We start from the raw sequence: 46065 nt of genomic DNA on the forward strand, positions 1-46065 counted from the left end.
ACCAGGATGTTGATGGCCACGCCGCTGACCACCTGGTTGCCGCGGTGGGTGATGCAGGCAAAACCGTGCAGCAGGGCCAGCGCCACGGAGACGACGATACCGGCGCCGAGCGCCAGCCAGGCGGAGCCGGTGACCGCCGCCATCGCAGCCGCGGCAAAGGCGGCGGCCAGCATCTTGCCCTCCAGGCCGATGTCGATGACGCCGGAGCGCTCGGCGAAGAGCCCGGCCATGGCGCAGAGTACCAACGGCGTTGCCACGCGGAAGGTGGCGTCGATGGAAAGCAGCAGGTTGAAGAGCAGCCCTTCCACGGATCAGCCCTCCTGCCCCGCCGGGCGCTGGAAGCCGCCGGCGATGCGCAGATAGGCCCGCTCGATGGGCCCCTTCATCATGAAAGCCAGGGCGCCGGAGAAGAGAATCACCAGGCCCTGGATGGTCACCACCAGTTCGCGGGTCACCTTCGGCTCCTCGAAGGCCAGTTCCGCGCCGCCCTGGTAGAGCATGCCGAAGAGCAGGCTGGCGAGCACGATGCCGACGGGGTGGTTGCGGCCCATCAGGGAGACCGCGATGCCGGTGAAGCCGTAGCCGGCGGTGAAGTTCAGCAGCAGGCGGTGGTGAACGCCCATCACCTCGTTGATGCCGACGAAGCCGGCCAGCGCGCCGGAGACCGCCATGGCCAGCATGATCACGCGGCGCGGGTCGATACCGGCATAGATCGCCGCGGTCTCGTTGGCGCCGACGGTGCGGATCTGGTAGCCCCAGCGGGTCCGCCAGATAAAGGCCCAGACCAGCACGCAGCAGATCGCCGCCCAGACGACGGAGAGGTTCAGCGGCGAGGGCGTCACCTGCATGCCGAACCAGCCGAAGACCTCGTGTATGAAGGGGAGATGGCCGGAGGGCGCGAACTCGCGGCTTTCCGGCGACATGGAGCCCGGCTGAATGAGGATGTTCACCATCAGGTAGACCATCAGCGCCGAGGCGATGAAGTTGAACATGATGGTGGTGATGACGATGTGGCTGCCGCGGTAGGCCTGCAGATAGGCCGGGATCGCCGCCCAGCCGGCGCCGAAGGCCGCGGCCAGCAGGATCGAGAGCGGCAGGATCAGCACAAAGGGCAGGGTCGAGTCGACCAGCAGGATGCCAAGGCCGACGCCGAGGCCCCCGATGTAGGCCTGGCCCTCGCCGCCGATGTTGAAGAGCCCGGCGTGAAAGGCGACGGCGACCGCCAGGCCGGTGAAGACGAAGTTGGTGGTGTAGTAGAGCGTATAGCCGATCGCCTCGTCGTAGCCGAAGGCGCCGAAGAGGATGATCTCAACCGCGGCGAAGGGATCGACGTCGATGGTCCAGAGGATGATGCCGGAGACGAAGAAGGCCAGCGCGATGTTGACCAGCGGGATAAGCCCGATGTCGACCCAGCGCGGAATGCTGCCCGGCGCCGCGCTCATGCGCCCGGGGCCTCCGGCGCGGCGGCTGCCGGCTGCGCCTCTTCGCCCCGCTCCGGCGCCGCGTTGGCCATCATCAGGCCGAGCAGGCGCTCGTTGGCTTCGTGGGCCGGCAGCTCGCCGACGATGCGCCCTTCGAACATCACGACGATGCGGTCGCTCAGCGACATGATCTCCTCCAGCTCCACGGAGACCAGCAGCACCGCGGAGCCCGAGTCGCGCATGGCGATGATGTTGCGGTGGATGAACTCGATGGCGCCGATGTCGACACCGCGGGTCGGCTGACCGACCAGCAGCAGGCGCGGCCCGCGCGAAATCTCCCGCGCCAGGATCAGCTTCTGCTGATTGCCGCCGGAAAAGTTGGCGGTCTTCAGGCTGGCGTTGGGCGGCCGCACGTCGAAGTCCGCCATCTTCCGGGCGCAGTCTTCGTGGATCACCTCTTGGTTCATGAGCACGCGGCCGTTGTAGGCGGGATCGTTGTGGTAGCCGAGGATGGCCGACTCCTCGGCGGCGAAGGTGCGCACGAGGCCGCTGCGCAGCCGGTCCTCCGGCACATGGGCCACCTTGAGGTCGCGCATCGTGGCCGGGTCGAGCGGATGGGCGGCGGAGAACATCTGCCCCATCATGGCGAAGCGTCCGGCGCTGATCGGGCGGATGCCGGAGAGCAGATCCAGAAGCTCGCTCTGACCGTTGCCGGAAACGCCGGCAATGCCGACGATCTCTCCGGCGCGCACCGAGAAGCTGACATTGTCGACCCGCTTCACACCGACGCGGTCCACGAAGGTCAGGCTCTCCAGCGCCAGAACGGTCTCGCCGGCCTGGGGTGCCGCCTTGTCGACGCGCAGCAGCACCTTGCGTCCGACCATCAGCTCGGCCAGTTCCTCCTTGCTCGTCTCGCCGGTCCTGCGGTGGGCGATCATTTCGCCGCCGCGCATAACGGAGACATGGTCGGTGACCGCCATGATCTCCTGCAGCTTGTGGGTGATCAGGACGATGGTCACCCCCTGCTGGCGCAGGGAATCGAGAATGCGGAAAAGCTGATCGGTTTCCTGCGGCGTGAGCACGCCGGTCGGCTCGTCGAGGATCAGGATGTCGGCGCCGCGGTAGAGCGCCTTCAGGATCTCGACGCGCTGCTGCTGGCCCACCGGCAGGTCGCCGGCCAGGGCATCCGGGTCGACCTCCAGATCGTAGTCCCGTTCCAGACGTTCCAGTTCGGCGCGCGCGGCGGCGACGCTGGACGTCAGGATCGCACCGGACTCCGCGCCCAGCATGATGTTCTCAACGACCGACATGTTGTCGACCAGCATGAAGTGCTGGTGGACCATGCCGATCCCGGCGGCGATGGCATCGTTGGAAGAGCGGATCCGCGTCGGCACGCCTGCAATGAGGATCTCGCCGCTGTCGGCTTCGTAGAAGCCGTAGAGGATGCTCATCAGGGTCGACTTGCCGGCGCCGTTTTCGCCGATGATGCCGTGGATCGACCCCGGCCGGATGTTCAGCGAGACGTCCTTGTTGGCCTGAACCGGTCCGAAAGCCTTGTTGATGGACCGCAGCTCGATGGCCGGCGCGGCGCCGGCGTCCCCCGGCGGGCCCGCATGCTGTTCCTGGCTTTCTTGTTGATGAGACAAGGGTCGTTCCCGGGCCGGCGGCGGCAGCACCCAGAAAACGCACCCGAGCCACGGCAGGAAGCCGAGAGGTCAGTTCCTGCCGTGTTCGGGTCCGGACATCTGGATCAAGCCTGGTGGATCAAGCCTGGTGGATCAAGCCTGGACGACGGCTGCGCCTAGTAGGAGCAGCTGTTGTCGCTCATGTAGTCGTGGACACTGAGCTTGCCGGAAACAATGTCCGCGGCCGCGGCTTCCACCTTTGCCATCATGTCCGCCGAGACCAGGTCCTTGTTGTACTCGTCGAGCGCCCAGCCCACACCCTCTTCGGCCAGACCCAGCACCTGGATGCCGGGGGCCCAGCTGCCGTCATGGGCGTCCTTGAACGCCTTGTAGGCCGCGACATCCACGCGCTTCAGCATGGAGGTCAGCATGGTGCCCGGCTGCAGGTGGTTCTGGTTGGAGTCGACGCCGATGGCGAACTTGCCGCTGTCCTTGGCGGTCTGATAGACGCCGACGCCGGTGCCGCCGGCAGCCGCGTAGATCACATCGACACCGCGGTCGAATTGGCTCTTGGCAAGCTCCGACCCGCGCGTCGGATCGTTCCAGGCGGCCGGTGTCGTGCCCGTCATGTTCTGCAGGACCTCGGTGTTGCCGCTCACGTGCTTGGCGCCCTGCTCGTAGCCGCAGGCGAACTTGCGGATCAGCGGAATGTCCATGCCGCCGACGAAGCCGACCTTGCCGGACTCCGACTTCAGCGCCGCGATCATGCCGACGAGGAAGGAGCCCTCGTGCTCCTTGAACACCACCGAACGGACGTTCGGCAGGTCGACGACGGAATCGATGATCGTAAAGCGGGTGTCCGGAAATTCCTTGGCCACTTTTTCGAGGGCCGGCGCCTGGGCGAACCCGACCCCGATGATCGGGTCGGCGCCGCGCTGGGCCATGCGCCGCAGCGCCTGTTCGCGCTGGGTTTCGTTGGTGACCTCAAACTCCCGGTAGGAAACGCCGGTTTCCTTCTTGAACTTCTCAACCCCGTTGAAGACGCCCTCGTTGAAGGACTTGTCGAACTTGCCGCCCATGTCGAAGACGACCGCCGGCTTGATGTCGTCGGCGACCGCGGCGGTCGCCGCAAGGGAGGTCGAAACGAGCAAGGCCGCCGCCGCGGCCGTCAGAGTGCGTACCATGAAGATGCCTCGCCTGAGTTCTTGTTCTTCGCTTCATTCCGCAGTGCAAGATCCGGCCGGTAAGGCCCGGAATCCGCTGCGTCCAAGCGCCTACGCTACCATGCTCGCCCAGAAGCGCCAGATGAAATTCGCGCGCCTTCGGGGGACTCCCTGGGGACCGAATGATGCGAAGCGGTGGCTGCGGAGGGAGCCGTGGAAAAAAGAAAGCCGGGCCACCCCGAAATCGGAGAGCCCGGCCAGTTGGCTAGGGATCTAAACCACTGTGAGGCCCAGGATGCCATGCAGGCTGCTGTTCGCACCTGCACACCGGCCTGGGACCCGGGTACCCGTACGGGCAAATCGTACGGGGGAGTTCCGGTTGGGGGGTGAACCGGATACTGACGTTCTGTCGTCGCACGACCCAAAGACCGGGGCCAAGGCTGCTGCCGGCTGCGGCGGAGAACCGACCGCCGGGCGCCAGCGAACTGCGCTTCAGGCCGCTTTGGCCGCCTGCCCTGCATCGGCGCTAACGGAGATGACGCTAACCCGCCTTTGTTAGAGACATCTTTCCGCGGCATGACAATTCTGTCACAGGCGACGCTGCCCGCGGGCAGCCGGGACGGGAGGCCGCGGACCGCAAGACCCGAAGAATCGGTTTTCAATTTTCGGTTGTTTTCTGGTATTGTTTTTGTGGGCAAATTTGGACCACGGCCACAACCAAGGGCAGCAGTCAAATTGTCACAAATAGATCAGATCATTCTCATACCTATGGTCCACTATGTCGAAAGTGGTTCGCGATGGAAGCTTTGCTTGCGAATGGCTGTCTCTTCTCAGGGTGACCAACGCGTCGAACAGTGACCCTTGAGCATAGCGCTCCCCGGAAGCCAACTCTTCGAAAGGCAGACTTCATGATCAATCCCTTCGCAGTTCGTTACAGTGCCGGTGCCGGCTCCGCCTGGATTCAGGGAGAGCCCGCGATCGAGGAGATGCTGCGCGATGCAGTCATTCAGGCGGTGCTGAAACGCGACGGACTGACCGAAGAGGATCTGGTCGCTGCGATCGCTCTTGGCCGCCGGCGCCTGCGCCCTGCGCCGGCAGCGGACATCCGCGCCGCCTGACATCCCACATCTGCGGCTGATCCATCGGGTCCGCCGCGCTTGCCCTGCGCCAAGCCAGCCGCTATTGCCTAGGCCGTTGTTCCTGACGGGTACGCCCGGCAGGGAGGGCAGACCTTCAACAGCACGGCGGCGTCCTTCCCATGCTGCGCATCGCAAGCCTCGGCGAGTGCATGATCGAACTCTCTGAGAGCACCGGCAGCCTCGAAGGCGGCGGCCTGAACCACGACGGCGCCGCCGCCATGCAGCGCACCTTCGGCGGTGACACCCTGAACACTGCGGTATACCTGGCGCGCAGCCTGACGCCGGGCAGCGGCAAGGTCTCCTACGTCACGGCCCTGGGCGACGACCCCTTCAGCGCCGAGATGATCGCCGCCTGGCAGCGCGAGGGATTGGAAACCGGGCTCGTCGAACGCCTCGCCGGTCGCCTGCCGGGCCTCTACATCATCCGCACCGATGGGCAGGGGGAGCGGACCTTCCACTACTGGCGCAGCGCCGCGGCTGCCCGCGAGATGCTGCGGGCGGAGCGGGCGGGCGGCCTGGCCGAGGCGCTCTCCGGCTTCGACCTGATCTATCTGTCCGGCATTACCCTCGGCATCCTCGATGCCGACAGCCGGGAGCGGCTTTACCGGCTGCTCGAGACCCTGCGCGGCAGCGGCAGCCGCATCGCCTTCGACACCAACTACCGCCCGCGGCTCTGGCGCGACAGGGCGGAAGCGCAGGCAGCCGTGCGGCGCACGCTGTCGCTGGCCGACATCGCCCTGCCGACCCACGAAGACGAGGCCGCACTGTTCGGCGACGGATCGCCTGAAGCGACGGCGCAGCGGCTACACGGCCTGGGGGTCGGCGAAGTGGTGGTCAAGTGCGGCGCCACACCCTGCCTTGTCAGTCTTAAGGACCGGCAGGCAAGGGTCGCCGGCGAAACGGTCGCGCAGCCGGTGGACACCACCGCCGCCGGGGACTCCTTCAACGGCGCCTACCTCGCGGCACGCCTGGGCGGCGCCGGCGCCGAAGAGGCCGCCGCCGCCGGCCATGCGCTGGCCGGACGGGTGATCCGGACCAAGGGCGCGATCATCCCGGCCTGACGCCCCCACAGGGTGCCGAAAAATAGCCCCAGCGGCGCTCTTGACGCCGGCGCTCGAATTCCCAAGTGCATCCTACGTTAGCACTCCTGCGAGGAGAGTGCTAAGATCGTGCCAGTCCACATCCAACAAGGGGAAAGTTCGATGAAATTCAGACCTTTGCATGACCGGGTCGTCGTCCGCCGCGTCGACGAGGAGGAGAAGACCGCCGGTGGCATCATCATCCCGGACACCGCCAAGGAGAAGCCCAGCCAGGGCGAGGTGATTGCCGTCGGGCCCGGCGCGCGCAACGACAAAGGCGAGCTGATCGCGCCGGACGTCAAGGTCGGCGACCTCGTCCTCTTCGGCAAGTGGTCCGGGACCGAGGTGAAGATCAGCGGTGAAGACCTCCTGATCATGAAAGAATCCGACATCATGGGCGTCCTCGAAAAGACCAAGGCTTCCAAGAAAGCGGCCTGAGCCCCCTCGGGCTAACAACAGGCGCCACCCAAACACGGAGGAACATCCCAAGATGGCTGCAAAAGACGTCAAGTTTTCGACCGACGCCCGCGAGCGCATGCTGCATGGCGTCGACGTTCTGGCGGATGCGGTCAAGGTCACCCTGGGTCCCAAGGGCCGCAACGTCGTTCTCGACAAGTCCTTCGGTGCCCCGCGGGTGACCAAGGACGGCGTGACCGTCGCCAAGGACATCGAACTGAAGGACAAGTTCGAGAACATGGGCGCCCAGATGGTCCGCGAAGTCGCATCCAAGACCAGCGATATCGCCGGCGACGGCACCACCACGGCCACGGTGCTGGCCCAGGCGATCGTCCGCGAGGGCGTAAAGGCGGTGGCGGCCGGCATGAACCCCATGGACCTGAAACGGGGCATCGACAGCGCCGTGGAGTCTGTGGTTGCGGACCTGCAGAAACGCTCCCGCAGAATCGCCTCCAACGATGAGATCGCCCAGGTCGGCACGATCTCGGCCAACGGCGATGCCGAGGTCGGGGCGATGCTGGCCGAGGCCATGGAGCGCGTCGGGAACGAGGGCGTGATCACGGTCGAAGAGGCCAAGTCGCTGGAGACCGAGTTGGAAGTGGTCGAAGGCATGCAGTTCGACCGCGGCTACCTCTCGCCCTACTTCGTCACCGATGCCGACAAGATGCAGGCGGTGCTGGAAGACCCCTACATCCTGGTTCATGAGGCCAAGCTCAGCGGGCTGCAGTCCATGCTGCCGCTGCTGGAGTCGGTGGTGCAGTCCGGCAAGCCGGTGCTCGTGATCGCCGAGGACGTGGAGGGCGAGGCCCTGGCGACCCTGGTGGTGAACCGCCTGCGCGGCGGCCTGAAGGTGGCGGCGGTCAAGGCCCCCGGCTTCGGCGACCGGCGCAAGGCCATGCTGCAGGACATCGCCATCCTGACCGGCGGCACCGCGGTCTCCGAGGACGTCGGGATCAAGCTGGAGAACGTCACCCTGGACATGCTGGGCCGCGCCAAGCGGGTGATCATCACCAAGGACGAGACCACCATCGTCAGCGGCGCCGGCAAGAAGAGCGACATCCAGGCCCGCTGCAGCCAGATCAAGGCGCAGATCGAGGAGACCACCTCGGACTACGACCGCGAGAAGCTGCAGGAGCGGCTGGCCAAGCTGTCCGGCGGCGTGGCGGTGATCCGCGTCGGCGGCGCCACCGAGGTCGAGGTAAAGGAACGCAAGGACCGCGTCGACGACGCGCTTCATGCGACCCGTGCCGCGGTCGAGGAAGGCATCGTTCCGGGCGGCGGCGTTGCCCTGCTGCGGGCGGCCGCCAAGCTGGACAAGCTGGAGGGCGACAACGAGGACCAGAAGGTCGGCATCCGCATCGTGCGCAAGGCGCTTGAAACGCCGCTACGCCAAATCGCGGTCAATGCCGGTGCCGACGGCTCCATCGTCGTCGGCAAGGTGCGCGAGCAGAAGGACCAGCAGTCCGGCTACAACGCCCAGAGCGGCCGCTATACCAACCTGGTGAAGGACGGGGTCATCGACCCGACAAAGGTGGTGCGCGCAGCCCTGCAGGATGCGTCCTCCATCGCGGGCCTGCTGATCACCACAGAAGCCATGGTCGCCGAGAAGCCGGAGGACAAGGCTCCGGCCACGCCCGGCGGCGCCCCCGATATGGGCGGTATGGGTGGCATGGGCTTCTAAACGCAGACTGAACCAATGCGCTCCGGGGCCGGTCATCGACCGGCCCCTTTTCTTTTGGTCCGGCGCCTGACCTGCCGCTCAGAGGCCGTCGACCGGGATCTTCAGGTACGAGATTCCGTTGTCTTCCGGTTCCGGCAGGTGACCGGCGCGCATGTTCACCTGCACCGCCGGCAGCAGCAGCACCGGCATGGATAGCCCGGCGTCGCGCCCTTCGCGCAGGGCGACGAAGTCCTCCTCCCCCACCCCGTCGTGCAGATGGATGTTCTTCGCCCGCTGCTCGGCCACGGTGGTTTCCCAGGCGAAGACATCGCGCCCCGGCGCCTTGTAATCGTGGCAGAGAAACAGCCGCGTCTCGGTCGGCAGCGCGAGAATGCGTTTGACCGAGCGATAGAGTTGGCGCGCGTCACCGCCGGGAAAGTCGGTGCGCGCCGAGCCGTAGTCGGGCATGAAGAGGGTGTCGCCGACAAAGGCGGCATCGCCGATGAGGTAGGTAATGCAGGCCGGCGTGTGGCCCGGCGTCGCCAGGACCTCTGCTGTCAGACCGCCAATCGCAAAGCGCTCGCCGTCCTGGAACAGATGATCGAACTGGCTGCCGTCGGCGACAAAGCCGCCGTCCAGATTGTAGACGCTGCGAAACGCCTCCTGCACCCGGCAGACCTCGGCGCCGATGCCGATGGTCCCGCCCAGTTGCTGCTGCAGGTAAGGGGCGGCCGTCAGATGGTCGGCATGGACATGGGTTTCCAGGATCCAGTCGACGCCCAGGCCCTGCTGGCGCACGAAATCCACGATCCGGTCTGCCGAGGCGGTCGAGCGGCGCCCGGATTTCGGATCGTAGTCGAGGACGGAATCGATGATGGCAGCGCGCTCTCCGCCGGCCTCGGCCACCACATAGCTGACCGTGAAGGTCGCCTCGTCGAAAAACGCCGTCACCTCCGGCCGGCTGGCCGCTTTGTTCATCGCTGCACTCCCTGGCCGAATCGCTCGTCGAGTCCCTGATATAGGGGAGTCCCTGATATAGGGGAGCCCCTGATATCGGGGCCGCTCCCTGCCTCTTCCATAGCCTGCCCGCACCGGCGGCCACAATCCCGGCCATGCGCCCGGCAGCCCAGCCGGCCTTGACCGAAGCCCATTATCTTCATATATACGAATATATGAATATTCAAGAGATGCAGCAATCCGCCACCAGGGCGGCCGATCTGATGAAGGCGCTGTCCAGCGAGAACCGGCTGATGATCCTCTGCCAGTTGGCGGAGGAAGAGAAGACGGTCGGGCGTCTGGCCGAGACCCTGGGGCTCCGCCAGGCAGCGGTCTCGCAGCAGCTTGCCCTGCTGCGCAAGGACGGCCTGGTCGCGGCCCGGCGGGAGGGGCAGCAGATCCACTACCGGCTGAACGGGCGGGAGGCACGGGCGGTGATCGCCGTGCTCTACGACCTCTTCTGCCGCGGCAGCCGGGAGCAGACGGAAGACACAGAGTCCGGCGCGCTGCAGGACGCAGGCTAAGGAGATCCGGAAAATGCAGACACTGAAGACCATCGGCGCCGCGGCGGCGAAAGCCATGCTGGACAAGGATCAGGCCGTCCTCATCGACATCCGCGAAAGCGACGAGTTCGCCCGGGAACATATTCCCGGAGCGCATCACGTGCCGCTGTCCGGTTTCGACGCGGCCGACTTCCCCGGCGCCCGCGACAAGGTCGCGATTTTCCACTGTGCCAGCGGCAGCCGTACGGCGGAGGCGGCACCGCGCATCCTGGAGACCGGCTTCGCCTCGGTCTGCCAGCTGGAGGGCGGGCTCACCGGCTGGAAGACGGCGGGCATGACCACTCTGGTCAACCGCCGGGTGCCGATCTCCATGCAGCGTCAGGTGCAGATCACCGCGGGCCTGATGGTGCTGTTGGGCGTCGTTCTGGGTTTCGCCCTCTCGCCCTGGTTCTTCGCGCTGTCCGGCTTCGTCGGCGCCGGCCTCACCTTCGCCGGCCTTTCCGGCACCTGCGGCATGGCCAAGCTGCTGGGCCTCATGCCGTGGAACCGTGCGCTGACGGCCTGAGCCCTCTTCTGGCCCGCCCAGGCCTCAGGCGCTAGACTCGCGGGCGTGGGATTCGCCAAGGAAGAAGATCTCTACGCCCCCGTCAAAGCCTTCTTCGAGGGCCAGGGCTACGTGGTGAAGGCGGAGGTGCGCGGCTGCGACCTGGTCGCCCGGCGCGGCGCGGAACCGCCTGTTATCGTGGAGCTGAAGACGGGCTTCACCCTGCCGCTGGTGCTGCAGGGCATCGACCGCTTGGCCCTCAGCGATCATGTCTATCTGGCCGTGGGTGTGGCGGCCGCGCCCGCCCGCGGCAGCCTGTGGCGCCGCGAACGCCGCGGCATCCGAAAGCTCTGCCGCCGTCTGGGCCTGGGGCTGCTGGCGGTCCACGAAGCAAGCGGCGGCAAGGATCCGCTGGTGGAGCCGCTGCTGGATCCCCTGCCCTACCAACCGCGCCCCAACCGCAAGCGCCAGGGTCTGCTGCTGAAGGAGTTCGCCCACAGGGTCGGCGACCCGAACACCGGCGGACAGACGCGCCGGCCCATCGTCACCGCCTACCGCCAGGCCGCGCTGAGCTGCGCCGTGCTGCTGCGCGAAAACGGCCCGACCAAGGCCGCCGCGGTGGCGGAGGCAACCGCCCTTGCCACCGCCCAGCGCATCCTGCAGCGCGACGTCTACGGCTGGTTCCATCGGGTCGACCGCGGCATCTATGCCCTCTCGCCCAAAGGCGAGGAAGCGCTCGCCCTCTACGCGGACGTGGTGACGTCGTTATCGGAGCACCGTGAGGCTGGAGCCACCGGCCAAAGCTAGCGTGCGCTGAAGCCTCTAGCCGTCAATTCGCCCCGGCGCAAGTCCTGGCCGAAGGTTGTCTTCCACATCTCGTTGACGCCCGCGGCATAGCGCGCCAGCACTGCCGCGTTCTGGGCCTAGGGCGCCTGCCCCGCGCCGGGAGCCATCGGCGAATGGGATCCGCAGACATTCGACCGGCGGCTCAAGACCGCCTGGCCCGTCAAACAAAACGTTCTGACTATTTCGAATTGTTTAGGTTTCTTCCCCTAATCTCGGCCACGCTGGAGAGAGACGAAACCCCGAGGGGAAAAGGCCGTGCCGCACCCATCGCCATCCGCGCGCAGTTTCCTGGAACGCTGCCCGCAGGAGGTCGCGGAGATCTTCCGCTACTGGGAAGAGAAGTGCGGCAACCGTGCGATGCCGCGGCGCGCCGATATCGCCCCTGAAGACTTCGTCCGGCATCTGCCGGGCATTCTGCTGGTCGATGTCGAAGGCCTGGACGCGAGCGGGGTCGGCATCTACCGCTACCGGGTCGTCGGTACGGCCGAGGTCACCCTGCGCGGCCACGATCCCACCGGCAAGCGCATCGAAGAAGGCTTCTGGGGGCCGACTCTGGAAGATGTCATCGATTCCTACGAGTTCGTCCGGAAGAACCGGACCTTCCTTTACGACCCGAACGCCTACGTGACGCCGGAAGGCCGCCTCAGCAAGGAAAGCACGATCTTCCTGCCGCTGTCGGAGGACGGCATTTCCGTCACCCAGGTGCTGGTCTACTCCATCAGCCACGAGAGAGACGTCGGCGTCTGACCGGCCGACGTTTCGTCCATCGACCGTTGTGCCGTCAGGTCAGTTCGGAAAGCTGTTCGACGATCTCGGCCCCTTTGGGCAGGCTGGGCTGCGCGCCCACGGACCGGCAGGCCAGGCTGCCCGCCACGGCGCCCTGGCGCAGGGCCCGGTCCATCGTCTGATCCCCGGCAAGGGCGGCGGCGAAGGCGCCGACAAAGGCGTCGCCGGCGGCGGTGGTGTCAACCACCTCGATCGCCAGGGCCGGCACCGAGAACCGGCCCGAGGGTCCGAAGGAGCGCGCACCGGCGGGCCCCAGGGTGACGATACAGTCCAGTTTGAAGTCGGCGGCGATCTTCTCGGCGATCGCTTCAGGGTCGCTCCCCGCGATGCCCAACTGCGCGCCAAGCTGGCCCGCCTCTGTTTCGTTGACCACCAGAACGTCGAGCTGGCGCAGCGTCGCTTCCGGGATCGGACCGGCCGGCGCAAGGTTCAGGACGACGCGCGCCCCTTTCGCCTTGGCGATCTCGACCGCCTTCCAGTTCTCCGCATGGGTGACTTCCATCTGCAGCAGCAGAACGTCCCCCGGGGTCAGCCCGGCCGCAGCAAGCTGTTCGGCCCGGCTGTCGAGATTGGCGCCGCTGGCAACAAAGATCAGGTTTTCGCCGGCGGCATCGACGGCGATGAACGCGCAGGCGGTCTGCTCCGGGCTCTCGGCGACCAGGCTCAGGTCCACGCCGCCGTCGCGCATGCCGGAGAGCGCGAGATCGCGAAAACCGTCATTGCCGACAGAGCCGATGAAACGCACCGGCGCGCCCGCGAGCGCCGCCGCCAGCGCCTGGTTCGCGCCCTTGCCGCCGGGCACCACCGTGTAGGCCGGGCCGGTCACCGTCTCCCCGGGTGCCGGCAGGTGCTTCACCTGTGTGACGAGGTCGGCACTCAACGACCCGAAGACAGTGATCATGCCGCGATCATGCCGCCGGTTCTTGCCTGGACTTGGCAGTCCTGGCCGCACGCTTCGCCGGCTGGCGCTTTGCCTTGCCGGCGGGCTTTTTGGCTCCACGCTTGGCGGAGGTACCGTTGGTTGCGGATTTCGGATTGTCGCGGCGCGGCGGAGGTTCAACGGCCATAGCCTCGCCTTTGGGGAGGTCCTTGGTCTGCTTTCCGTAGCTCTTGAAGCGGGCCAGCACGTTGTTCATCTCGCGCTTGTTCAGGATGTTCGGCTTACCCACCTGACGTGCGATCCAGTACTGCTGGGCCAAGGTCTCCACCTCGCCCGCCAGCCACAGGGTCTTGTCGAGATCCTTGGCGAAGCAGATCATCCCGTGGTTGGCCAGAAGGCAGGCCGAGCGCCCCTGCAGTGCCTTCAACATGTTGCCCGAAAGCTCCTGCGTTCCGAAGGTCGCATAGTCGGCGCAGCGGATGTTGGTGCCGCCGGCAACCCCGATCATGTAATGGAAGGCCGGAATGCGTTCCTGCAGAGAAGCGAGCGCCGTGCAGTAGATCGAGTGCGTGTGCACAACCGCCCCGGCTTCCGGCTTGTTCAGGTAGATGTCGTAGTGCATCCGCCACTCGCTCGACGGCAGGTAATCGCCGAAGTAGCCGCCGCCGAGGTCCATCTCCACGATCTGCTCAGGCTTCATCTTCTCGTAGGGAATGCCGGAGGGCGTAATCAAGAATCCGCCCTCGATACGGGCTGAGATGTTGCCGGAGGTGCCCTGATTGATCCCCAGCTCGTTCATCTTCAAACAAGCCGCGATGATCGCTTTGCGCAGGCTGAGATGCGTTGGATTGGCCATGGTGCCCCGTCACTTGGCTGGAATGGAGCCGGCACTCTATCCGCCGCACCCCGCCGGTTCAACCTCACCCCAATGAAAAGGCCGGAAATCCGGGGCAGAGGGCGGTCCTAGGGGGTCTCTGAGGCCGCCCGGAGGACTCGCCTGCGCAGACATCATTGAAACGATTATTCCCCTGAGAGGACGTCATCCGGAAACGGCGGGCCGCCATGCTGCAGGCTCCATCCTGTCCGGAGAGAGTCGATGCCGAAGGCCCTCACCCTTTGGGCGCTGGTGTTCAGCGCCCTGGTCGCCGTCGCCTGCGAAGCCGTGCCGTTGAGCGAAAAGTCCAGGGGCGCACCCGGGACCGCGCTGGACCTCCAGCCGCCGGACGGTTGGGCCTTGGCACACTCCATAGAGGAAGAAGGTGACCGCAGCGCCAGCCTCTGGCTGCGGCACGACGAATCCCCGGATGCCTGGACACAGCGCGTCGCCCTGCGGTCCTGGACCGGCAAAGGCCGCGGCGAGGGCAGCCTGCGCAGGCTGCTGGACCGGCGCATGAGCCAGTTCGAGATGAGCTGCCCCGGCGCCCTTACCTGGCGCGTCCTGGAGGACCGCGGCCACGGCCTGCTCTACGAGGTGGTCGCCGAACCCTGCCTGGGGTTCGCGGCCCATCACATGATCGGCTATCTGATGGAAACCGCCGCGGGCCGCCACGACCTGAGCTACATCCGCAAGGGCGGCGTTTTGGCCGAAGGGCCGCGCCATGCCTGGCTCACCTGGATCCGGCAGTTGCAAAGCGTGGCGATCTAGGCTGCTTTCCTGTGCATCCGAGCCCACCTCCCGTCATCCCGGACTTGATCCGGGATCCATGTTTCCGCCCGCACGATCTCTCCTGACCGATATCGCGGCGGCTCCGGAATGGACCCCGGATCAAATCCGGGGTGACAATGTGGAGGAGCTGCCGACGGCGTGCGCGTTCGGGTCATCAGAGCGAACCACTCCGATGCGAATCAGAAGAAGATCACGCCCTTTTTCAGCAGGAAGCAGCCGTAGGCCCGCCCCTCGGTCGTGGCGACCACGGCGTAAGCCTTCTTCGCCTCCTCGTAGAAAGCGAAGCGCTCGATGGAGGCCATCGGCAGCGCCTGCCCCTCGGCGTCGTCGATTTCCCGCTGCACGTCCTGCTGAACCTCCGGGATCTCGTCGGGGGCTCCGACGATCTCCATGCGCCGGGCCGGTGCCTCGACGAAGCTGTCCAGCGGAAAGACCGACAGGATGGCGCGCACCGCCTGGACCGCATCGACGCCGTCGAGCCGCACCAGCTTGCCAACCACGGTCTGCCGTGCCACCGAGTCCGCCGGGAAGTTGGCGTCGACAACGACGAGATCGTCGCCGTGGCCCATGGCCGCAAGCACCCGCAGCAGATCGGGGCTCAGGATAGGATCGATGTTCTTCAGCATGGCCTGGGACCTCCCTCTTTCGTCACGACAGACTAACCCTGATCCGGCCCCTGATCCGGCCCCTGATCCGGCCCCTGATCCGACCCCTGATCCGACCCCTGATCCGACCCCGCGGCGAGCGGCCGGGTGATGCCGGAGAGCGCCGGGTAGGCGCGCTTGTAGGCCTCGTAGAACGGCCGATAGGCATCGTGCCGTTTCGGATCGGGCTCGACGACCCGTTCCACCGCCACCATGGCATCGGCCGCCGCGGGGATGTCCGGAAACTGCCCGGCCGCAACCGCCGCCAGAATGGCGCAGCCCAGGCTCGGCGCATCGGGCACCCGGGTCAGGCTCAAGGGCACATTGGACACATCCGCGTGGATCTGCAGCCAGAGATCAGAGCGTGTAGCGCCGCCGGCGATGACGATCTCGCGCGGGCGGAAGCCATTGCCGCGCATCGTCTCCAGAATGTGTTCGCTGCCGAAGGCGATGCCTTCGATGATGGCGCGGAACATGTGGCCGCGGCCATGCTTCAGGGTGAGCCCGGCGAAGGCGCCACGCGACAGCGGATCGGTATGGGGCGTGCGGTTGCCCTGGAAGTGATCCTGCGCAATGAGGCCTTCCGAGCCGGGCGGCAGGTCCTTCGCCTCCGCATTCAGGTCGTCGTAACTGACCCCGCCGCCCAGCAGATCGCGGAACCATTTAACCACCGAACCGGTCGAGGTCTGGCCGCCCTCGACCACATGCAGGCCGGGGATGACCGCATCGGCGTAGGTGCCCCAGATGCCGGTGCCGTGAAAGGCCATCTCGCTGAGCCCGAGGTGCAGGTGGGAGGACCCGGTGAGAAAGGCCAGAGAACCCGGGCGCACGACGCCGAGGCCGATCATGCCGATGAAGGCATCGGCGCCACCCTGGGCCACCGGCAGGTCCTTCGGCAGGCCCAGGTGCTCAGCGGCCCGCGCCGTGAGCCCGCCGATCACCGCCCCCAACGGCAGCACCTCCGACGGCCACTTGTCCATCAGCGCATCGATCCCGAGCCTGGCCAGAAGCTCGGGCTGAAAACCGCCGTCGGCGGCCAGGTAGTGCCAGCGGATAGCCGCGTTGTTGATGCTGGCCACCCGGCGCCCCGTGAGATGATAGTTCAGGTAGTCCTGGTATTCGCAGACGGTTGCGGCACGGTCGAAAACCTCCGGCTCGTGGCGCTGCAGCCAGAGCGCCTTGGGGATCATCCATTCCGCCGAAACCGGGCCGGCCCCGCCGCCGTTGATCTTCAGCGCCGCATCGCCGCTGGCAACGACGCGCTCGGTCTCCTCCGCCGAGCGTACGTCCATCCAGATAAGCGCCGGGCGCAGCGCCTCGCCCTGCTCGTCCAGGGCAACGACGCTGCAGCAGGTGGTGTCGACGGCGAGCGCCGCCACCGCTTCCGGTGCGATGCCGGCCTCCTGCACCGCCTGGCGCACCGAGGCGCCGAGGGCCGCCCACCAATCTTCCGGGTCCTGCTCTGCCCAGCCGGGCTGCGGGAAGTCAGTGCGGTAAGCCGTCGCCGCGAAGGCCAGCGGCCGGCCGGCAAGATCGAAGACACCGGCGCGCAGAGACTCCGTGCCGCCGTCGATGCCGATCACATAGGGGCCGTCGCCGCTCATCCTTTCAGCCCCTCCAAGAGCGCGCGGAAGGCCAGCATGCCGGGATCGTCCAGGCCGACCGACTTCTCCGCGAACATGCGGGCGCGCCCCTGGCGTGCCGGCTGGCCGCGCATGCGCTCCATCGTCTCCTCCGTCGCCTGCAGCGCCGCCTGATGCAGCGGGCCCGGCGCGTCCAGGCCCTCCGTCGCGGCGCGGGCCGCGTCCAGCACGTCCAGCACGGTCTTCTCGCCCAGTGCACCCTTGCCGCGCGCCATCATCGCCTCCAGCGCGCCGCCCAGCAGCGCCGCCGTCTCCGACCAGGGCACGGCTTCGCGCCCCTTGCAGGCCTTGGCCGCCGCCATCAGCCCCGTCGCCAGCAAGGTGCCATAGCTGGAGCCGGAGGTCTTGGTGAAGGCCTGGGCGCAGCGCATGAAGGCCATGCCCAGATCGCCAGGCAGCTCGTCGGCAATCTCGATCAGCCCGCGGGCGCCGCGCTGCATGGTGACGCCAAGATCGCCGTCCCCCAGCTTGGCATCGGCCTCGTTGAGGAAAGCCGCCTGCGCCTCCAGGTGCGCCGCCAGTCCCGGCAGGACGGCTTTCAGATCTTCGGAGGTAAAGGCCGCCATGCTGGCCTAGACCTGCCAGAAGGCGCAGGCCGCGGGCGCCTTCAACAGCGCCTCCAGTTCGTCGTCCAGACGGCACCAGGTGAAGGTGGCGCCGGTCATCTCCATGGAGGTGGCGTAGCGGCCGACCAAGGGCATGACCATGGTGACGCCGAGGTCGTCGAGGCGCGCCTTGGCACGGCGGTACATGATATAGAGCTCCTCCGGCGGGGTGGCGCCCAGGCTGTTGACCAGCAGGGAGATACGGTCGCCCTTGGACAGGGGCATGTCGGCCAGCAGCCGGTCGACCATCTCGTCGGTGATGGCATCGGCAGGTTTCAGCTTGTCGCGCCAGATGCCCGGCTCGCCGTGAATGCCCATGCCCATTTCCATCTCGTCCTCGCCGATCTCGAAGGTCGGCTTGCCGGCCTGGGGCACGGTGCAGGGGGTGAGCGCCATGCCGATGGAGCGGCAGGCATCGGCGGTCTTCTGGGCGATCCGCGTCACCTCGTCGAGGTCGGCCATTTCCTCGGCCTTGGCGCCGGCGCACTTGAAGGCATAGACCATGCCGGCGACGCCGCGCCGTTTGGCCGCCTCCTCCGGCGGGGCGGAGACGATGTCGTCGGCCAGCAGCACGGTGGAGGAGGCGATGTCCTCCATCTCCAGCATCTCGCCGGCCATGTCGAAGTTCATCACGTCGCCGCCGTAGTTGCCATAAAGACGCAGGATGCCGGCCCCGCCGTCGGCCCGGCGCATGGCAGCGGCCATCTGCTCGACAGAGGGTGAGGCGAAGACGTCGCCGATGGCCGCGGCATCCAGAAGCCCCTTGCCGACATAGCCGGTGAAGATCGGCAGGTGGCCCGAACCGCCACCGGTCACGATGCCCACCTTGCCCTGGGTGGCGCCGCCGGCGCGGGCGATCACCCGGGCTTCGGGTTGGGCATAGAACTCCGGATGGGCCATGCAGAGGCCCTCCAGCATCTCGTCCACGTAGCTGAAGGGGTCGTTGAGAATCTTCTTCATGATGCCTGCCTTCCGTCGGGGGACTCACCGGCCAAACCGGCACCGCGTTGGCCAACCAATGCCCCCCACCCTAACCCTCCCCCACAAGGGGGGAGGGAAAGGATAGCCCAGATGCCCCCCTCTTTGGTGCCCCCTCCCCCTTGATGGGGGAGGGATGGGGTGGGGGTGACGCTTACTTCCGCGATGTCAGACGCTCAGATCTTGTAGCCGAGCGCCCGGGCCCCATCGATGAAGTTCTTGTACTGCCGCTTCTGGCTGTCGAGGCCGAGTTTCTGGGCGATCTGCGCCCATTCCTCCGCCGCCTCGTCCAACGCCTGCTGGCTGGTCAGTTCGCCGGAGACGGCCTTGGAGATGTTGCGCCCCAGGGCGTCGGCATATTCCGGCGTGCCTTCCCAGAAGAACTGCGGATAGCCGACCTCGACGTTGGCAAGACCGGCGTCGAGGTGGTTCTTCGCCGTCTCGAAATTCTTGAAGATGCCGGCATTGGTCGACCACAGCTCGTTGTCGGTGCCGCGCTGCGGGTTGGCCTGCAGATAGAGCTGCGCCGCGGCATCGCCGTAGTGGGTCTTGCCGTAAGGATCGGAGCCGCAGTACTCGTCGGCCACCATCTCGTTGGAGTAGTCGGGATGGGACATGCGGTAGATGAAGTAGAAGGCCGCATCCTTCACATCCTGCGGGATGTTCTTGGGGATGGAGGCCGTGCGGCACCACAGCGAGATCGCCCGGTTGGTGATCGAGCCGTCGTCGTTCAGCCAGCCCGGCACGATGGCGCCGCGCTGATCCTCCGCCAGCTCCGGACCCTGCTGCTGGACCGTGAACTCGGAGAGGTCGATCCACCAGACCGACATGACGTCGGAGCCGGACTGCCAGCGCTGGATGGTGGTGCCGATATCCATGGCCTCGGCGCCCGGCGGGCCGAACTTGATGATCTCCTTGTAGATATCGAGGCTCTCCGCCGCCTTGCCCTGGTTGATGGTGGGGTTCATGTTCTCATCGAAGTAGTTCACCCCGGCGGAGGCGGCGATATCCATCCAGAAGCCCCAGCCGAAGTTCGGCGGATTCACGACCATGGAGGTGCCGTAGACGCCCTGGCTGCTGAGTTCCTCGGTGAAGAACTGGGTGGCGTCGACGAAGTCGAGCCAGGTCTTCGGCACTTCCAGCTCGCGCTGGAAGCGCTTGGAGAACTTGCTCTGCAGCTCCGCATCCTGGAAGTAGCTGTTGCGGTAGTGCAGGATGTGGATGTCGCCATCCAGCATCACGCCGTAAGTCTTGTTGTCCCACTTGGTGTAGAACTCGCGGTAGGCCGGCATCACCCAGTCGAGATAGTCCTGGCTGCCTGCGTACTGCGCGAAGTAGTCGTCCAGCGGCTCCAACTGGCCGGTCTCGGCGAAGGCGCCGAAGAACAGGCTCGGGAACTGCACCCAGTCGAAGCGCGGCCGGCGGGACAGGAGCTGCGGCAGGATCTTCGCCACCGCGTCGCCGCCGTCGTACATCTCGCGGCTCTTGATGCCGACGCCTGCCTCTTTCATGAGGTGCGGCGAGAGCCAGAGTGGCGAGTGCAGCCAGTTGGAGTCCTGGAAGTAGGTCAACTCCACATCCTTGAAGAGCTTCTTGCCCGGCGGCACCGCCGTTGCGCCCAATGAGGCGCCGGGCATCAGACCCCCGGCCGCCGCGGCGCCGGCGGCCGCCCCTTGCAGGAACTTTCGCCGCGTAAATCCGCTAAAGAGACCCATAGCTGCTTCCTCCCTCTTCGATTGGCCGGCCCTCTTCGGTGCCGGGCGGTTCCGCGCCTTGAGAGATCGACCGCCGAGGCCGGTCCCTGCGCGCCTGTCTTCTGACCGTCTAAAGAATAATCAACTCCGTCTTGCCACTGAACACCATCACGTCGTCGAGCGCGTAGTGCACCCGGACCTTGTCGCCGCGCTGCGCCGCGGTGTCGGCGTCGACGACGGCGCGAAAGGTCTGCTCGCCATTGACCATGGTGAGGATGGAGCGCTCGCCCAGGTACTCGTTGATCGCAACCTCCGCCTCCAGCGCCGGCAGACTGGGGTCACCGCCCAGATGCAGCGCCTGGGGGCGGATCCCCACGGTCAGGTGCTTTTCGCTCCAGCGTGCGATGCGCTGGGCGTGGCCCTCTTCCAGCAGGATTTCCAGCTCCGTGCCCTGCACCTTGAGGACGGTGCCGTTCGCGCCGGAAACGAGCTCCGCCTCGAAGAAGTTGGTCGGCGGCTCGCCGATGAAGTCGGCCACGAAGACGTTGGCCGGCGTATGGTAGAGATCGTTGCGCGTGCCCACCTGCTGCAGCTCCGCGTGGCTCATCACCGCCACCCGGTCGGCCAGCGCCAGGGCCTCGACCTGGTCGTGGGTCACGTAGACCATGGTCTTCTTCATCTCCTGATGAATGGCCTTCAAATCGAAGAGCATCTGGAACTTCAGGTGCGCGTCGATGTGGCTCATCACCTCGTCGAGGATGAAGACTGCCGGATCGCGGATCAACGCCCGGCCCAGGCTGACGCGCTGCTGCTGGCCGCCGGAAAGGGCACCGGGACGCTGATCGAGGATGTCGTCGATGCGCAGGATCTCGGCAATCTCCCGCGCCTTTTTGCGGCGCTCGGCCGGTGCGACGCCCCGCACCTCCAGGGGAAAAGCCAGGTTCTCCTCGATGGTGAAGTTGGGGTAGAGCGCATAGGTCTCGAAAGCCATGGCAACGTTGCGGGCCTGTGAATCCAGCTTGTTGACCAGGGTGTCGTCGAAATGGATCTCGCCCGAGGTGATATCCTCCAGCCCGACGATCATGCGCAGGGTCGAGGTCTTGCCGCAGCCCGAGGGGCCGAGCAGCGCGACGAACTCGCCATCGTTGATGGTGAGGTTCAGGTCGCTCACCGCATGCACCTCGTCATGGCGCGAGCGGTAGACCTTGTTCACATCCTTCAGGGAAACCCGCGCCATATCTAGGCCACCATCACGTTGCGGCCGCTCTCGGCATCGAAGTAGAGAAAGGTCTCGTTGCGCAGGGCAAGGCGCACCGGCTCGCCGTGCTGGAAGATCGCGTTGGGCGGCGTCAGAGCGGTCAGCCTTACGCCGCCGCTCTCCGCCACCAGGATGCCGGCAGCGCCCAGGGCTTCGTAGATCGACACCGTGGCGTCGACGACGGCCTCGCCATCAGCTGCCGCGCCATTGGCCACCACCTGGACGTGCTGCGGGCGGATGCCGACGGTGATGCGCCCGGCGCTGCGGCCGGTTAGCACGGGCCGATGCGGCCCCGCCACCGGCAGGGTGAGACTGGCGCCTTCCGCGGTGAACTTCAGGTCGTCCCCGGACGACGCCAGCGAGGCCTCGACCACGTTGATGCTGGGCTGGCCGAGGTGCTGGGCAACCAGCAGATGCTGCGGCTGCTGGAACAGCTCCCGCGCCGAGCCCACCTGGATCAACCCGCCGTGGCCCATGACGCCGATGCGGTCGCCCAGCGACAGCGCCTCGGCATAGTCGTGGGTGACATAGAGCGTCGCCACGGAGCGCAGTTCCTCCAGGGTATGGAACTGCAGGCGCAGCTCATGGCGGATCTTGGCGTCGAGATGGCTGATGGGTTCGTCCAGCAGAAAAACGTCAGGCTGGGCGACGAGGGTGCGGCCCAGCGCGGTGCGCTGCTTCTGCCCGCCGGAGATCTCCCCCGGGCGGCGGTTCAAAAGCTGTTCGATGCGCAGCAGCTCCGCCACCGCCACCACGGTTTCGGTGATCTGGCTCTTGGGCAGGCGGCGCGCCCTGAGGGGGCTGGCAATGTTCTCGAACACCGTCAGATGGGGGTAGAGCGCATAGCTCTCGAAGGTCATGGCGACCTTGCGGCGGTAGGGCGGCAGAGCCGTCAGGTCGCGCCCGCCGACCCGGATGGTCCCGGCATCGGGCCGCTCCAGCCCGGCAACAAGGCGCAGCAGCGTGGTCTTGCCGATGCCGCTGGGGCCGACGACCACGAAGAACTCCCCCTCCTCGACGGTCAGGTCCAGGCGGTCGATGACCGGGAAGTCCCAGCCTTTGCAGAGCCCTTCGATTTCGAGCTTCGCCACCGCGCTAACCTTTCACGACGCCGAGGGAAAGGCCGCGCACCATGTAGCGGCGCAGCAGGATGAAGAGGATCACCGGCGGCAGCATGGCGATCAGGCTGAAGGCCATCTGCAGGTTCCAAAGGGTCTGGCTGCCGTGGGTGAAGGTCGGGATGACGATGGTGTAGGTGCGCACATCCGTGCCGACCAGAAGGTTGGCGAAGAGGTATTCGTTCCAGGCGAAGATCCAGCACAGCATGGCAACGGAGATCATGCCCGGCAGCACCAAGGGGAGAGTCACCTTGAAGAAGGCGCGGAGAGGCGTGTAGCCGTCCAGATAGGCGGCCTCCTCCAGCTCCCGGGGTGCGTCGCGGAAAAACACCATCATGAGCCAGGTCGCCAACGGCATGTTGAAGACCAGATAGAGGATGATCAGGGAGATGTGGCTGTCCGTGCCCCAGGGCGTGGCGTCGAAGAGAAAGAACATCGGCAGCACCACGGCCACCGGCGGGAACATGCGGTTGGAGAGCACCCAGAAAGCCAGGTTCTCGCCGCCGGCCTGGCGCGGAAAGCGTGCGAAGGCGTAGCCCGCCAAGGTCCCCAGGAAGAGCGAAGCCAGCGTGTTGCCGGTGGCGATGATGAAGCTGTCCACCAGGGCATTGAAGTTGGAGGCCTCGGCAAAGACCGAGACGAAGTTCTGCGGATGCCAGACTTCCGGCCAGAAGGTCGGGATGGTGCGGTTGGTCTCCGCCGCCGACTTGAAGGCGGTGATGATCTGCCAGTAGAAGGGGAACAGCGTGATCAGCAGCCAGAGCCCCATGAAGGAGAGGAACAGCAGCTTGACGAGGCGGTAGTTGGATCTGCTCATGACGCCGTCCTCACGCGAAACACCATCACGCGAACCCCTGGGCCTTCAACACCTTCTTCAGGTACTTCAGGAAGAGGGTGATGAGCACGGCGGAAACGATAAAGATGACGATGGCATAGGCCGCCGCCTCGCCGATGGCGAACTCGCGGATGCCCCGCTGGAAGGCGATGTAGGCCGGAAGTTCGGAGGACTGGGCCGGCCCGCCCGAGGTCATGATGAACACAAGATCGACGAATTTGAAGGCGTCCATGAAGCGCACGATGAAGGCGATGGCGATCACCTCCTTCAGCATCGGCAGGGTGATGCGCCTGAGCGTGGTCCAGGCGCCGGCCCCGTCGACCCGCGCCGCCTCGTAGACCGCCGGCGGCAGGGAGACGCGCCCGGAATAGACGATCAGAAGCGGCAGCGCCGTCCAGTTCCAGACATCGGCGATGATGATGGTCCAGAGCGAGAGCCCGGCGTTGAACCACTCGATGTGCTGGTCGATCAGCCCCAGGTTAAGCAGCGCCTGGTTGATGGCGCCGTTGGAGGGAGTCAGCAGGAACTTCCAGAGCACGCCGACGATCGAGGGCGGCAGCATCATCGGCAGCACCATGGCGATCAGCAGAACGACGCGCAGGAAGTTGCTCTTCACCAGCTCATAGAGGATGAGGGCGAGGATGCTGCCGAGGATCACCTGCAGACAGGCGCCGAAGGTGAGGTAGATGCCGAGGTGGACCACCGAGTCACCGAAGCGGTCGGAGTTCAGCACCGTGGCGAAGTTCTCGAAACCGATGTAGTTCCAGTTGCCCTGAAACAGCCGCATCATGTTGGTGTCGTGCAGCGCATGGTAGAACATCCAGACCGTCGGATAGACGACGATGCAGAACAGCACCAGCACCGGCAGGCCGACCAGGGCAATGGGCACCCAGCGCGCGACGATCAGGTTGGCGCGCGGCTTGCGCGTCGTGAACCACTCCGGGTAGGTCGCGGGGTCGTTCCGATCAAGCGGCCCGGCCGCCTCAGGCTGGGAACCGGGAAGTTCCGCCGCCGCGGTGGTCTCCGCCATCAGGCGCACACCGGCGCTAAAGAGGAGTCAAAACGTCCGAATGCTGCAGGGTCTGTTCTGCGACTGGCCGCGCAATTCCCAGCGCAATTCATCGTTGCACAATCGATTGCAGAATGGACCGATACATCCCCCCACGTGGCCGCGGCTGCAATAGCCTGCATGCCCTCTGTCCTCCCCGGTGCTTTCTTTTTGTTCGCGTTCCGTGCCTTGCGCGGCGTCTTGCGACACCGGGGATATCATTCTTCGTCCCTGTAGCCGAAGTCAAGGGACCAAGGCCGGCCGCTGTTCACCGTGGCGGCAAGACAAGGGCGCCGGCGCTCCCCGCTTTTCGAGGGAGGCGCCGGCGCGGCGGGCCCGGTGCGGAGGCCCGCGACAAGGATCCGGAGGTCAGTCGAAGCTGGGTTTGGGCGCCATGTTGATGCCGCCGGGCCCGCCCTTCATGCAGGACACCTTCATCGGCACCCACTTGGACTTGACCTGATACTTGCCCGTTACGGCTACCATGTACTTGCGATCCACCGAGCTGTTGAAGGTGTAGTACTTGTTGAAGTAAGCGATACCGTTGTTCTGGATCGTGGCGTTGACCTGCTGTGTGTTGCCGTCGTCGCGGTAAAGCCAGAAACTGATCTTCTGCTGGTCGTTCTTGTTGGTCTTGAGCTGCGCCTGCAGATGCGCCTTTACCTTGCAGGCACCCGGGAGCCGTTTGTAGGTGACCGTCAGGTCGATGCCCTTGATCTCCAGCGGCTCCGGCAGGCAGACGATTTGGACCGGAACGGAGGCATAAACGGCTCCCTTGTCGTCAGAGTCGGGATTGATCAAGGAAACCGACCGCACCCAGAGCTTGTACTTCAGGCCGGGCTTGATGGTCTTCTTGACCAAGGCGTCCGGGTCGCCCTCCCGCTTGCAGATATCGCGCCCGAGCTTCTCAAAGACCAGAAGTTCGGCACGCTCGACCTTATGAACAATTGTCCGATCGAACTTCTTCAGCGAGACGTTGCCGCTCCCGAAGACCTCTTTGTTCGTATCCGTGTTTTCGACCATCCAATACTTGATCCGGGATGCGCCCTTCCTCTTCGCTTTGGCGCGGAACTTGACGGTGCCATCGGACTGCCCTCCCTTCGCCAGCTTGTACTGACCGTTCTGGGGAACAAACACCAGGGACGGCAGCTTGTTTGCCGGGCTCGCGACAGCCGAAAGCGACATATCCTTGATGTAGTCGGCGGCTTCGGCCGGGACGCCAAGCGCGGCCGTGGCCGCAAGGGCGAGCAGCGTCGACTTCAAGATCTTGACCATGGGGCGCTCCCAGAGCGTGGCTTGCCCCGGCGGTGTAAGGCATGGGTTGAAACCTGCCCCGAAGGGCCCTCTTGCGCATGGGTCGAAGCGGGCGCCGCCAAAGTTCAATGCGGGAGAAAGTGCCTCGAATTTCCCTAAAAAGCTGTAGGGCCGTCCACCGGCGCCCGGGGTTCCGGAGCGCCGGTGAGCAGGCGCACCATGACCGTCAGTAGTTGCTGTTGGGCTTCGGTGCGGTCTGGAAGCCGTCGGTCTTGTTGTTGCAGTTCACCCTCATCGGTACCCAGCCGCTTGAGGCGCCCGACGGGATCGTGGCAACCAGATACTTCCGGTTGGTGGGCTTCTTGAAGGTGTAGTGTTTCGTGAAGGTCACGGTCTTGGATTCGCCCGCGGTTCTGGTGACCGTCTGAAATTCGCCGTCGCCACGGTAGAGGTTGAACTTGAAGGTGCCGGGCTTGTTGGTCTTGAACTTCGCCTTCAGGGTCGCCTTCACCGGGCAACTGAGGGGCGATCCGTCAAACGTCACCGAGAGGTCGGCGTCGATTACCCTCAAGGGCTCGGGCTTGCAGATGATTCGGACGGGAACGGAAGCATGGGCGCTGCGGTAAGAACTCGCATCTCGGCCAATCTGCTTTATAAGCGCTTGCAGATCAAGCCTGTAAGTCAAACCAGGTTTGATGGTCTTCCTGATCTCCTGTTGCAGGTCGCCTTCGTCTTCACAAATCTTGCGGCCATGGTCAGCGTAGCTCTGCAGTTCGGCCGGCTTGATCTCGTGCATGATTGTTTTATCGAGTTTCTTCACGGAGAAATTTCGGACCAGAGTGATCCGATTGTTCGAAGTCTCATTGAAGAGATGATATGAGACAATCCGAAATCTCCCCCTCTTCTCCCCTTTCACACGGAACTTGATGGTGGCCTTCGGCCCGCCCTTTCCCAGAACGTATTTGCCATTCTTCTCCTGGAAAACCAGGGTCGGCGGATCGCCTACAGGTGTGGCCGAGAAGGACACGTTCTTCATGCCGCCGCTCGCCGCAAGGGCCGGGCCGCTCAGGACGCCGGTCACCAGGGGAGCCGCCGCCGTCAGAGCCAATAAGGTCATTTTCAGTAATCTGGACACGAAAAAGTCTCCCTCGTTTGAACTGCCCCGGCGGTGGAAAGGCATGGATTGAAGTGCGCCTCCAACGAGGCGGGCCTTGTTCTGTCGAAAAGGTTGGGGTTGAGGTTCAGATCCGGGATAGCGCCGGTCTGGCGCAGGGTCGAGACGGGGCGGTGCAGAGCTGCGCCGCTCCGTCTCGCAAGAAAACCCCGACGTCAGTGGTTGGTGGTGTGCGGCTTCGTCGGCGCTTTGAAGCCGTCGATCTTCTTGCCGCAGTGCACCTTCATCGGCACCCACTGGGTGGCGATGGGGTGACCGATCACCGCGATCAAATACTTGCGGTCGGCCGACTTGTTGAAGGTGTAGTGCTTGGTGAAGCTCACCTTCCCGGCACTGCCGATGGTCCGGGTGACATCCTGGGTGGCACCGTCGCCGCGGAAGATCCGGAACGTGAAGGTGCCGGGCTTGTTGCCCTTGAACTCGGCCTTCAGCGTTGCCTTCACCGGGCAGCTGAGGGGCGAACCGTTGAACTTCACCGACAGCTTCACGTCGTTTACGGCGAAGGGCTCCGGCATGCAGACGATCTTGATCGACACGGAATCAGTTTCCTTCCGGACATCGATCCTGTTCTTGTTCTTGGCCATGACATAGCCGGAGAACTCGAAGCGTACGTCCTTGCTGATCTTGACGACTTTCTCGTCCGGCTTGCCGTGCTGCTGACAGACCTTGCGACCCTTCGCCTCGAAGTGCTTCAGCTTGTTCGGGCCGATCTTCAAGGTGACCGTCTTGTTGAGCTTCTTCAGCGAGGTCGGGGCGAAGCCATGGCTGGCGATCATGCCACCCCCGGCGCTCGTCTCCACGATTTCCCAATTGGTAATCCGGGCATTCCACTTCTTTTCTGCCTTGAGGTGCAGCTTGACCTGGTAGTTCCCCGGCTTCTCCATCTCGTATTTGCCGCTCTTGGGCACGAAGACCAGCGCCGGGGGGTTGTTCAGATAGCTGTTGGAAGGACCGAACGAGTAATTCTTGATGAGTTTGATATCAGCGGACGCCGGGGCAATCAGGGCCACGGATGTCGCCAAGGCCAGCAGGCTGGCCCGAAAGAACTTGGGCACAGGGCTCTCCTAGTATTCTTAGCCTTGGCGGTGAAAGGCGTGTGGTGCGGCTTGCCCCTCGGAAGGGGTCATGCAGCATTGGTCGGCTGCCCATACAATATGGTTCAGGCCATTCGCGCGTTCGGTGAGTTTTCCCACAAGGATTAACACTTCCTGGTTTTCTACTGGCGACCGGCCGCGGACGCCAGGGGGCGGCTAAGGGATTGATGCGCAAACCTTTCCGCGTCTGGCTGGCGTCTGCGCCGCCCACTGCTATCCTGCGCCCGGCCAAGGCCGAGGCAAAAAAGATCGAGGCAGGCAAAAACGGGAGGGTCTTGCATGGTGAGCAGGGAATCGATGGGCGGGGGATCCACAGGCGGGGGTTTGGCGGTACCGGAGGGCTACGAGCCGAAGAGCGAGGCCAGCCTGGCGGCCTATCTGGCCGGCGTCTCCGCCGTTGCGGCGCACCTCGGCGGTGCGGCCGGTGACTGGCGGGTGCGGGAAGTCGGCGACGGCAACCTGAATCTGGTCTTCATCGTCGAAGGTCCCACCGGCGGCGTCGCGGTGAAGCAGGCCCTGCCCTACGTGCGCCTGGTGGGCGAGTCCTGGCCGCTGCCGCTGAGCCGCGCCCACTTCGAGCAGATGGCGCTTACCACCGAAGCGAAGCACGCCCCCGGCCTGGTGCCCGACATCCTGCACTACGACGAGACCCTGGCGCTCATCGTTATGGAGCTGCTGCAGCCCCACATCATCATGCGCCAGGGCATGATCAAGGCTGTGCGCTATCCGGGCTTCGTCGAGGCCATCACCACCTTCATGGCGGGGACGCTCTTCGGCACCTCCGACCTCGCGCTGACGGCGGACGAGAAGAAGGCCGCCATGGCCGAATTCTGCGGCAACAGCGCGCTTTGCAAGATCACCGAGGACCTGATCTTCACCGAGCCCTACAGGGTCGCCGAGAACAACCGCTGGACCACGCCCCAGCTCGACGGCATCGCCAGGGAGTTCCGGGAGGACGCGGCGCTGAAGGTTGCGGTCTCGCGCCTCAAGCTGAAGTTCCTGTCGGAGGCCCAGGCGCTGATCCACGGCGACCTGCACACCGGCTCGGTCATGGTGACGGAAGAGGACACCCGGGTGATCGACCCGGAGTTCGCCTTCTACGGGCCGATGGGCTTCGACATCGGCGCCGTCATCGCCAACCTGCTGATCAACTATTTCAGCCAGGACGGCCACGCGACGCCGAAGGACCCGCGCGAAGCTTACCAGGACTGGGTGCTGGAGGTGACCGAAGGCGTCTGGACCGGCTTCCGTACGAAGTTCCTGACACTCTGGCGCAACGGAGCGGCGGGAGATGCCTATCCAACCGCCCTCTTCGCCGACGCCGCCGGCGCTGCGGCACTGAAGGCCGAGCAGGAGGCCTACATGGACCGCCTCTTCGCCGACAGTATCGGCTTCGCTGCCGCCAAGATGATCCGCCGCATCCTCGGCCTTGCCCACAATATCGACCTGGAATGGATCGAAGACCCGGACCGCCGCGCCGCCTGCGAGACCCGCTGCCTGCGCCTCGCCCGCGACATGATGGTCAACCGCGCGAGCTACCCGACCATTGAGGCGGTGACGGCGGCGGCGCGGAAGATGCGTGAGGGCGACTGAGGCAATCCGACCGATGGCAGAGATCGCTTACAAGGACGTGGTTCCCCTGCTTCTTGAACGCTTTCCGGAATTCCGCGAAGACGAGCGCTTCAATCCCGATGAACTGGACATGCCATATTCAATCTGGGGCGGATTCGGTCGGTACATCACTGAGTTGCTCTTTGCGATTCCCGAAGGCGAACTGGACAACCACCCAATGGTCCATCGGGTGTTCGATTTCACCAATGAGATGATGAGCAAAGGCGACGAGGAAACCCGGAACATCGTCGTCATTGAGCTGTTTGAGAACTTCTACGAGCACCGCAAGACTTACGATCTGGCCCGTCGCAAACTCACTGAATCCAATCTTCCCGCACTGGAGTACCCGGCCAATTGGCTTAAGGTACCGGACCTCGACCAAAGCCTAGCGCCTCTCATCCCGGCGCCACGTTCTGGTTGATGCGGAAGAGGTTGTCCGGGTCGTAGCGGCGCTTCACCTCGGCGAGGCGGTCGTAGTTCCGGCCATAGGCCTCCCGCTCGCGACCTTCGCTCTCGGCGATGAAGTTCACGTAGGCGCCGCCGCCGGACTCCTCTGCGAGCATCCGCCGGCAGTCGTCGATCCAGGCCAGGCAGGTCTCGTCGTCGCCGGGGTCGTCCCAGCGCGCGCCGGGGCTGAGCACGAAGGCCGCATCACGGTGGGGATAGGCCGTGGCGTCTGGCGCCACGTCGTTGATGGCGCCACCGACCTGGGAAATCGTGACGTCCGACTGCGGCGTCGGCAGCGTCTCTCCAAGGCCGACGATGCGGTCGATCACCTGCGTGTCTAGGCTGTCGAAATTGGCCGAGGTCCAGTAGTTGCGCAGACCGTGCGCGTACATCGGGTCGAGCAGCGACTGTGCCGCGGTGAAGGGCCGGGCCATGACTGCATCGGCGGCCGGTTCGCCGAAGCCGCGCAGCGGCGCCAGCGCCGCCTCCCCTTCGGCCGCCGCGCCGGCGTAGCACTGCATCACAGAAACCATTTTCGTGCCGTGGTAACGCGGGTCCAGGAAGGGCAGCGGCGGCGCGGTCATCAGGCTGGCCCAGGCACAGGCCGCACGCGGCAGGGCCGGCGCCATCTCGGCGTAGTTGCGCAGCACCGCCGCCGCCTGATCCAGCGGATAGAGCGTCGGCCCGAAGAGCACCTCCGGACCCACGGGATGAAGCCGGAACTCGAAGCCGACCGCCACGCCGAAGTTGCCGCCGCCACCGCGCAGCGCCCAGAAGAGATCGGGGTGGTCCTCCGCAGAGGCGCGGAGCAGCCGCCGCTCCGCCGTCACCAACTCGACCGAGAGCAGGTTGTCGGCGGTCAGGCCGTACTTGCGCGACAGCCAGCCGAAGCCGCCGCCGAGCGTGAGGCCGGCCACGCCGGTGTGGGAGATCACGCCGCCCGGCGTTGCAAGCCCGAAGGCCTGGGTCTCGCGGTCGAGGTCGCCCAGCAGGGCGCCGCCGTGCACCCAGGCGCGCTTCGCCTTCGCATCGACCCGGACGGCCCGCATCTGCGAGAGATCGATCACCAGGCCGTCGTCGCAGAGCGCCGAGCCGCCGATGTTGTGGCCGCCGCCGCGCACCGCCAGCGGCAGGCCGTGGTCGCCCGCGAAGGTCACCGCCTCGATCACGTCGGCAACGCCGGAACAGACGGCGATCAGCAAGGGCCGGCGGTCGATCATGGCGTTCCAGACGGCGCGCACAGCTTCGAAGTCAGCGGCCTGGCGGTCAACCAGGCGCCCCCGCAGGCGCGTGGCGAAGGCCGCCACCGCCGCGGCATCAAGGATGCGATCCGAGGAGTCCGCAGCCGAGGCCTGCGGGCGCAATGAAGGGGTCATCGGGTGTGCCTCCGTGGCTCGGGGTGCGCGGCTTTGGCGGCAGTCTGTCCATCCTCAGGTCCGCAAACTACTCCTAAATCTGGAGTGGACGACGGCTCCGCCTCGGCGCATCCTGGCCAGGCCGCAGCAAAGAGGAGGCCCTCATGACCCGTGGATACGGGCAGTACTGCCCCCTGTCCCTGGCCTGCGAGGTGCTGGGGGAGCGCTGGTCCATTCTGGTGCTGAGCCGCCTCATCGACGGCTGCCGCCGCTTCAACGAGATCCATCGTGGCGTACCGCGGATGTCCGCCAGCCTGCTGTCACAGCGCCTGGCGCAGCTCGAAGACGCCGGCATCGCAGAGCGCCGGCCGCTGCCGGGCGGGCGCGGCTACGAGTACTTCCCGACCGAGGCCGGCTGGGAGTTGGAGCCGCTGATCATGGACCTTGCGGTCTGGGGTCAGCGCTGGGCCCGCGACATGACCGCAGAGGACCTCGACCCCGGCTTCCTGGTCTGGAGCATGCACACCCGCCTGAACACCGAAGCCATGCCGCCGGGCCGCACGGTCCTGGCCTTCGAGTTCACCGGCGCCCCCGCCGACATCAGACGCTTCTGGCTGGTGAACAGCGACGGCAAGGTGGAGATGTGCCTGAAGGATCCGGGGCACGAGGTCGACGTGAAGGTGATGGCGGACCTGCGCCTCTTCATCGAAGCCTGGCGCGGCCTGCGTTCCCTCAAGGGGGAGATCGCCAAGGGCAGCATCCGCCTGGAAGGCCCGAGCGCCAAGAAGCGCGCCCTGCCCAACTGGCTGATGCTCTCCGCCCTCGCCCCTTTCGAGCGGCAGCGCCCCGGGCGGGAGCGGGACCTGGCGCAGCACTCGCAGACGCTGCGCGGCAAGTCCCGATCCAAGAGCGGTCGGTCGGGCGCTCAGGCGCCCTCGACGATGGAGACGTGACGCACGGAGGAGCGGCCTGAGAAGGTCAGCGCCTCTGCATACTCCGGCGACTCGTAGCAGCCGACGGCCGCCTCGAAGGTTGGGAACTCCGCCACCACGTTGCGGGCATGGTCCGTGCCTTCCTTGGTGACATGGCGTCCTCCGCGGGCGAGAAAGCGCCCGCCATGGGCCTGCACGACCTTGCCGGCGCGCTTCACATACTCGCCGTACACGTCTTCGTCGGTAACGGTCACATGGGCAATCCAATAGGCGACCATTGAAAGTCCTCCTGGTCTTGATGAACACGAAAAGGAAAGGCGCGATCGCAGCCGGAGCAGCGAGGCGCCGGAATGGAGTTCACGCGTTATAGAGATCAGGCTCTGGCCGCCTGCTGCTCGGCAGCGGCGCGCATGGTCTCCGCGATCAGATCATAGGCGGTGGTCCAGGCTTCCTTGGCTTCCGGAGTCCAGTCATCGCCCAGGCCCTGCTCCAGGGCCCAGAGCAAGGCGGCGCCGACAGAGTCATAGTGGGAGTCGGAAACACCGTAGTCGGCATGGCGGCGCCCGAGGTCCTGAAGCACGGGTGCCAGGCCCTCAAGATTGTCCAGGCCGCCGATGGCCGCGTTCAACGTCTGCAGCAGCTTCTGGCGCTGCAGGGCCATGTCGGTGCCGGCAAAGAGCTGCTCGGCGGCAGGGTCGATTTCGAACAGGCGGTTGTAGAACAGGCGGGCGGCGGTATCGCCGATCGGCAGCACTTTCTGCCAGGTCGCACGCAGGGTTTCAACGTGTTGCGGGGTCATTGGTTCGCTCCAACAGTCCTCAAAGTGTAGAAACCGTGCGGCGCCGCGATCCTTCCTGCCTCTCATGCGGGGAGGCCGAATCGCGGACCGGCTTCTGCGTGAATACAATCCTTAGAGTAACAGCAAAGCGGCGCCTCTGGCCTCCCTCAAGAGTCCGGTCGCTCGGGCCCTTTCGGATGATCTTCCCAAGCAGACTGTTTAGGACGCCGCGCCGAGGTGGGTTTACCAGCCCTCATACATCACATAAAATGAATTTATATGATTAAATTGTTCTTCAAATGAGATAATGGATCTATCCGATCTCAGGATCTTCCGCGCCGTTGTCGAAGAAGGCGGTATCACCCGGGCCGCCGAACGCCTGCACCGCGTGCAGTCCAACGTCACCACCCGGGTGCGGCAGCTGGAGGACGATCTCGGCGTCGCGCTGTTCATCCGCGAGGGCAAGCGCCTGCACCTGGCGCCGGCGGGCCGGGTGCTGCTGGACTACGCCGAACGGCTTCTGGACCTCGCCGCGGAAGCCCGCGAAGCGGTGCAGGATTCGCGGCCGCGCGGCACTTTCCGCCTCGGCTCCATGGAGAGCACGGCGGCGGTGCGCCTGCCCGCCCCCTTGAGCGCCTACATCAAACGCTATCCGGAGGTGAACGTTGAGCTGCGCACCGGCAACCCGGTGCAGTTGGCCCGCGCCGTTCTCGCAGGGGAGTTGGACGCCGCCCTGGCCGCGGAGCCCATCGCGCCGGAACAGTTCGATCAGATCCCGGTCTTCGAGGAAGACCTTGTCCTGATCGCCGCCGAGAGCCAGCCGCCGATCATCCCGGGCGAAGCGGCGCCGCGCACCATGATCGCCTTCGAAAACGGCTGCCCGCATCGCAAGCGCCTGGAGGACTGGTACGAGGCCCGCGGAGAAACCCCTGCGCAGACCCTCCAGCTCGCTTCCTACTACGCCATGCTGGGCTGCGTGCTGGTGGGCATGGGAATCACCCTGTTGCCCAGGAGCGTGCTGGCCACCTATCCGGAGCGCAAGCGCCTTTCCCTGCACCCCCTGCCCGAAGGCCAGAACAAGGCCTGGACCCTTCTGTTCTGGCGCAAGGGGGCAGGGTCGCCCAAGATCGAGGCGCTGGCGGAAGTCCTCACGGCAAAGGCCAGCCGTTAGGCCGCCTCTCTTAGGCCGCTTCTCTTAGGCCGCTTCTCTGGCCGCCTCGATCATGACCTCGGCGATCAGCGCATAGGCCGCGGCCCAGGCTTCTCTGGCGTCGTCATTCCAGCAATTGCCCAGCCCCCTCTCGAGCGTCCACAGCAGGGCGGCACCCACGGTGTCGTAATGCCCTTCGGTCACGCCGTAGCCGGCGTGACGCCGCCCGAGATCCTGCAGCACCGGCGTCAGGGCCTCGGGCGCTTCCAGGCCGGCCACCACATGGCTGATGGCCTGCATCAGCTTCTGGCCCTGCTTTTCCATGTCGGTCTTGGCGAAGAGGGGTTTGAGGGAGGGGTCGATCTCGAACAGGCGGTTGTAGAACACCGTTGCCGCCGCTTCGGCGATGGGTGCGATCTGCCGCCAGGTTTCCTTTATCACTTGCTTCTGTGTCGGGGTCACCGGAACTCTCCAAATACAAACGGATGTGGGCGCAGGGGTCCCGGTCCCGGGACCCGTTGCGGGCTCTGCGGCAGGGCGGTTTCAGCCGGGTAAGGCTGCAGCCGTAGTCTTAAGTCGCGGCGACCCGTACAAAGGTTCACAGAAAAGACCCAGACCGCGCCCCACAGGCCCGAACTGCCGGCCCGAACTGCCGAATCAAGATTTCGGGCGGGCTTCGTGCTATGCAGGGGACCGGAGCGTCAGATCGCAGGGGACAGCCCGGACCAGATGGACCCGGAACCGATGAACCAGGACCATGCCGCACAGTTCCGGGCCGAGGGCTATGCCGTGGTCCACGGTGTCTTCGACGCCGCCGAGGTGGCGGTCATGGCGGCGGCCTTCGACCGCATTCACGCGCGCGCCCTGGCCGGCGGCCGGAGCTGGCGCGACCGCAACACCTTTTTCCGGCTGGCCGACGACCCCAAGGCCGGGCGGGTGTTGCGCCTCGCGCAGTGGCCCGGCTGGATCGACGAAGACCTGGAAGCGGTGCGCCGCGACCCGCGCCTGCTAGAGATCCTGGCGCCGCTCATCGGCCGCGACCTGAAGCAGATCATCAATCAGTTGCACTGGAAGCCGCCGGGCGCCGCGGCGGAGTTCGGCTTTCATCAGGACTCGCGCTCCCGCCGCCCGCGCGAGGCCTATCGCGACCTCGCGGCCTCCTACGTGCAGACAGGAATTGCCGTCGACCCGCAGAGCGCGGAGAACGGTGCCATGGTGGTCTGCCCCGGCAGCCACCGTCTGGGGGAACTGCCCTTCGACCCCGACAGGCCGTCGATGCACGAGGCGCTCGACACCGCCGACCTGACGCGTCTCGGCGTCGACACGGCGAACGTCCGAACCCTGGAGATGGCGCCGGGCGACGTTGCCCTCTGGCACGTGCACAGCCTGCACGGCTCCGGCCCCAACCGTTCGGCCATGGACCGGCGCTTTTACATCAACGGCTATGTCGTCGCGGAGAACTGCGACCGCGGCGAATGGGCCTTCCGCGACGGCCAGCCCTGCCCCCTGGAAGGCGAGCAGAGCCTGGTCCACTACGAGGAGCTCTACACCAACCCCGGCCCCATGTTCGTGGACTGAAAGCCTGCCAGCCTTCCGCTTCACGGAAGACAACACCCCCTCACCCTCCCGCTGACGCGGGCCCCTCCCTCTCCCCCCAAGGGGGCGAGGGTCAAACGAGACCCGTCGGTTTTCCCTCTCCCCTGGGGGAGAGGGTCGGGGTGAGGGGGGACGGCACACTCACAGCCCGAACAGTCCGATGACGAGGCCCTGGATCAGCAGGACGCCCAGCCAGTGGGCGCCGTCGATCAGGGTGAGACTGCGCCTGGCGCCCTGGAAGCCGTGGTTCACCACCAGGGTGGTGGCGACGAAGCCGAGCCAGACGAAAAAGGCGGTGGTGAGGCCGCCGAGGGCCCCCATGCCGACCGCGCCGAGATGGCCCATGACGCCGGCCAGCATGAAGGCCATGATGAGCTGTGCGAAGGCGGTCACGCCGTAGATCACCGGGCTGGCACCGGCCTTGACCTCTGCCTCGGTCTTGCCCAGGGCCGCCATCCAGGGCTTGGCGAGCGCCATGTAGTAGGCCGCACCGAAGGCGTAGCTGGCCACCATGGCCACCACCACCGCCAGATAGTTGATCCCTTCGAAGGCCATGCTCCCCTCCCCCGGTTTTGGGCCGTTCCCCCGCGCCCGCTACTTCATCGTGTCGCGACCGCGACGTGCTCCTTGTCGCGTCGCCACGGCGACGTGCTCTTTATCTCGCCGCTACCGCGACGTGCTCTTTACCGCGCCGCTACCGCGACGCCGGCCCCCACCATCAGGCCGCCGGTCACACGGTTCAGCCAGCGCTGCGCCCGGCTGCTCGTTATCGCCCGTCCCGCCCGGGCGGCCAGAAAAGCATAGACGCCCAACACGGCGAACAGAACCGCGGCGACCACGGTTCCGAGCAGCAGCGCGTCGCCCGGGGTCAGCACCGCCAGGTCGACAAAGGTCGGCAGGAAGGCGCCGTAGAACAGGATGACCTTGGGATTGCCCAGTGTGACGAGAAAGCCCAGTGCAAGGGACCCACGGTGAGAGGCCTGGGGCCTCGGCGAGTCGGGCGGTCGTCGCTCCGCTGCCGCGTCACGGCGCCACAGCGCGATGCCGAGCCAGACGAGATAGGCCGCCCCCAGCCACTTCACCACCAGGAAGAATTCGCCGAGGACCGCCGCCAGGGCGCTCAAGCCCAGGATCGCCAGGGCGAGAAACAGCAAATCGCCGAGAACCAGCCCCGCCGTTGCCGCGAGCCCCGCCCCGAACCCCTGGCTCATGACACGCGCCACCACGGCCAGAAAGCCCGGCCCCGGGGTCAGGGCCAGGACCAGCATGGCGGCCGTGAAGGCCAGGAAGGTCTCCAGAGACATCGTGGGCAGCAGGTCGGCAGCCGACATCGGCGTAAGGGCTCCTCAAGCCAGGGGTTCGCGCCTATGCTTAGCAGAGAGCAGCCTGTCTGAGGAGGGGGACCCGAAAGGCAGCGGTTAGCCCGTCGCTTTCATCCAGACGGAACCTTGATCCAGATCATGGGACGGTTGTGGCCGCTGGCCTAGGAAGGAGCGCATGAGCCAGGATCAGGACCCCGCCATCGCATCAGGCGATGGCCCCCCAAGCGATAACACCGGGCAGCCCGTGACCGCGGCCGAGATGCCCAAACCCGCACCGCGTGTCCAGACCATCACCGCCGGCGACGTCGTCGACGCCCTGGGCCGCGGCCTGGGTGACTTCCGCGCCGCGCCGCTCTTCGGCCTGTTCTTCGGCGGCGTCTACGCAGTCGGCGGCATGATCATCGTGCTCTGCGCGCTGGCGCTCGGCGTCGGCTACCTCTCCTATCCCCTGGCGGTCGGCTTTGCCCTGATCGGGCCGTTCGTCGCCGTCGGGCTCTACGAGGTCAGCCGCCGGCGGGAGGTCGGCCAGGAACTGGACTGGAAAGGCGTGCTCGGCGTAATCGTCGCCCAGCGCAAGCGCGAGCTCGGCTGGATGGCCTTCGTCAGCCTCTTCATCCTTGTGGTCTGGATGTACCAGGTGCGCATCCTCATCGCCCTCTTCATCGGCCTGCGCGCGCCGACCACCATGACGGAATTCGTCTCGGTGGTGCTGGGCACGCCGGAGGGCCTGACCTTCCTTGCCGTCGGCCACATCATCGGCGCCGCCATGGCGCTGGTGCTGTTCTCGCTGACCGTGGTCTCCTTCCCGCTGCTGCTGGAGCGAGAGATCGATTTCGTCACCGCCATGATCACCTCCATCAAGGCCGTGGTGGCCAACCCGCTGCCGATGATCGGCTGGGCCTTCGTGATCATGATCCTGCTGCTGGTCTCGATCGGGGCGTTCTTCCTCGGCCTCTTCCTGACGCTCCCGATCCTCGGTCACACCACCTGGCATCTCTACCGCAAGCTGGTGGCGCCGGAGAGTCCGGCGACATAGGGGCGGGAACTGCGCTTACGCCGCCCCCGCCACACCGCCATCTTCAGGCGCTTTTGCGCAGGCTCGGCTGCGCCCAGTCGGCGCGGGTCTCCTCCTGCATGCGCGCGCTCCAGCGGGCCAGCAGACGGTCGCAGACCGGCAGCAGCACCGCGACCAGCAGGCGCAGCTTCAAGGCATTCAGCAGCCCGGGCCGTGGGCGGACCACAAAGTCCATGCGCAGGATCACAGCCTCGTCCTCCGGGATCATCGACCAGCGCCCGGCGAGGTGCTGCAGGGGATAGGGATAGTCTGATGCCGCGGTATCGACGACAAAGGCGAAGGCCTGACCCTCTTCCCATAGTGTGCAGCGTTCGGTCCAGGACCCGCCGGCGGTGTCGCTGCAGCGGCGCACCATGCCGAGGCCGCGGCCCCGCAGAACCTCGACCCAGGCGATGTTGTCGGCGACCTCGGCATAGCCTTTCTGATCCGCCATCACCCGCCAGACGACGGCGCTGGGGGCATCGACCGACGTCTCCGCGGAGATATGAAACTCCCCGGCATCATGAGCCAGCGTGATCTTCGCCGTGCCCTGGTAGACCTGCGAGAGGGCGAAGCCCTGCAGCAGGGCGAAGTCCAGCGCCAGCAGCGCCGCCACGGCGATCGTCCAAAAGCCCGCCGTCGTCAGGCCGTCGCCCGCCGCCGCCAGCAGAACGGCTGAAGCGGCAACCCAGAGGCCTTCCAAGGCGATCACCGTCCGCGCCAGCGGCACAGAGAGGGGCCGCCGCTGCGCCGCCCACCAGCAGAGCGCGGCGAAGGCCAGCACATCGATGCCGACAAGGCGCAGCAGCCAGGCGGTCGAAAGGCCGAAGACCGCCTCGGCATGGGGCGTGATCCAGGCGGCCAGGCTGCCGCCGGCCACGACCATGATCAGGCCGGCGGCCAGGGAGAGGACGGCATTGGTCTTCAGGACCGCGCGCAGCAGCCCGTCGTTGGCCTCGTAGCGGTGCATCTTTGCAGACATGGGAGAGTTCCTTTCTGCCGATAAGTTTGGTTTGCTCCTCATTTCGGCGGCAGACTGTCCGGCGGCGCGGCCGGCGGCAATTACCTGGCAGGTAATTGCGGCTTGCACGGAGCCCCGCCAGACTTCAGGAATGACAGCGATGACCGCCCTGAGCCGCAACGAGAGCTTCCCCCACCGCCTGAAGGCCTGGCGCCAGACCCGGCGCATCAGCCAGCTCGAGCTGTCGCTGCGCTGCGACGTTTCCCAGCGCCACCTCTCCTTCCTGGAATCCGGCCGCGCGCGGCCCAGCGAGGGCATGGTGATCAACCTGGGCGAAGCGCTCGACATCCCTCTGCGGGACCGCAACGCCCTGCTGCTCGCCGCCGGCTTCGCACCGCGCTACCGGGAAAGCGACCTCTCGGAACCGGAGATGCTGGCGGTCAGCAAAGCGCTCGACCACCTGCTGGAAAAGCACGAGCCCTATCCGGCGCTGGTGATCGATCACATGGCCAATCTGCACCGGGCCAACCAGGGGGCCGTGCGCCTGATGGCGCTGCTGATGGCCGAGGCCGGTGCGGACCACGCCGCCGGCGGCCGCCCGAACCTGCTGCACGCGCTCTTCAGCCCTGATGGCCTGCGCCCCTACATCCGCGATTGGGAGAAGGTGGCCCACTTCCTGCTCTGCCGCCTACGCGGCGAGTCCATCGCCGCCGGCGAGCCGCAGGAGATGGAGGATCTGATCGCCGCCCTCACCGCCTACCCCGGCGTCCCGGACGACTGCCCGCTGGAGATCCCCGGCGAGTGGCGCGCGCCGGTGCTGACCACCACCTTCGAAAAGGACGGCCACTGCCTCAGCTTCTTCACCACCATCACCACCCTGGGCACGCCCTTCGACGTGACGCTACAGGAGGTGCGGGTCGAGCAGTTCTTTCCCGTGGACGCGGAGACGGAAGCGTTTTTTCGGCGTTAGCGGGACCAACGCAATGAAGCCAAGGTGCCGTAGCCATCCTTCGAGACAGCCCCTACGGGGCTTCCTCAGGATGAGGTGAAGTCCCATGCGAGCAAAACCGACCTCATGCTGAGGAGGTGCAAAGCACCGTCTCGAAGCATGGCTGCGCCAAGGCCGCCAACTCTACAGAGCTTTACGAACCCACCCGCTCCGGGAACAACGCAGCCAGCCCTTCGGGCGAGGCCGCGGCGACGCCGCGCTCGGTGATGAGGCCGGTGACGTAGCGCCGCGGCGTCACGTCGAAGGCGTAGTTGGCCACCGGGCTGCCGTCGGGAGTGATGGTGACGGTCTCGATAGCGCCGGCGGCCGTGCGGCCGGTCATCTGCGAGACCTCCTCCCCGCTGCGCTGCTCGATGGGGATTTCCGTCACGCCGTCGTGCACGGTCCAGTCGATGGTGGGCGACGGTAGCGCCACGTAGAACGGCACGCCGTTGTCGTGGGCAGCCAGCGCTTTCAGGTAGGTGCCGATCTTGTTGCAGACGTCGCCGGAGGCGGTGGTGCGGTCGGTGCCGACGATGCAGAGGTCGACCTGGCCGTGCTGCATGAGGTGGCCGCCGACGTTATCGGCGATGACGGTGTGGGAAACGCCGTGATGGCCAAGTTCCCAGGCGGTCAGCGAGGCGCCCTGGTTGCGCGGGCGGGTCTCGTCGGCCCAGACGTGGATCGGAATGCCCTCCTCGAAGGCCATGTACATCGGCGCCGTGGCCGTGCCCCAGTCGACGGTGGCCAGCCAGCCGGCGTTACAGTGGGTGAGAATGTTCACCGGCTCCCCCGCCGGCTTCTTCGCCGCGATCTCGGCGATGATCTTCAGGCCGTGGCGGCCGATGGACTGGCAGATCTCGACGTCTTCGTCGCAGATCTCCGCCGCCCGCTTGTAGGCCGCCGCCAGACGCTCGCCGCGCGGCAGGTTGCGCAGCGCCTCGCGCATCTCGTCGAGCGCCCAGCGCAGGTTCACCGCGGTCGGGCGGGTGACGATGAGCTGGTCGTAGGCCTTGTCGATGCCGGCATCGCTGTCGTCGTCGCGCAGCGCGAGACAAACGCCGTAGGCCGCCGTGGCGCCGATCAGCGGCGCGCCGCGCACCAGCATCGCCTTGATGGCATGGGCGGCATCGGCCACCGTCTTCAGGGTCACGGTTTCGAAAACGTGCGGCATCTTCGTCTGGTCGATGATCTCGACCGACCAGCCGTCGTCGTTTACCCAGATGGTTCTGTAGGGCTTGCCGTCGACCTTCATGACCCTGCCTCGCTCTTGACGCCTCTCAGTGCCGGCATCCTAGAACGTCATCCCGGCAAGGGCCAGGGCAGCTACTCCGCAGCCTGTTTCTGTGCCGCCTCGGAACCTTTGGGGGCCAGCAGCCAGCCGAAGACCAGCGTTGCGGCGACGGCGCCGACGAGCTGGGCGGCGATGAAGGCCGGTGCGTCGACGGGCCGGATGCCGGAGAAGGTGTCGGTGAAGCTGCGCGCGATGGTGACCGCCGGGTTGGCGAAGGAGGTGGAGGCGGTGAACCAATAGCCGGCGGTGATGTAGAGCCCGACGGCATAAGGCACCGCCTCGGCACGGAAGCGTACGCAGCCGAGAATAGTCGCCACCAGACCGAAGGTGGCAACGAACTCCGCGAACCACTGCGCCGGGCCGCTGCGCAGCTTTTCGGAGACCTGCAGCAGCGGCTCCTCGAACATGGCGTGGGCGATCAGCATGCCGGCGAGCCCGCCCAGGATCTGAACCGCGACGTACAAAGCAGCCTCGCGCTTCTCCAGCTTGCCCTGCATCAGAAACGACAGCGTCACCGCCGGATTGAAGTGGGCGCCGGAGAGCGGCCCGAAAATCAGGATCAGCACGGCCAGGATCGCGCCGGTGGCAATGGTGTTGCCCAAGAGCGCGATGGCCGTGTTCCCGCCGGCCAGGCTCTCGCCCATGATGCCGGAGCCGACGACGACGGCCAGCAGGAAGGCGGTGCCCAGAGCCTCGGCCGCGAGCCGGCGGGTCAGGTCGGGGGTCATGATCGCGTCAGGCCGACTGCGAGAAGTTCGCCGCCATCTCGTCCAGGCGCTTCTGCAGGCTGAGGCTGTCCAGGGCGGTGATGGGCAGGTTGACGAAGATGTCGGCGCGGTTGTGGATCTGGCCGTAGACATCGGCGAAGACCTGGCGCTTCTCCGCGTCCGAACCCTCAGCCGCCGCCGGGTCCTCGAACGGCCAGTGCGCGCGCATCGGCGCCCCCGGCCAGACCGGGCAGACCTCGCCCGCCGCGTTGTCGCAGACCGTGAAGACGAAATCCATATCAGGCGCGCCTTCGGCCGCGAAAACGTCCCAGGACTTGCTGGCCAGATGGTCGGTCGGGTGATTGAGGCTCTTCAGCAAGTCCAGCGCATAGGGATGGACGCGGCCCGTCGGATGGCTGCCGGCGCTGTGCGCCTTGAAGCGGCCGGCGCCGAGACGGTTGAAGATCGCTTCCGCCATGATGCTGCGCGCGGAATTGCCGGTGCACAGAAAGAGCACGTTGTAGATCTTGTCTGACATGATCGCAGTTCCTCCCGATGGGGTCTTGGCGCCGGGGGCGGCCCCAGCGCCGGGGCGACACTCCTCTTTGCGGCCGTGTTCGGCCTTCCCTCTTCGCCTTACCCGCCGGATGCCGGATCGGGCGCGGGTGTCCGTTCCGCCTCCGGCACCTCGCCCGTCGTCCCCGGCAGCAGATCGCCGCAGACCTCCGGCCGGCCGTGGCAGCAGTCCTCCAGCAGGAACCCCAGGAGCGCGCGCATGGCGCCGAAGTCCGCGGCATAGAGGATCTGCCGGCTGCGCCGCTGCGAGACCAGCAGGCCCGCGCGCTCCAACTGGGCAAGATGAAAGGACAGAGTGGCCGGCTGGACCCCCAAACGCGCGGCCAGGACGCCGGCCGCCAGTCCCTCCGGCCCTTCGCGCACCAGGATGCGGAAGGCATCGAGACGGGTGGCCTGGGCCAGGGCTGCAAGGGACTTGATGGCGGCTGCGTTTTCCATAATTTGATAATTATAGAATTATTGAAATATGGCAAGCCGAAGAAATAAGCGATATGACAAGGGTGGGGTAGCGGCTCGACGCCGCCGGCGCCGGGCCCTTGGGAGAAACAGGCCGATCCGTGCTTCCCACTGCCGTCCACGGTTGGTGCGGAGCGTGGACGCCTATGCTTGGGTAGGGTCAGGTGAGCGAGAAGCAGAGAGCGATCCTGGTGCTGAACGCGGGCTCGTCCAGCATCAAGCTGTCGCTTTTCCCGGAGTTCGCGGAGGGCGGCGACACCCCTCTTGTCCAGGGGATGATCGAGGGGATCGGGACGGCGCCGCGTTTCGCCGCCACGCTGGCAAACGGCACGGAATGCGACCCGCCGGCGTGGGACGGCGGAGCGGAGCTCGGCCACGACAGCTTCTACGCCTTCCTGCTGGACTGGATCGGCGAACATCTGCCGGGTATCGAACTGGCCGCAGCCGGACATCGCGTGGTCCACGGCGGCACCGGCTTTGAGAAGCCGCAGCTTGTCGACAAGACCGTCCTGGCGACCCTTGAGAGCCTGGTCCCCCTGGCGCCCCTCCATCAGCCGCACAACCTCTCGGCCATCCGCGCGCTTCAGAAGCGCAAGGCGGACCTGCCCCAAGTCGCCTGTTTCGACACCGCGTTCCACCGCTCGATTCCCGAACTCGATCAGTTGTACGGACTGCCGCGCGATCTGGCGCAGGAAGGCCTGCGGCGCTATGGCTTTCATGGTTTGTCGTATGAGTTTATCGCCGGCGCTTTGCCGAATTATGACACTTTTGCTGCGACGGGCCGGGCGATCGTCGCGCACCTCGGCAACGGCGCCAGCCTCTGCGCGCTGCGCAACGGCCGCAGCCAGGCCTGCACCATGGGCTTCTCGACCCTGGACGGGCTGATCATGGGCACCCGCTGCGGCAGCCTCGATCCGGGGGTGCTGCTGTACCTGATGCGGGAAAAGGGCATGGACGCGGACGCGCTGGAACACATGCTCTACAGACAGTCGGGCCTTCTCGGCCTGTCGGGGATCAGCAGCGACATGCGCGCGCTCTTGGGCAGCAGCAAGGCGGAGGCACGCGAAAGCGTTTCCCTGTTCTGCGACCGGGTGGCGCAGAAGATCGCCGCGCTGGTAGCCATGCTGGGCGGCCTCGACGCCCTGGTCTTCACGGCCGGCATCGGCGAGCGCTCTCCCGAGATCCGCCACGCCATCGTCCGCCGCCTGAACTGGCTGGGGATCGTCGTCGACGAGGCCGCCAATGCCGAGGGCCGCGCCCGGATCAGCGCCACGGAAAGCAATGTCGCCGTCTGGGTGATCCCGACCAACGAGGAACTTATGATCGCCCGCCACAGCCGCGCGGTTCTGGCCGCATCGGGCACTGCAGCGCCTGACATGACGGCATCAGGCTTGGCGTGACGGCCACCGGATACGGTATAACGGCGGCGCGATGACTTCTCCTGAACTGCTGGACGGCCTCGGCGCTGCGGCGGCGCGCTTCGACGCTTTCGTCCTGGATCAATACGGCGTGCTGCACGACGGCACCATGCTCTACCCCGGTGTGCTCGACTGCCTCCACGCCCTGCGCGACGCAGGCAAGCGCGTTCTGATTCTTTCGAACTCGGGCAAGCTGAAGCAGCCGAACGTCGACCGGCTGGCCGGCCTCGGCCTGCCGCCCGCGCTCTACGATGACTTCATCACCTCGGGCGAAGCCACCCGTGCCTACCTCGGCAACGGAGCCGATCCGGCGCTTCGGCGGCGGCAGCAAGACGGGCCGCTGCGCTGTCTGATCCTTGGCGGCGCGGCGGAAGAAGCGCTACTGGAAGGGCTGCCGGTCACCATCGTCAGCGCGATCGAAGAGGCCGACTTCATGCTGCTGGCGAGCTTCGGCGAGGCCGCACCGTCGACGCTCGACGCCTTCTCCGGCATCCTGGAGCAGGCCGGCGCCCTGAACCTCGCACTGGTCTGCGCCAACCCGGATGTCCGCGGCATCACGGTCGACGGGCTGAGGCCGGCGCCCGGCGCCCTGGCGCGGCGCTATGAAGAGACGGGCGGCACGGTCATCTATGTCGGCAAGCCTCATCCGCTGATCTACAGGACCGTACGCCAAGCCCTGGCGCCGATGCAGGCCGGCCGCATGCTCGCGGTCGGGGATTCGCTGGCCCACGACATCGTCGGCGCCGCCGGAGCCGGCATGGCCAGCGCCCTGATCCTGCAGGGCATTCACAAGGACGAACTGGGGCTACCAGGGAAAGACGGGGACTTCGACGACCGCCTCGCCGCACTGAGCGCACGCTACAGGGCAAAGCCCGACATCGTCCTGCGCAGCCTGACCTGGTGAGGCGGCACCGGCTCCCGAGAAGATGACGACGAAAAGGGCGGCCACTGCCTGACCGCCCTTTCTTGGACTCACTGCCGCTGAGCAGAAGCGTTAGCCGCTCTTGAAGCGGCTGCGCATCGCCATGTCCACCCGCGACGACATGTCCACCCGCGACGACATGTCGACGCGCGATGACATCTCCGAGGGTCCGGTGGTCTTTCCGGCGGTCATGTTGCTGGAACTGCCGATGGCCGCATCGAGAAGGATCTCCTCCAGCCAGCCGCTTGTGATCTGGATCCGCACCGAAAAGTCGACCTTATCGTAGGACCACATCCTGACGCCTTCCAGGAAGCGCTCGTCCTTCATCTCGACGCCGACCTTGCCGATGTGGAGGTCCGGCTCGTTGATCTCTTCCCCTTCCCCATGCA

48 protein-coding genes and 1 pseudogene are annotated in these 46065 nt (G+C 66.1%); 18 read left to right on the forward strand and 31 right to left on the reverse strand.

Annotated features, from left to right (window positions below):
* The 4 genes and pseudogenes from Q0982_RS12725 to Q0982_RS12740 all read right to left on the reverse strand — a co-directional run.
* Nucleotides 1-308: pseudogene (locus Q0982_RS12725) on the reverse strand (ABC transporter permease); the annotation flags it as partial.
* A 3-nt stretch (nt 309-311) separates the two neighbouring features.
* Complete coding sequence (locus Q0982_RS12730) at nt 312-1442, reverse strand: ABC transporter permease (protein WP_299396107.1); 1131 nt, start codon at nt 1440-1442, stop codon at nt 312-314.
* The gene (locus Q0982_RS12735) at nt 1439-3067 is read right to left on the reverse strand and encodes an ABC transporter ATP-binding protein (RefSeq protein WP_322097016.1); all 1629 of its coding nucleotides are present in this window, start codon (nt 3065-3067) and stop codon (nt 1439-1441) included. The genes Q0982_RS12730 and Q0982_RS12735 overlap by 4 nt, the downstream gene beginning before the upstream one ends.
* Nucleotides 3068-3222: 155 nt before the next feature.
* Complete coding sequence (locus Q0982_RS12740) at nt 3223-4230, reverse strand: BMP family protein (RefSeq protein WP_299396109.1); 1008 nt, start codon at nt 4228-4230, stop codon at nt 3223-3225.
* A gap of 887 nt (nt 4231-5117) precedes the next feature.
* On the opposite strand from Q0982_RS12740, the gene Q0982_RS12745 reads away from it, so the two are divergent.
* From Q0982_RS12745 to groL, 4 genes are all read left to right on the forward strand, one after another.
* Nucleotides 5118-5327, forward strand: a complete 210-nt coding sequence (locus Q0982_RS12745; protein WP_299396111.1) for a hypothetical protein — start codon at nt 5118-5120, stop codon at nt 5325-5327.
* A gap of 140 nt (nt 5328-5467) precedes the next feature.
* Nucleotides 5468-6409, forward strand: a complete 942-nt coding sequence (locus Q0982_RS12750; RefSeq protein ID WP_299396114.1) for a sugar kinase — start codon at nt 5468-5470, stop codon at nt 6407-6409.
* Nucleotides 6410-6550: 141 nt separating this feature from the next.
* Nucleotides 6551-6865 (forward strand): co-chaperone GroES, encoded by a 315-nt coding sequence (gene groES, locus Q0982_RS12755; RefSeq protein ID WP_299396117.1) that lies wholly within the window; start codon nt 6551-6553, stop codon nt 6863-6865.
* Between the two features lie 52 nt (nt 6866-6917).
* Nucleotides 6918-8564 (forward strand): chaperonin GroEL, encoded by a 1647-nt coding sequence (gene groL / locus Q0982_RS12760; RefSeq protein WP_299396119.1) that lies wholly within the window; start codon nt 6918-6920, stop codon nt 8562-8564.
* A 78-nt stretch (nt 8565-8642) separates the two neighbouring features.
* On the opposite strand, the gene Q0982_RS12765 is transcribed toward groL, so the two are convergent.
* Complete coding sequence (locus Q0982_RS12765) at nt 8643-9521, reverse strand: MBL fold metallo-hydrolase (protein WP_299396121.1); 879 nt, start codon at nt 9519-9521, stop codon at nt 8643-8645.
* Between the two features lie 209 nt (nt 9522-9730).
* On the opposite strand from Q0982_RS12765, the gene Q0982_RS12770 reads away from it, so the two are divergent.
* From Q0982_RS12770 to Q0982_RS12785, 4 genes are all read left to right on the forward strand, one after another.
* Nucleotides 9731-10063, forward strand: coding sequence for a helix-turn-helix transcriptional regulator (locus tag Q0982_RS12770; protein WP_299396123.1), 333 nt, complete (start codon nt 9731-9733; stop codon nt 10061-10063).
* A 13-nt stretch (nt 10064-10076) separates the two neighbouring features.
* Nucleotides 10077-10607, forward strand: coding sequence for a rhodanese family protein (locus tag Q0982_RS12775; protein ID WP_299396126.1), 531 nt, complete (start codon nt 10077-10079; stop codon nt 10605-10607).
* Nucleotides 10608-10652: 45 nt separating this feature from the next.
* On the forward strand, nt 10653-11393 hold the full coding sequence (locus Q0982_RS12780) for a DUF2161 family putative PD-(D/E)XK-type phosphodiesterase (protein WP_299396128.1): 741 nt from the start codon (nt 10653-10655) through the stop codon (nt 11391-11393).
* Between the two features lie 294 nt (nt 11394-11687).
* Nucleotides 11688-12179: a PAS domain-containing protein gene (locus tag Q0982_RS12785; protein ID WP_299396131.1), complete on the forward strand. Its 492-nt coding sequence runs from the start codon at nt 11688-11690 to the stop codon at nt 12177-12179.
* A gap of 34 nt (nt 12180-12213) precedes the next feature.
* On the opposite strand, the gene Q0982_RS12790 is transcribed toward Q0982_RS12785, so the two are convergent.
* A complete protein-coding gene (locus tag Q0982_RS12790) occupies nt 12214-13119 on the reverse strand; it encodes a ribokinase (RefSeq protein ID WP_299396134.1) in 906 nt (301 codons plus the stop codon).
* 7 nt (nt 13120-13126) lie between these two features.
* Nucleotides 13127-13954, reverse strand: a complete 828-nt coding sequence (locus tag Q0982_RS12795) for a class II aldolase/adducin family protein (protein WP_299396136.1) — start codon at nt 13952-13954, stop codon at nt 13127-13129.
* Between the two features lie 240 nt (nt 13955-14194).
* Between Q0982_RS12795 and Q0982_RS12800 the strand changes: the two genes are divergently transcribed.
* On the forward strand, nt 14195-14743 hold the full coding sequence (locus Q0982_RS12800) for a hypothetical protein (protein ID WP_299396139.1): 549 nt from the start codon (nt 14195-14197) through the stop codon (nt 14741-14743).
* A 200-nt stretch (nt 14744-14943) separates the two neighbouring features.
* Here the strand turns inward: Q0982_RS12800 and Q0982_RS12805 are convergent, their stop codons facing one another.
* The 12 genes from Q0982_RS12805 to Q0982_RS12860 all read right to left on the reverse strand — a co-directional run bounded on the left by Q0982_RS12805 (nt 14944) and on the right by Q0982_RS12860 (nt 28070).
* Complete coding sequence (locus tag Q0982_RS12805) at nt 14944-15390, reverse strand: RbsD/FucU family protein (RefSeq protein WP_299396142.1); 447 nt, start codon at nt 15388-15390, stop codon at nt 14944-14946.
* A gap of 32 nt (nt 15391-15422) precedes the next feature.
* Nucleotides 15423-17012: a ribulokinase gene (locus Q0982_RS12810; RefSeq protein ID WP_299396144.1), complete on the reverse strand. Its 1590-nt coding sequence runs from the start codon at nt 17010-17012 to the stop codon at nt 15423-15425.
* Nucleotides 17009-17617, reverse strand: coding sequence for a dihydroxyacetone kinase subunit L (locus Q0982_RS12815; protein ID WP_299396147.1), 609 nt, complete (start codon nt 17615-17617; stop codon nt 17009-17011). Before Q0982_RS12815 ends, Q0982_RS12810 begins: the two co-directional genes overlap by 4 nt.
* Nucleotides 17618-17623: 6 nt before the next feature.
* Nucleotides 17624-18616 carry a dihydroxyacetone kinase subunit DhaK gene (locus Q0982_RS12820; RefSeq protein ID WP_299396150.1) on the reverse strand — a complete coding sequence of 331 codons (993 nt, stop codon included), beginning with the start codon at nt 18614-18616 and terminating at the stop codon, nt 17624-17626.
* Between the two features lie 194 nt (nt 18617-18810).
* Nucleotides 18811-20349, reverse strand: a complete 1539-nt coding sequence (locus Q0982_RS12825) for an ABC transporter substrate-binding protein (protein ID WP_299396153.1) — start codon at nt 20347-20349, stop codon at nt 18811-18813.
* A 109-nt stretch (nt 20350-20458) separates the two neighbouring features.
* Nucleotides 20459-21565: an ABC transporter ATP-binding protein gene (locus Q0982_RS12830; RefSeq protein ID WP_299396155.1), complete on the reverse strand. Its 1107-nt coding sequence runs from the start codon at nt 21563-21565 to the stop codon at nt 20459-20461.
* A 2-nt stretch (nt 21566-21567) separates the two neighbouring features.
* On the reverse strand, nt 21568-22677 hold the full coding sequence (locus tag Q0982_RS12835; protein WP_299396158.1) for an ABC transporter ATP-binding protein: 1110 nt from the start codon (nt 22675-22677) through the stop codon (nt 21568-21570).
* A 4-nt stretch (nt 22678-22681) separates the two neighbouring features.
* Nucleotides 22682-23521 carry a carbohydrate ABC transporter permease gene (locus Q0982_RS12840; protein ID WP_299396160.1) on the reverse strand — a complete coding sequence of 280 codons (840 nt, stop codon included), beginning with the start codon at nt 23519-23521 and terminating at the stop codon, nt 22682-22684.
* 25 nt (nt 23522-23546) lie between these two features.
* The gene (locus Q0982_RS12845; RefSeq protein ID WP_299396163.1) at nt 23547-24569 is read right to left on the reverse strand and encodes a carbohydrate ABC transporter permease; all 1023 of its coding nucleotides are present in this window, start codon (nt 24567-24569) and stop codon (nt 23547-23549) included.
* A gap of 387 nt (nt 24570-24956) precedes the next feature.
* A complete protein-coding gene (locus Q0982_RS12850; protein ID WP_299396165.1) occupies nt 24957-25862 on the reverse strand; it encodes a hypothetical protein in 906 nt (301 codons plus the stop codon).
* A gap of 205 nt (nt 25863-26067) precedes the next feature.
* Complete coding sequence (locus Q0982_RS12855) at nt 26068-26976, reverse strand: hypothetical protein (protein ID WP_299396168.1); 909 nt, start codon at nt 26974-26976, stop codon at nt 26068-26070.
* A 194-nt stretch (nt 26977-27170) separates the two neighbouring features.
* Entirely contained in the window at nt 27171-28070 is a 900-nt protein-coding gene (locus Q0982_RS12860) for a hypothetical protein (RefSeq protein ID WP_299396169.1), read from the reverse strand.
* Between the two features lie 318 nt (nt 28071-28388).
* Here Q0982_RS12860 and mtnK point away from each other — a divergent pair, with 318 nt between their 5' ends.
* Both mtnK and Q0982_RS12870 read left to right on the forward strand, forming a co-directional pair.
* Nucleotides 28389-29702 carry an S-methyl-5-thioribose kinase gene (gene mtnK, locus Q0982_RS12865; RefSeq protein WP_322097017.1) on the forward strand — a complete coding sequence of 438 codons (1314 nt, stop codon included), beginning with the start codon at nt 28389-28391 and terminating at the stop codon, nt 29700-29702.
* Nucleotides 29703-29715: 13 nt separating this feature from the next.
* Nucleotides 29716-30141 carry a hypothetical protein gene (locus tag Q0982_RS12870; protein WP_299396172.1) on the forward strand — a complete coding sequence of 142 codons (426 nt, stop codon included), beginning with the start codon at nt 29716-29718 and terminating at the stop codon, nt 30139-30141.
* On the opposite strand, the gene Q0982_RS12875 is transcribed toward Q0982_RS12870, so the two are convergent.
* Nucleotides 30116-31543, reverse strand: coding sequence for an FAD-binding oxidoreductase (locus Q0982_RS12875; protein WP_299396173.1), 1428 nt, complete (start codon nt 31541-31543; stop codon nt 30116-30118). The two genes, Q0982_RS12870 and Q0982_RS12875, sit on opposite strands and share 26 nt — an antisense overlap.
* Before the next feature lie 143 nt (nt 31544-31686).
* On the opposite strand from Q0982_RS12875, the gene Q0982_RS12880 reads away from it, so the two are divergent.
* On the forward strand, nt 31687-32475 hold the full coding sequence (locus Q0982_RS12880; RefSeq protein ID WP_299396175.1) for a helix-turn-helix domain-containing protein: 789 nt from the start codon (nt 31687-31689) through the stop codon (nt 32473-32475).
* On the opposite strand, the gene Q0982_RS12885 is transcribed toward Q0982_RS12880, so the two are convergent.
* Together Q0982_RS12885 and Q0982_RS12890 are read right to left on the reverse strand one after the other, a co-directional pair.
* The gene (locus Q0982_RS12885) at nt 32448-32732 is read right to left on the reverse strand and encodes a DUF1330 domain-containing protein (RefSeq protein WP_299396177.1); all 285 of its coding nucleotides are present in this window, start codon (nt 32730-32732) and stop codon (nt 32448-32450) included. The genes Q0982_RS12880 and Q0982_RS12885 overlap by 28 nt on opposite strands.
* Nucleotides 32733-32827: 95 nt before the next feature.
* Nucleotides 32828-33253: a globin family protein gene (locus Q0982_RS12890; protein ID WP_299396179.1), complete on the reverse strand. Its 426-nt coding sequence runs from the start codon at nt 33251-33253 to the stop codon at nt 32828-32830.
* 286 nt (nt 33254-33539) lie between these two features.
* On the opposite strand from Q0982_RS12890, the gene Q0982_RS12895 reads away from it, so the two are divergent.
* Nucleotides 33540-34403 carry a LysR family transcriptional regulator gene (locus Q0982_RS12895; protein ID WP_299396182.1) on the forward strand — a complete coding sequence of 288 codons (864 nt, stop codon included), beginning with the start codon at nt 33540-33542 and terminating at the stop codon, nt 34401-34403.
* Between the two features lie 24 nt (nt 34404-34427).
* Here Q0982_RS12895 and Q0982_RS12900 read toward each other — a convergent pair whose 3' ends face one another.
* Nucleotides 34428-34844 carry a globin family protein gene (locus tag Q0982_RS12900; RefSeq protein WP_299396184.1) on the reverse strand — a complete coding sequence of 139 codons (417 nt, stop codon included), beginning with the start codon at nt 34842-34844 and terminating at the stop codon, nt 34428-34430.
* A 267-nt stretch (nt 34845-35111) separates the two neighbouring features.
* On the opposite strand from Q0982_RS12900, the gene Q0982_RS12905 reads away from it, so the two are divergent.
* A complete protein-coding gene (locus Q0982_RS12905) occupies nt 35112-35960 on the forward strand; it encodes a phytanoyl-CoA dioxygenase family protein (RefSeq protein ID WP_299396186.1) in 849 nt (282 codons plus the stop codon).
* 159 nt (nt 35961-36119) lie between these two features.
* Here Q0982_RS12905 and Q0982_RS12910 read toward each other — a convergent pair whose 3' ends face one another.
* Entirely contained in the window at nt 36120-36533 is a 414-nt protein-coding gene (locus tag Q0982_RS12910) for a DUF1761 domain-containing protein (protein WP_299396188.1), read from the reverse strand.
* 128 nt (nt 36534-36661) lie between these two features.
* Nucleotides 36662-37309, reverse strand: a complete 648-nt coding sequence (locus Q0982_RS12915) for a LysE family translocator (RefSeq protein WP_299396190.1) — start codon at nt 37307-37309, stop codon at nt 36662-36664.
* 166 nt (nt 37310-37475) lie between these two features.
* Here Q0982_RS12915 and Q0982_RS12920 point away from each other — a divergent pair, with 166 nt between their 5' ends.
* Nucleotides 37476-38336: a DUF2189 domain-containing protein gene (locus Q0982_RS12920; protein ID WP_322097018.1), complete on the forward strand. Its 861-nt coding sequence runs from the start codon at nt 37476-37478 to the stop codon at nt 38334-38336.
* A 43-nt stretch (nt 38337-38379) separates the two neighbouring features.
* Here Q0982_RS12920 and Q0982_RS12925 read toward each other — a convergent pair whose 3' ends face one another.
* Nucleotides 38380-39336, reverse strand: a complete 957-nt coding sequence (locus Q0982_RS12925) for an SRPBCC family protein (protein WP_299396192.1) — start codon at nt 39334-39336, stop codon at nt 38380-38382.
* 139 nt (nt 39337-39475) lie between these two features.
* On the opposite strand from Q0982_RS12925, the gene Q0982_RS12930 reads away from it, so the two are divergent.
* Nucleotides 39476-40285 carry a helix-turn-helix domain-containing protein gene (locus Q0982_RS12930; RefSeq protein WP_299396194.1) on the forward strand — a complete coding sequence of 270 codons (810 nt, stop codon included), beginning with the start codon at nt 39476-39478 and terminating at the stop codon, nt 40283-40285.
* Nucleotides 40286-40457: 172 nt separating this feature from the next.
* On the opposite strand, the gene mtnA is transcribed toward Q0982_RS12930, so the two are convergent.
* The 4 genes from mtnA to Q0982_RS12950 all read right to left on the reverse strand — a co-directional run bounded on the left by mtnA (nt 40458) and on the right by Q0982_RS12950 (nt 43318).
* Entirely contained in the window at nt 40458-41558 is a 1101-nt protein-coding gene (mtnA, locus tag Q0982_RS12935; protein ID WP_299396197.1) for an S-methyl-5-thioribose-1-phosphate isomerase, read from the reverse strand.
* A gap of 71 nt (nt 41559-41629) precedes the next feature.
* Nucleotides 41630-42325, reverse strand: coding sequence for an MIP/aquaporin family protein (locus Q0982_RS12940; RefSeq protein WP_299396199.1), 696 nt, complete (start codon nt 42323-42325; stop codon nt 41630-41632).
* A gap of 7 nt (nt 42326-42332) precedes the next feature.
* Nucleotides 42333-42842, reverse strand: coding sequence for an arsenate reductase ArsC (locus tag Q0982_RS12945; protein WP_299396202.1), 510 nt, complete (start codon nt 42840-42842; stop codon nt 42333-42335).
* Between the two features lie 98 nt (nt 42843-42940).
* Entirely contained in the window at nt 42941-43318 is a 378-nt protein-coding gene (locus Q0982_RS12950) for a helix-turn-helix transcriptional regulator (RefSeq protein WP_299396205.1), read from the reverse strand.
* A 182-nt stretch (nt 43319-43500) separates the two neighbouring features.
* On the opposite strand from Q0982_RS12950, the gene Q0982_RS12955 reads away from it, so the two are divergent.
* Entirely contained in the window at nt 43501-44736 is a 1236-nt protein-coding gene (locus Q0982_RS12955) for an acetate/propionate family kinase (RefSeq protein ID WP_299396207.1), read from the forward strand.
* A 31-nt stretch (nt 44737-44767) separates the two neighbouring features.
* On the forward strand, nt 44768-45658 hold the full coding sequence (locus tag Q0982_RS12960) for a TIGR01459 family HAD-type hydrolase (RefSeq protein ID WP_299396210.1): 891 nt from the start codon (nt 44768-44770) through the stop codon (nt 45656-45658).
* Nucleotides 45659-45748: 90 nt separating this feature from the next.
* Here Q0982_RS12960 and Q0982_RS12965 read toward each other — a convergent pair.
* Nucleotides 45749-46065 (reverse strand): hypothetical protein (locus Q0982_RS12965; RefSeq protein WP_322097019.1); only part of this gene is annotated, 317 nt, incomplete at its 5' end.

Origin of the sequence: Pelagibius sp. (genome assembly GCF_028281305.1) — a bacterium.
GTDB lineage: Bacteria > Pseudomonadota > Alphaproteobacteria > Kiloniellales > Kiloniellaceae > Pelagibius.

What these genes read in the sequence shown, in the direction of transcription:
- Q0982_RS12895 (WP_299396182.1), top strand. Translation starts at nt 33,540, where the DNA reads ATGGATCTATCCGATCTCAGGATCTTCCGCGCCGTTGTCGAAGAAGGC.
- Q0982_RS12800 (WP_299396139.1), top strand. Translation starts at nt 14,195, where the DNA reads ATGCCGAAGGCCCTCACCCTTTGGGCGCTGGTGTTCAGCGCCCTGGTC.
- Q0982_RS12815 (WP_299396147.1), bottom strand. Translation starts at nt 17,617, where the DNA reads ATGGCGGCCTTTACCTCCGAAGATCTGAAAGCCGTCCTGCCGGGACTG.
- Q0982_RS12750 (WP_299396114.1), top strand. Translation starts at nt 5,468, where the DNA reads ATGCTGCGCATCGCAAGCCTCGGCGAGTGCATGATCGAACTCTCTGAG.
- groL (WP_299396119.1), top strand. Translation starts at nt 6,918, where the DNA reads ATGGCTGCAAAAGACGTCAAGTTTTCGACCGACGCCCGCGAGCGCATG.
- Q0982_RS12820 (WP_299396150.1), bottom strand. Translation starts at nt 18,616, where the DNA reads ATGAAGAAGATTCTCAACGACCCCTTCAGCTACGTGGACGAGATGCTG.
- Q0982_RS12745 (WP_299396111.1), top strand. Translation starts at nt 5,118, where the DNA reads ATGATCAATCCCTTCGCAGTTCGTTACAGTGCCGGTGCCGGCTCCGCC.
- Q0982_RS12940 (WP_299396199.1), bottom strand. Translation starts at nt 42,325, where the DNA reads ATGACCCCCGACCTGACCCGCCGGCTCGCGGCCGAGGCTCTGGGCACC.
- groES (WP_299396117.1), top strand. Translation starts at nt 6,551, where the DNA reads ATGAAATTCAGACCTTTGCATGACCGGGTCGTCGTCCGCCGCGTCGAC.
- Q0982_RS12945 (WP_299396202.1), bottom strand. Translation starts at nt 42,842, where the DNA reads ATGTCAGACAAGATCTACAACGTGCTCTTTCTGTGCACCGGCAATTCC.
- Q0982_RS12870 (WP_299396172.1), top strand. Translation starts at nt 29,716, where the DNA reads ATGGCAGAGATCGCTTACAAGGACGTGGTTCCCCTGCTTCTTGAACGC.
- Q0982_RS12775 (WP_299396126.1), top strand. Translation starts at nt 10,077, where the DNA reads ATGCAGACACTGAAGACCATCGGCGCCGCGGCGGCGAAAGCCATGCTG.
- mtnA (WP_299396197.1), bottom strand. Translation starts at nt 41,558, where the DNA reads ATGAAGGTCGACGGCAAGCCCTACAGAACCATCTGGGTAAACGACGAC.
- Q0982_RS12850 (WP_299396165.1), bottom strand. Translation starts at nt 25,862, where the DNA reads ATGGTCAAGATCTTGAAGTCGACGCTGCTCGCCCTTGCGGCCACGGCC.
- Q0982_RS12930 (WP_299396194.1), top strand. Translation starts at nt 39,476, where the DNA reads ATGACCGCCCTGAGCCGCAACGAGAGCTTCCCCCACCGCCTGAAGGCC.
- Q0982_RS12905 (WP_299396186.1), top strand. Translation starts at nt 35,112, where the DNA reads ATGGACCCGGAACCGATGAACCAGGACCATGCCGCACAGTTCCGGGCC.
- Q0982_RS12765 (WP_299396121.1), bottom strand. Translation starts at nt 9,521, where the DNA reads ATGAACAAAGCGGCCAGCCGGCCGGAGGTGACGGCGTTTTTCGACGAG.
- Q0982_RS12740 (WP_299396109.1), bottom strand. Translation starts at nt 4,230, where the DNA reads ATGGTACGCACTCTGACGGCCGCGGCGGCGGCCTTGCTCGTTTCGACC.
- Q0982_RS12825 (WP_299396153.1), bottom strand. Translation starts at nt 20,349, where the DNA reads ATGGGTCTCTTTAGCGGATTTACGCGGCGAAAGTTCCTGCAAGGGGCG.
- Q0982_RS12880 (WP_299396175.1), top strand. Translation starts at nt 31,687, where the DNA reads ATGACCCGTGGATACGGGCAGTACTGCCCCCTGTCCCTGGCCTGCGAG.
- Q0982_RS12795 (WP_299396136.1), bottom strand. Translation starts at nt 13,954, where the DNA reads ATGGCCAATCCAACGCATCTCAGCCTGCGCAAAGCGATCATCGCGGCT.
- Q0982_RS12810 (WP_299396144.1), bottom strand. Translation starts at nt 17,012, where the DNA reads ATGAGCGGCGACGGCCCCTATGTGATCGGCATCGACGGCGGCACGGAG.
- Q0982_RS12845 (WP_299396163.1), bottom strand. Translation starts at nt 24,569, where the DNA reads ATGGCGGAGACCACCGCGGCGGCGGAACTTCCCGGTTCCCAGCCTGAG.
- Q0982_RS12950 (WP_299396205.1), bottom strand. Translation starts at nt 43,318, where the DNA reads ATGGAAAACGCAGCCGCCATCAAGTCCCTTGCAGCCCTGGCCCAGGCC.
- Q0982_RS12805 (WP_299396142.1), bottom strand. Translation starts at nt 15,390, where the DNA reads ATGCTGAAGAACATCGATCCTATCCTGAGCCCCGATCTGCTGCGGGTG.
- Q0982_RS12915 (WP_299396190.1), bottom strand. Translation starts at nt 37,309, where the DNA reads ATGTCGGCTGCCGACCTGCTGCCCACGATGTCTCTGGAGACCTTCCTG.
- Q0982_RS12840 (WP_299396160.1), bottom strand. Translation starts at nt 23,521, where the DNA reads ATGAGCAGATCCAACTACCGCCTCGTCAAGCTGCTGTTCCTCTCCTTC.
- Q0982_RS12790 (WP_299396134.1), bottom strand. Translation starts at nt 13,119, where the DNA reads ATGATCACTGTCTTCGGGTCGTTGAGTGCCGACCTCGTCACACAGGTG.
- Q0982_RS12830 (WP_299396155.1), bottom strand. Translation starts at nt 21,565, where the DNA reads ATGGCGCGGGTTTCCCTGAAGGATGTGAACAAGGTCTACCGCTCGCGC.
- Q0982_RS12960 (WP_299396210.1), top strand. Translation starts at nt 44,768, where the DNA reads ATGACTTCTCCTGAACTGCTGGACGGCCTCGGCGCTGCGGCGGCGCGC.
- Q0982_RS12910 (WP_299396188.1), bottom strand. Translation starts at nt 36,533, where the DNA reads ATGGCCTTCGAAGGGATCAACTATCTGGCGGTGGTGGTGGCCATGGTG.
- Q0982_RS12875 (WP_299396173.1), bottom strand. Translation starts at nt 31,543, where the DNA reads ATGACCCCTTCATTGCGCCCGCAGGCCTCGGCTGCGGACTCCTCGGAT.
- Q0982_RS12885 (WP_299396177.1), bottom strand. Translation starts at nt 32,732, where the DNA reads ATGGTCGCCTATTGGATTGCCCATGTGACCGTTACCGACGAAGACGTG.
- mtnK (WP_322097017.1), top strand. Translation starts at nt 28,389, where the DNA reads ATGGTGAGCAGGGAATCGATGGGCGGGGGATCCACAGGCGGGGGTTTG.
- Q0982_RS12920 (WP_322097018.1), top strand. Translation starts at nt 37,476, where the DNA reads ATGAGCCAGGATCAGGACCCCGCCATCGCATCAGGCGATGGCCCCCCA.
- Q0982_RS12925 (WP_299396192.1), bottom strand. Translation starts at nt 39,336, where the DNA reads ATGTCTGCAAAGATGCACCGCTACGAGGCCAACGACGGGCTGCTGCGC.
- Q0982_RS12730 (WP_299396107.1), bottom strand. Translation starts at nt 1,442, where the DNA reads ATGAGCGCGGCGCCGGGCAGCATTCCGCGCTGGGTCGACATCGGGCTT.
- Q0982_RS12770 (WP_299396123.1), top strand. Translation starts at nt 9,731, where the DNA reads ATGCAGCAATCCGCCACCAGGGCGGCCGATCTGATGAAGGCGCTGTCC.
- Q0982_RS12890 (WP_299396179.1), bottom strand. Translation starts at nt 33,253, where the DNA reads ATGACCCCGCAACACGTTGAAACCCTGCGTGCGACCTGGCAGAAAGTG.